Here is a 57,671-nt window from a genome sequence, read left to right as displayed (position 1 = left end):
AAAAGTTAACAATCCCTGCACTAATAAATGCGAAAAGAGGGAATGTAAATTCTGTCGAGATGGAAACGAACCACTCAGACATTAATCCCGCAAGACCAGATGCCACCATCATTCCCATGATCCCAGCGTAAAATGGGAACTGAATGATAATTCCCCCGGCATTTTTCACCGCATTTGAGACAGAGTTTAAGAAATTTCGAGGTGTTTTATGAAATAATATCCCTAAAAATAAGAAGATAAAGTTAACGATATTTAAGTTTAAGTTAAATCCATTCTCTATAAAATAGTATAAAATAAAGGCCAACCCTAAAACACCAATAACGAGAGAAACGATCACACTGTTTTCAAGACGAGTCGCAGGTGTTACGTCCTCCGTAGCCGCTTGTTGTTTTAAGGCTTCATCATCATCATCTTTTAATAAGCTTTGATCTACATAGACAGCATCTTTGTTGCTCATCATTAGTCGGTTTAAAATCGGTAATGTAATAAAAATAACGATAACGATAAATAAATTAAACGTCGCAAAAATGGTGTCACTCGTTGGTATGATTCCGATTAAGTCTTCTGAAAAATGCCCAGGTGTTGCAATCGTTAACGGTATAGAACCCGCTAAACCTGCATGCCAAACGATAAATCCTGAGTAAGCACTAGCGATTAATAGACGGTAATCTACTTTTGCCACTTGGCGAGCTAACTCTTTTGCAAAAAGTGCCCCAATGACGAGTCCAAAACCCCAGTTTATCCAACTAGCTAGTAAACTAACAATGGTTACTAAAATGATGGCTGCACTAGGTGACTTCGCTAATCCAGCTAAATTCCGTAATAAACTTTTAAAAAGTGGACTACTTGCTAACACATACCCTGTCACTAAAATAAGTACCATTTGCATCGCGAATGCTAATAAATCCCAAAAACCATTCCCCCAATAAACAACCATGTCAACCGGAGTACTACTCGTTAACAATACACCAAGACCAAATACAACGAGGGTTAAAATAACAACAAATAAAAATGGATCCGGTAAATAACGTTGCATAATTCTGTTCGAAATCGATGTAAGCGTATTCATTTCTCTCCACTCCTTTAAAAGTTTTTGGTAACTAGTTACATATTACCAAACTTTTTTAAATTTGTGAATATTCTGCAAAAAAGTTTTTTCAGACGCAAGCGGGACACAGGGTCAGGTACCTTGTCCCACGGACAATGAAATGACTCCGTTATGTATGAAAAACACCTTATTTCGCCCTCTTACGGACATATATTTAACTAGATAATCACTATAATGAAAAAAGACCGAACGTCTGCCAACGTCCGGTCAATGCAACTACCCACGCTAGAAGAGCGGTTGACCAAGTGTAGTTAAAAAAAGTAACCGTTAACCAGTCGGACGGTTACTTTTTATTTGTTTCAAAAAGATCCGTCCCCTCGCTTCTCCGGTTCTTTAAATGACATTCCAAAAATAGAATATCCACGATAAAACTGCCGAAAACATTGCGAAAACAGTATAATGAATTCTCCCAGCAAGTTTCCAATACCCTTTAAACCATGAAACGACTGAAAAAACTACTACTGTCAATGTCACTAAAACGATCCCATATGACACAATTATGTCTAAAAATGCACTTAGTGCAGAAGGTGTGGTAAATGCCGATTTCGGTAACCCGTATACAGGGTCAGGTTGACCATTGCCAAGAAAATTGACGAGGAAAGTAAACGTAAGTAAGCCTAGTAAAACTGCAACTCTCTTTGCCCATCTCGAACCTTTTCTCACTTCTAAAACCTTTTTGCCTCGTATTGTAACAACTAAGGTCTTAATCCCCCAATATAGGAGACTACCAATGATAAACAGCAAGGAAGAAATCAGCAATAAGAAAGTTAATCCACTTGACTCGTACCACGCTGCTTTTGAGTAACTCATCGGTCCATCCGCCATAAGCATTGTTCTACCGTGCGAATCTGTACCAAAGGCTATCGTACTAAAATCTCCCCAATAATCGTTGCTACGCTCTTCACTCAAATTATAGTAAACACCTGGCTCTACTTCTACGAATCTATTCGTTACTCCTAAATGATTCACTAATAAATACCCTTCGTCATCGACAGTAACTCTAATGACCCCAATCATTAAGCTCAAAAACGCATCAACAGTTGTAAACGAGCGCCTGTTTTGGTAATACTCTCCAGCAAATTGCTGTGATCTTTGTTCCATATTTTCCGTCGGTTCAGGGGCTGGTGCTGCTACTTCATCTGAAGGAAAATAACGGTCCATAAAATCTTCAAAAATACTTCCGTTCACAGAATAATCTCCGCCACTATGGGAGATAAAAAAACCAACTTCCTCTTCAGGTACTAAAAAGAGAAATGTATTATAAAGCATCGTTCCACCAGCATGTTGGAATATATCCCTTCCATTATAGCTCTCTGTCATAAAACCATGGGCGATACCTTTTAGAAGAGGATGCTGACTATGCTCAGAAAACATTCTCTGAATCGTCTCTTCCTTTAAAATACTTTCTCCTTTATAATGCCCTCGTTGAAGATACGCCAACATAAACTTTGTCATATCTAATGCACTACTACTCATACTTCCTGCTGGCTCAGAAAAAAATTCAAATTTAGCTTCTCTAAACTCACCATTTACATAACGGTAGGGAATAGACATTTGATCGGCCAATTCACTTGGTAGTGGTTGACGGAACGTACTATTTTTCATCCCGAGTGGTTTATATATATTTTCCTCAATATATTGTGCAAACGGAACTCCTGAGACAACCTCGACAATATAGCCTGCTAGATTAGTTCCATAATTCGAGTAGGCCGTCACTTCACCAGGAGCAAAAACTTTTACCGGTCTTTGTTCACGTACATATTGACTAAGTGGAATCAAACTATCTTCAGATAGTGAAAAAACATCTGTCATATAGTCCTCAAATCCCGGTGTATGACTCATAAGATGTCTAATCGTAATCGGCTCAGTTTGAGGATTTTCTCGCATGTATTCCAGCGTATTAGGAATCTCAAAGTCTAAGTATTCATTAATATCAGTATCTAAATCTAACTTCCCTTGCTCAACAAGTTGCATAACAGCTGTCCACGTGAACAGCTTAGATGTCGATCCTATTCTAAAAAGAGTTTTTTCTGGATCGACTGTCTTGTTATTTTCCAAATCTGCGTACCCATAGCCTTGAGCAAATATGACTTCGCCACCGTATACCACTGAAACTGTTAAGTTAGGTATATTAAACTCATCCATCTGCTCACCGATAACAGTTTTCAAAAACTCATCTACATCGGTAGCATCTAGTTTTGTCGTAGAAGCAGATGCGAAAGGCATGTTCATACTAGGCTGCAATAAAAGACTGACCATCAATACAAAGCACAACCATCTTCTTAATTTCCCCATTTTCTCTCTCCCTCATTTATTAAATTGTCGCCTCATCCCGCCGCTTTTCAAACTCTTTATTTCGCATAAAAAAACACCAGGTACGAGTGCTACCAAAGGTGTTACTAGCCCGCTTTCTGATGTACTAGGCAAAAATGCTTAGTTCGTTGTTTAATAACATTATATCACATAATTTCAGGAACGTAAGGAAATAATTGGATTTTTCTCAGGCGCGCGAATGTACCTCAAATCTTAACCCGTAAAACTTTATGGTATTTTTAAATAAATCGAGAGTAATCTATTATATGCTTTTTTATGAAATGGCCAAAGGTGGTGTATTATGAAGGAAATATTAATTGGCATTTTAGCTTCTATGTTCTTTGCTTTCACATTTATTTTAAATCGTTCAATGGAGCTAACAGGCGGAAGTTGGATCTGGAGTTCATCCTTACGTTTCCTATTTATGCTCCCTTTTCTATTTTTAATTGTGCTAGTAAGATGTAATTTAAAACAAGTCATTCATGAAATGTTAAAACAACCCTTTCAATGGTTATGCTGGAGCTTTGTTGGATTTGTTTTATTTTACGCACCTATTACCTTTGCCGCAGCTTTTGGACCTGGATGGTTAGTGGCAGGTACTTGGCAATTAACGATTGTTGCCGGAGTTTTAATTGGGCCACTATTCTTCAATACAATCGATACGAACAAAGGGCAATTAAAAGTAAGAAACAAGCTACAAACGAGAGCTCTTTTGGTTTCTTTTCTTATTTTATGTGGAGTAGCTCTTATACAATTTCAAAACGCCAATCATTTAACATTGTCTACACTGGTAGTTGGCGTGTTACCAGTTGTAATTGCGGCATTTGCTTATCCATTAGGAAACCGAAAAATGATGGAAGTCTGCGGAGGTAGATTAGATACGTTTCAAAGGGTATTTGGAATGACGTTAGCTAGTTTACCGTTTTGGTTCGCCCTGAGTGCATTTGGTTTTGTAACAGTAGGTTCTCCTTCGACAGATCAGCTGTTGCAAACATTTATTGTAGCGATTAGTTCAGGAGTTATTGCGACCACGTTGTTCTTTATTGCAACAGACAGGGTTAGGAACCATCAAGGAAAATTAGCTGCCGTAGAAGCGACACAATCTACACAAGTGTTATTCGTGATTTTTGGTGAGGTTGTATTACTTTCAACACCGTGGCCTAGTGGTTTAGCTACGGCAGGCATTATGATTATTGTACTAGGGATGCTCCTTCATAGCTATTTCACACAAAAGTTTGGTACTAAACATCCCCCTGTGCCACTATATAAACGAGAAGTACAAAAGCTTTAATAGCTATGTCTATATTTTACACATATAAAACAAAAGGGACGGTTACATAAGCACGCTGACACCGTGAAGAACTCACTCATTTAAACGTATAAAATTATTATCTGAGTGAATTTCATAATTAACTAAATTGAGCCATATTAAACTACATATAGACACTTAATGGCGATAATATTGAATTATGAAATTCACATTAATCTATCTATTTTAATGCTAACGGTGTCTGACATTTCTTTTGGACCTTCCCTTCCCTTTAATTCTTATTCTTATTTTGTTTTATAGTTAGCTTTTCGTTTTTCTAAAAATGCAGAGATCCCTTCTTTCCCCTCTGTACTATTTGCTCTTTCAGCAAGTAATTGAGATTCCAAACTCATTTGCGATTCTAACGTTTCTTGTAAAGAATGGTAAAATAGTTTCTTGGTTGCTCCATAAGCTTCCATTGGTCCATTTGCGAGATCTTCACCTAGTTCAAGGACAACGCTCATCAATTCATTTTCAGAAACTACTTGATTAACAATCCCCCACTCTAATGCTTCATCAGCATCTAACATTCGATTTGTATACATTAAATCGAATGCACGCCTTATTCCAACAATCCGTGGTAAGAAATAGCTTCCTGACCCATCAGGTGTTAAACCAATTTTATTATAAGCCATGACAAATTTTGATTTTTCAGAAGCGTATGCAAGATCACACGCACAAGCAAGACTCATACCGGCACCAGCCGCTACTCCATTAATCGCTCCAATAAAAGGTTTATTCATTCTAGCAAAGTATGAAATAGCTTGATGTAAATATGCAGTTACAGATTTTAAATGCGAACTAATTTCGTTTCCTTCGTTTGCAAAACTTTTCAAATCTCCACCGACTGAAAATTTATTTCCTGCTCCTGTAATGACAACAGCTCTAATTTCATCACTTTCCGAACAATGAATGGCAACTTCCATTAATTCTTGAGCCATTTCAAGATTTAAAGCATTTCCTACCTCTGGACGATTCAGAGTAATAACCCCTACATTTTTTTCAATGGATAAAAGCACATATTCATTCTTCATATTAAATTCCCCCTAGTCTTCATAATTCATCTACCATTTATATTTTTGAACATCCTTAATAATTAAGCTAACTTTTCTTAAGCGAATATCATTTGTAATTAGTTACCTTTTTTGCATAGAACCATCCATTCATCTACTTGTATTGACTGAATTTTTTTATTAAATGATTTTACATTAAAATAAGATTTGGTTTCCTGATTTGCATTTAGGATAAATTGTATTACTTTATTGATTTGCTGCTGATCATTTGCTGTACGCTCTACCCAATTAGAAAAAGGATATGTTTTTTTTCTAGTATTAGATTTCACCTCTAACAAGTTCGAGGTAGAAAACAGCTCTCTCCACTCTTCGGTAGAAAGACATCTTGCATGACTTTCATCTCGTAGCTTTTCAAACCTGTTCATAAATTCTGCTAGATTTCTCTCTTTAGGAGTAACATTATCGATCATCAAAAACAAGCCGTTACGTTTTAAAACTCTTGTAACCTCGTTTATAAAATTACTAGTGTTAGGGAAATGATGAGGCGCTATTCGGCAAGTTACGACATCAAAAGTATCATTAAGAAAAGGCAAATTCTCAGCATCAGCCATTATATAAAAAATATTATTATATTCATTTAAATGTCTTTGAGTATTAGCTAACATTTCCTTTGTTATATCAGTTGCAAATACCTGTTTAACATGTGGTGATAATGTCTTTGCTACATGCCCACCGCCCGTAGCAATATCTAGTACGAGCCAATTGCTTTGAGGCTGTAACCAATCTGCAAGTAAAGATAGATCTTCTCCTTTTGCATGTGATTTACTTAAAACGTATTTCTCGGCATTTTTTGTAAATTGTTCAATCGCTTTTTGCTTAATTATATCTTTTTCCAATAAAATACCTCCCTCTATAAAGTTAAAGGAACAAAAACTAACCCCCTCTAGCTAATGTACTGTAATTCTAAATCCAAACTTAAATTTAAATACGAATAACTGACTGCTCGCTCGTTCATTTTAAAACTAAAATAATTCAGAATTTTTATTTTATTTTAGCATATTTGGGCTATGCCTGTCACTCCCCGGTATTTAATATAATCATAGTTCTCTTCTAAAAGGAAAAAGCGATCCTTTATTTAAGAATCGCTCTCTTTAGTGGAATACTTCTCTTGGTACACTCCAAAGGAAATAGTTTTTTGTAAATAATCTTGCCTCAACTACTATGGTCTCGTCATCTTTCTCAAATATATAACCAGAACCCGCTTGGTCTTTAAACTGCCATCCATTTTCTTGCATAAATTCATTGATTACTTTTTCTTGAGAACCATTTTTATTCTTTGAAACATACCTTATTCGTTGAGATGTCTCTGTAACTTTGATGTAATCATTAGTTGTAAACTCTAATTTAGTGATGGATGCAATAATCTCAGTTGTATTTTCTTCTTGAAACAAGACACTTCCAAATCTAATTCCTATAAATCCAATTGCAACTATCAATATCAATAAAATAATTAATAATAATTTTTTCATGCTTTCATTTAATTCAATCATTAAAAATATCCCTTTTATTAAACCTGGAGCTAACAAATCGCCAAATAATTTTCGGCTTCGTCAGCCATTGTATTTTCGCATCATTCACCTGATTTGCTAGGATTTTCGCTGTCAGAAATTGAGCGACAGGTTCGACCTTGTCTCCTAAGATGTTAAAGATCTTTTTGTTATTTTCATCAAGCGACCGTCTTATAAGATCCGTCGCAACCATTCCTGGACTTATCGTTCCTACCTTGATATTTGTATTTTTCGCCTCAATGGCTAAAGAACGGGTAAAATAACTGATCGCACTTTTGGATGTCCCGTAAATTGTCAGCTTTTCTCGCATCATCCCGTTACTTCCGAAGCCTTCCATGTTAAAAATTTGGCCCTCCCCATGTTTTAACATATGATTGAATGCGACGTGGCTCCCATGAAATGTCCCTAAGAGATTAGTGCGAATGACTTGTTCGTACTACTCATCCTGCAACTCCCAAAAATAGTCACGTCCTTGGTCAATCCCAGCATTATTTATCCAAATATCGACTTTTCCAAATTGTCTTTCTGCATCGGTCCAAAGTTTTTCTAATTCCTGCCGTTTCTCTACATCCGCTACAAAACCTTGAACAGTACCTGAGCAATTGTCTATTAAACGATTTATCGCTTGATCAACACTTTCCTGTGACCTTCCATTAATCGTTACTTTGCAACCTGCCCGTAAAAATTCAATCGCTAATCCAAATCCGATCCCTCTTGTACTTCCGGTAATTACTACATGTTTCATAATCATTTCCCCTTCAAAAGGAGCCTGTTACAGCCCCTTTGTTTTAAAAATTCCTGTTTCTTTAATTTAATCATTTTTTTTGACGATACAAATCAATGGATTTATATCCTTGTGATAAGATATCCACCATTTGTGCTTGGCGTTTATCGCGAGTTTTTTGTTGCTTTGCAGAAAAAATATAACGAGCCCAATCTCTTTGGTAACCTGGTGTTAGTTCCTGATAAAACTTTCGTTCATTTGGATGATCAGCGAGTAGCTCTTCTATATCTTTAACATTTTCCTCGTAGTGAGCTACACACTGGCTTGTCGCAGATGACTTTTTAACTTTTTTCTTTTCATGCTTTAATCCAACGACAGTGAATACATCATCCATACTTACCATCCGTGAAAATTTCACATCGCTATTTTTTACATAGCCTTCATCATCTATTTTCATTGCTGGAAAAATTTCATCTCTGTGAATGAACGTATCATATCGCTTGTTCCCTTTTTTCGGATAGGCAAAAAACAAGTACCCTTTTTCTAGTAATTGTTCCCCGTCGATCACTTTTTGAGTTTGCTTCACCATTTGTTCCATCGTTTCGACAAAAATAAAAATAGCGTCATGGGCTCCTGATAATTCCGACTTATATCCTTTAAACAAATCATAATCACTTGGTTCATCAAGCACAGCCATATTTTTATATTTACTTAAATTCAGTTTATCAATTATTGTCATAATTTTCTCCTTTTACCTTTCTCTCGTACCAAAAAAAGTGATTTCTCCCTCATAACCTATTCCTCGTATTAACTCATCCGTTTTCTCAATTTCATATTTGATAAAGGTTGGCGATTTCAAGACCATCCGTTGATGTGAATAAGCTTCAATAAGGTTTTCCCTCCTAATAATTTATCGGCACACTTACCTATATAAAGTGCATAAGATAAGTTGATAGTTTATTAAAAGGAGGACATTTAAATGTATTCAAATCATTATTTTTATAACTATAACTCAAACTATAATGATCATCAGCGAATTCCAAACGATACTCAACTTATAGACGATATTCAAAAAGCCATAAACGCTGAGTTTAGCGCGGTTGATTGTTATGGGAAGTTAGCTAATATGGCTCCTTCAGAAGATGAAAGAAATATAATACTTGAGATTTTAAACGATGAAAAACGCCACATGGAGGAGTTCAGTCGTATATATACTCATTTAACAGGCAAGCAGCCATCTTATCAAATTATCGAGGATTGTCCAGACAAATTTCGTCAAGGGATCGAGTTCGCTTTTAAAGACGAGCAGGAAGCTACTGATTTTTATTTAGATATCGCAGATCAAGCACAGGACGCCTACATCAAAGATCGGTTTAAACGTGCAGCATCAGATGAACAAAATCACGCTGTATGGTTTTTGTTTTTTCTTTCAAAAATTCCGATGGTAAACGGCACCCATCGGCAAACTGAAGATTACGGTGCAACGGGTGCATTAAGTGCTGCCACATTTACTTTACCTCAAATGTTAACTTATGCTTTACAAGACGAATATTTGGCCCAAGCAAGATATGATAATATTTTAAGAACCTTTGGCAATATACGTACATTCGCACGAATCAAAGAAGCAGAATTAAGACACATTAATGCATTATTACCTCTTTTTACACGATATCAAGTACCAATACCTGAAGATAAGTCGCAGCAATTCGTGACGACACCAGAAAGTATAAAAGCAGCCTACGCTGAGGGCGTTCAAGCCGAAATTGACAATATCTCAATGTATGAAAGGTTTCTATCTCTAAATATACCTAATGGTGTTCGATTCGTTTTTTCTCAACTGCGCAATGCTTCACTAAATCATCTTGAAGCATTTAAAAGAGGTCTTGCAAGGAACTAATGTGACTTGCCTGTGGCACTCCCCGAAAAATCTTATTCCACAATCGTGTTTCACAGCGGAATTGAACTCAACGATTGTGGGGTTCTTAACTTAATAATAGCTAGTTTATATCCCTTTTAAATAGTAAATGGCTAACTCCTCACTTCACAAATAATTGTATCTCCTGTATATACGGGTCTTATAAATTCAAAAAAGAATAGTACTTTTTGTGCAGCCCTATAAATAAACATCCTCCTGCTCCAAATTTACTGAGATATCTTTAACCTCATCGTTTGATTTATCGTAAGCTAAAGTTAAGTTTTCTTTGAATTCATCGAAGTTGAATATTTTACCTGGAAATCTAAGTTTACATTGATAAACCGTTTTCATTGAAATCAATTCGCCAGCATATAAATTAGGGGCTTGTCCTGTATCAGTACCCACGATACTTGCTCTAATTGACTTTAATGCTTCAACCTTACCACCACGAATGACGGAATCAGCCTTTTTGAAAACAATATCTTTTCCAGAGAACATATCCGTTTGTACAACTCCGCTGCCTTTAACGATAATATTACCATTTGTTTTGATCATTGATAAATTGCTAGATTTGAATTGCACACTACTCTCTTCAAGAATTAATGATTCAATTTGAATGACTAACTCTTTCAAAGCTAGTTGAATACTTGTAAGTGGACCAATAGATTCGATTTTCCTCACAGATTCACGATCTTTAAATTGTGCCAACGAATTCAAAATGATTCTAAAGTGTATCGTTGGACTCATCCGACGATCAAGTTGTTTTGCTAAAATAGAATAAATTTCTTGCACATGTTTTATAATGTTTTTATACTTCGTATCAACTAGTATGAATAATATATAGCCAAAATCAAAGTTCAAGTTTTTCTCTTCCATTGTTTTTTCAAGTTGATGGTATGCGTATGTTAATTTTTGAAAAGAAATTTGTAAATCTTGAACTAACTTATAAACTCTACTAAAAAGAATACTTTGTTGACCAGCGGAAATGTTACTATTCATGACTGTTCCTGCAATAAAAACATTTTGTAAAGCAGTAATTCGAGAATGGTATACATTTCCATATATATATATACTTCCAGACGCCTCTACTTGCATATCATCTTTAACATCACCTTTGATAATGACATCCCCCGTAAAATAAATATTTCCCGTTTGAATGTCAACATCACTATCGATTACATATGTTTCTAAAATGTCGATATACTTTATATAATTTCCTGTTACAGAAGGTCGACCACTTTGAATTGCAATACATTTTCCATCATCAGTAATCTTCACTCTAGATTTAGCTCTTAACTCGATAAGTTTTGGCGGCTTGGGGAGGAGCTGTTTACCTAAAACGGTGAAACCGCTTTTCCCTTCTTTCGGAGGATAATATTGAGCAATTACCTCACCAGCTTGTACTGAAGGAATTTTCAACCGGTCTTTATAGTTGATTTTTCCGTTCACTTCATCGAAAATCTCAGTAGGAACCATTCGAAAATACGTTTCTAGTTTCGCATCTCTCGAAGGAATAATAGGCAACCCTTCGGCAACGATCAGTCGTTGAAATGTCGGTTCATTTAATTCTTGTATGATCCTCGTCGTGTTTATTTGTACTTGAATTCCTTTTTTCATAAGGTCTTCTATAATTTGATTACAAATTTCATTGATATTAACGGTTTTAGGAATGGCTTCTAGCTCTATCATAAATAAGAGCGATCGCTTCTTATTCTTCAAAAGGTATTGTTGAAACAATTCTTTGTTTAATTGCACGTAACAAACCATATGATCATCACTTAGAGATATCGAATATAATTCTGGAATGATCGGTTGAAATTCAATTGTATCATTTTCAAATACAGGTGTATCTTTTCTTTGTGGAAAGCCATTAATTGTTACTCTTATGTTAGGGTTAAACTTTAAAATAGGTTGAGCACCATTCTCCGTTGAATTAATGATAAAAAGTTCATTGTCGCGGACTTCAATATAGCCGTCGTTTTCATTTGGCGGCACTTCATACTCGACTTCAAGGGGATATGGCTGCTTACTAATTTTTTCATTAATTTCTTCGTTTCGCGTCGATAGTTCCATTTCTTTAATTAGTTGTAAAAGTTGTTTTTCTTGATTAGGCATGATAAACACCGCCTTTCATTAATTAAACCGTTGTTTCATTTTCACATAAAGTATTAATATTGTATTTATTTTCTTATAACCTATACAGTTTAATTCCCTTTTAATAACCGTTTTAAATATGCATTTTTACTTATAGAAATAGTATTACTCTCAGGTGGGGTTGGATTGCGTTTTAACGAAATTTGTAATTGATTTAAAAGATATATTAAATCTGCTTTTTCTCTTTCAGTCATTATAAATTCAATTCCGTATTGGTAAAATCCCTCTATAGATTGACTCCAACTAATTTTTGCCTTTAGTGCTAGATCCGTTCCTAAAACTTTAAATTTTACTTTTAACAACAAATATTTACGAACTGGAAGGTTAATATGAGAACTATAACAAAGACCTCCTGCACCAATATTTTCAATTAAAATTTTAGTGAATCCTAGTTGTAACGGTTTTGAACCGATTTGTAATACCGTCATTTCCCCTTCTATCGGCGTTTTAAAAGGGACACGAAAAAAACGACGCTTCTCTCTTATTGATTCGCTTCCTTTTACCTCCTTAGGGAAACATTGGCCATTTCTCAATAAATCGACCAACTCTATCGCAGGTATAGGTTTACTAAATAAATAACCTTGCACGATAAGGTCTTTATATTGATAAATTAACTCAAGTTGCTCATTTGTTTCCACACCTTCAACAACAACAGTCATATTTAAACTATGTGCTAGCTTAACTACCGCGTCTAATATTTGTTGGCTATTTTTCTCAATTGTGATATTTTTTAAAAAATATTGATCTACCTTTAACGCATCAATTTTAAACTTTTTCAAGTAAACTAAAGACGAATAGCCTGTCCCAAAGTCATCAAGCGCTACTTTTATCCCCAATTCTCTCATTTCCTCTATGATTGAATGAACTTGTTGTTCATTATTTAAGAGCGCCGTTTCGGTTACTTCTACTTCAATTAATTGTGGATCTATATCATATTTATTAATGACCGTTATCAAATTTTCAACTAAATTTTGTTGTAAAAATTGTATTGGAGAAAAGTTAATAGCGATCGGTATTTGTGGAACGCGTTCTTTTTCCCATAACTTTAATTGTTGACATACAGACTCGAACACCCAATGACCGAGTTCATTAATAAACCATGTTTCTTCGGCAATCGTGATGAACTCTATTGGTGGTACATTCCCCCAAACTGGATGGTTCCAGCGGATTAATGCTTCTGCACCGATGATTTGATTATTTTGTATATTCACTTTCGGTTGATAATGTATGGAGAACTCGTCGTTTTTTATCGCTTTTCGTAAGTCGTTAGCGATTGAAAACTTTTTATAGTTATCGACATCTAATGTCGGATCAAAAAATTGATAGTTATTTCTGCCCTCATCCTTCACACGATATAAGGCAATATTTGCATTTTTAAGGAGTGTTTTAACATCATTACCACAAGTAGGGTATATACTAACCCCCATGCTTGTAGTGAAAAACAATTCCAAATCATCTACTAAAAATGGTTCTTCAAACATTCGCAAGAGCTGTTTTAAAAATGATGGTAAATCGCTTAAAATCACTTCATTATTGACAATAATCCCAAATTCATCGCCACCAATTCTTGATACCGATACCCCTTCGGTTAAAATATTTCTTAAACGATCGCCAATTTGTTTAAGTAACTGATCTCCTGTACAATGACCTAGCGTATCATTGACATATTTAAATCGATCTAAATCTAATACAATTACGGCCATTTTAGATTTCGCTTCTGATTTGGCAATTTTCTTTTCTACATTTTCCTCAAAGTACCTTCGATTCGTTAGGTCCGTTAAATAATCATGGTAAGCAATATATTCAATTTGTTGACGGTTTAATAAAATTTCATGTTCTAGCTTTTTTTGCTCTGTCACATCGTTTCTAATCGAGACAAATTGATAAGGTTTTCCGTCATCATCTATGAAAGGAACAATCGTCCCTTTTGTCCAGTACAAACTACCATCTTTGGTGCGATTACATATTTCCCCTTTCCAAATATTACCGCTATTAATCGTATCCCAAAGATTTTTATAAAACTCTTTAGAATGAACTCCAGATTTTAGCATTTTGGGAGTTTTCCCCAAAAGCTCTTCTCGAGAATATTTTGACGATTGGCAAACAAAATCATTAACATAAGTCATCACCCCATATTTGTCTGTGATCATGATATTATTTGTTTGATCGATCGCATATTTTATATCCGCTAGTTTTTTTTCTGTTTTTATTATGGCTTTTTCAGAGTTTGTTATATCGACAATAATACCATCTATTCGAATAAGGTCACTGTCTTTGTTTAAATGCGGTAACAAGCTAACATAAACACATTTAACTTTTCCGCTTCTAACTTTTATTCGATATTTATTTTTGACCATCTTGCCTTTTTTCAAATCTTTTTGGGATTTTATGACCTCCTCATAATCCTTATCATGAATAAAATCACGCCATATATGAATATCTTCCTCAAATATTCTCTTTGGTTCTTCGTAAATTTTTTCAAGTGCATCAGAAAACTCAATAATTGAATTCGTTTGTAAACAAACACTCCAAATTCCTACCTGGAATTCATCGGAAATATCACTTAGCGCCATCTTTGAGTATTGGAGAAGTTCCATAGTATTTAACTTTTTCAATTTTACAACCTCCTCATCAACTATTTTTCAATGTTAAATCCTCAAGCAGTAGAGTTAAATCATTATTACCAAAATCGAGCCATACCAATTAATATTATTTACGAGCAGTTTTTCTCAACTACATATAGTTATTAAATGGAGATTATATTGAATTATGAAATTTATTAATTTATAAACTGTATAAAATTATCTTTGTTATAATTATATACCAATTCTTATGTGAGTTTCCATAAAAAAAGACATTATTCGACCTTTTTTTAACTTGTTGATGACATCTATTTTAAAATTTACAAAAAGAAACAGCCACAAGATCCTTGTCGCTATTTTTACAAATTTCTCTGCTACTTCGACGAGAGGCTTTCTTCATTCAATTTAATTTATATGATTATAACTCCAACTCTTTATCACAAGTAGGACAACATGGACACTCGTTACTTGAATAAGTGAATTTTAACATTTTATACCAAATGAAAATGGAAGTATTTTTAACCAAATAAAAGAACCTGGTTAGAAAAGTAACCAAGATCATCATCATTACAAATTTTTGTTGAAGAATATTGTTAATACCATTCTTAATTTCCATATTCTAATAATTCCGAAATTTTGACAAATGTATATCCTTGTTCTTTTAACGAGGTAATAATACCTTCTACTGAATAGAGTGATTCTCTCCTACTTTCATACATGACATGCAATAAAATAATTGAACCTGGTCTTATATTTTCTACAACATGATGTACAATTTTATCTGCATCAGCCGCAATTTCGGGATAAGAATCAGGTTCTATATTCATGTAAATGGTATACCTATCATCCTTAGATAGATAATATGGTAACAAAACTAACCTTTTTCCGTAAGGTGGACGGAAAGTGATTTCTCCCTCATAACCGATTTGCCGTATTAATTCATCCGTTTTATCTATTTCATCTTTAATAAAGGATGGAGATTTAAAAACCATTCTTTCATGTGAATAGGAGTGATTTCCAATTTCGTGTCCTTCTTGCACAATTTGAATCGCGTCGTCGAAATATTTCTCGATTTCATACCCTGTTAAGTAGAAAGTACCTTTCACATCATGTTTTCTTAAAATATCTAAGATTTCATGTGTATTTACCCCTGGACCATCATCAAATGTTAAGGCTACGACTTTCTCGTTTGTTTCGACACTATTAACTAAACCACCAAAAAATTGGAACGTTCTTGATTGAGATAACTCATTTAGCGAATAACTAACAGCTATCAATAACACGATTGCAATACTAATAATTTTTATTATTTTTTTCATATGCCCCCCAAAAATTAAACTATATTTTCACCTTCATATTATAGTATCATTTTCACTATTCTGCTTTGTTAGCACCGCAACAGCAATTACAGCTTACATAACTATTGCTTCTGTTAGCTCAACAAAGGCTTAACTACTTAATGCGAACACCCTTTGTTTATCTTTCGAATTACAGAAATATAATTTACTCCTGATCATTGTTGCACAATATGAGTCTACTATGTAATACAAGGGTTACCCCATAATCCGTAGGATGCCAGTGGTAAAAGACCTGTAATTCTTTGGTATACTTCTTGTCATTTGATGGTAAATACTATCGCAGATGTGGTACATTTAAATGGCTGTAATCATCAGTTGACCAATTATAATCTTTGCTTTGTTTTTCTCTGTCATTAAGCTTCCTAACCTGATATAGTGTAAAACCAATAATGATCCCGCCAGCCGCAAAACCTAAAAATGTAGGCACATAATAAGAAAAACTTAAAAAATCTCCTAAAAAATAGTCAAAAAGTATTTTAATCGCAGTAGCACCAATTGGAATTAAGACTACACCCGCAAACATAGGTAAAAACCATTTAGGCACTGAAACCACCTCCACTCGTTATTTTATACATAAATTTAAGCGTCACTGCTCATAGTATCGCATTCGTAGCGACATCTTCTTACAAAATAAACTTTTGTTTTTTTTCTCCAAATCGCTTTATACGCTACGACTTTTCTAACAAACCATTTATATTTACTTTTTCCCATTTATTTACCAAGTATATGGTAGACTTATATTATAAGCTAGCTAAATATTAATTTTTAAATACGAGGGGGATACTCATGAAACAACTTTTAATGCTAATGATTTTATTTGTAACACTGCTTTCTGCTTGCTCAAATGATCGATTGCAAACAATTACATTTCATGGTGAAACAGAAAATTGGAATGGTGAACTAGTCATTAAGCAGGTATCAGGTGATATTTACGAAGAAGTATATATTACTTTAGAATATTTAGGTGATGAAGAAGTGTCGCTAGTCCAAACAAGACTTGAAACTCCTTGGCTCGAGGCGCTTGACGCATTAACTAGCGGAGATAGGTTACCTGAAAACAATGTAATAGAATATCCACCTTACAAAAATCACAGATTTATTCATGCTCATGAAGACGGTTATGACTTTGAAATGGATATTGTCTGGACAGTAAATAACCAAAGCAGTAAAGAAGTATTGATATTTACATCTGACGAATAAAAGAAGAATATTGTATTGTATTAATTGACAAAAGACGTGAATACACGTCTTTTGTCAATTGTCTACCCAAAATTGCTACATCATTTAACTGGACCTCATAATCTTACTAATGTTTTCGTTACTATAAGTACGCTATTTCACATACAATGTCACTGTTAATAGGAAATCATATTATTATTCTTTAAATGATAAATCAGCCTCTTCTAATGAAGATCTCATAGTTGGCAAGGACGCTGGCCCAATACCGTGGATTTTTAAAATTTCTTTTTCGGTGTAATTAGAGAGTTTTTGTAAAGTATCAATCCCTTCGTGAACTAAGGCACTTCTAGCAGGTGAACTTAGTTTCGACAGAAAGCCACTATCAGGTTTATTTTCTTTATTACAAGTAGGGCAACTTGGACAGTCACTACTTTTGTAATACTTATGTCCTTTTTCACAAACTTTTAAGCTTTTTTCTGCTTTCAATATTTCCCCTCCTACTGACTTTTGTATCCAATTTAACATACTTCTTATGTTGTTTTCAATAGAAATACAGTCTGTAAAATGGTGTATGTCCCTAGTGAACAACCTTGTTCGCTACTTCAACAACAGCAGGAACTGCCATTGCAACAGCTCCTGAACTAATGCTTTCTTAACTTTAAGTACATCCGTTCACTACCTTCGTTAAATAACTAATTTTGTTTTACTATTCAGTCGTGAACTCTGCTGTCAAATAGTGCCTATCAAAGTCCCCTGTTTCTCTAAAATCGAGTATATCTTTCACTATACGGTAATCACCAGTATCCAGGCTTCCATAGAGCCATTCCCAATCAACTTCCCACTCTCTAGCATCTGAAGGGGCCAATTCGTAGCCAATATCATTAAACCCATAGTTACCATCTAGGACAATTGGGACTTCATACCATCTACCTTCGATTTTCTTTTCCAACAAAAAATATTCACCATAGATACATTGCTTGTCAGAGTTATTCTCAAATATTACAGTCAATCCAGTAGAAGATACCGTACCTTCCTTTACAATCATCGATACTCCATCAAGGTTGTTGACAGTTTCATACATCGTAGGTTTCCAATCAGTTCCTTTAGGGCTATTACTAGAACTTCCGCATCCTGATAAAAGTGTTAAACTCAATGCCACACAGAATAGCAAACAAAAAAATCTCTTCATAAAATCCCCCCTTTTAATATTAGACGAATAATTACGAATTAAGTTTCTTTTATATGCTAAACTGCTTCAATAGTTGAAGTTCACATTTTATAACTACCTCAAGAGTTTAATTTCATCAACTTCACTATAGCTCTAATAATCGGTAAACCTGTGCCCAAAAAGACCAATGGTAAAAGAACGAACCCGATAACTTCTCCCCATCCCAAAGCTATTATCATGCTATTAATCATCATAAGTGCAAACAAAATCAGGATAATGTTCTTTATATATACTATCAGCGAACGAGAAATACGGTATGCTTCTTCTGCATTTGATTCAGTAATTTCGATTGGATAGTTATGTAAATGAGGGTATTTCTCAAGAACATGCATTAGTAGATAAAGACCTGCTCCGACAATTAGTAAGACTACCAACTCCCATCTGGAGCCATATCGGGTCACCTCACCAGTGATGCCAAAATGGCCAGGAACTTGAACTGGCAATTCACTCCACATCACTACAAGAAAAACTACACTCCCGATGAATAACAAGATACTTACTATGGATAGAAGTTGTTCGAACACTGACTTCTTTAATTTTTTAATTGAAATTTTAGGGCGATCTGAATTGAAAATACCCACTTGGACTACCTCATCTCGTTGCAACGATCGAACTTCTTTTATACAAAAGCGAACCAATGAAAAATGTAATTACACCCCACAAGACCATAACCCCAATTCCAGACCAAAGCGAAGCCGAGAATATACTTGTGGAATAAATCATACTTTCTCTTAAGCCCTCAACAAAGTAGGTGAGTGGCAGGACATATGATACTGGCTGAATCCATTCAGGCATCGTTTCAATCGGAAAGAACACACCGCTCAAAAACATCATGACAAAACTAACAATGTTTGCGACTCCCATATAAGCCTCAGATGTTTTACTAAACGAAGAGAAAAAGTATCCTAAAGCATTAAAAGAAAGAGCACCTAATAAGAAGACAATAATAAGGCTTGGAAAGTTAATATATAAGTTAGCCCCAAATATAAGAACGCCAATCAAGCTCAGCAAAATAATTTGAACGATGCTAAATAATAACCGCATCACCATATCACTTAAACCAAAAAGATTCATATTAGCTGGCGTCATGCGCAACCTTTTTATTAACCCTTTGCGACGCATTTCTACTAGGTCAATCATCCCAAACATACCACCTTGTGCTATGGCTAAAGCAATCATACCAGTGAGAAGAAAGTCAGTATAACTTAATTCGTTACTCCCAGAAGTAATCGACTCAAATTGTAATTCATATATAGGGGTTGCACCAACCGCATGTAAATTCGCCTGTTGAATAAATTGCTCTAGAATTCCAGATAAAGCTTGTGCTGTCACACCTTGTTCATTTTCTTTGTTTACGATTAGGTGAATAGAAGTTGCTTCTGCTGACTCGGGTAAGACAATAGCAGCATGCACATCCTGATTTTCTACAAGTTTTTCTGCTTCTTCTCTAGTTACTGGTTCAATCGTTTCCATTTCTAGAACAGGCAATTGTTTTAATTGATTGTAAAACATTTCCGATGTTTCATTTGGATTTTCATCTACGATAGCAACATTTGCAGAAAATTCAGTTTCTGAACTGCCACTAAAAATAACCATAAAGATAGACATTAAGATCACAGGAAAAAATATTCCCCAAAACCAAGCTTGTTTTTCACGAAATGTTAATTTCAATTGAGCAATGAACAATTGTTTAAATTGTTTCATTTTATTCAATTTAATCCCTCCATTCCTTCCCAGTAAACGCAATAAAGACATCTTCCAAACTCATTTCACGAATGGAGACTTGCTCTACTTGATAGTTTTTTTCTTTCGTAAATCCAAATAGGTCATACAACGTATCCTCAGGGTTTGTTGTCCATAGTTTTAATAATGTTTCTTCTCGCTCTGTTCGAATAACGGATGTAAGATTTTTAGAGAAATGATTTGCATCCTCTGCAGCATCTTCGCCATCAAGGAAAGATAATCGCACTTCTCGTTCGTCAGTTAACTTTTCAATAAGTGCAGAAGGGGTATCTAATGTAACGATTTTTCCTTGGTCAATGATACAAACTCTGTCACTTAATTTTTCGGCTTCTTCCATGTAATGAGTGGTCAATATCGTTGTTTTACCTAGTTGTTTTAGCTGTAAGATGATATCCCAAATGTTACGACGGGCTTGCGGATCCAGCCCAGTGGTTGGCTCATCTAGGAAGATAATTTCTGGATCACTAACCATCGCAAGTCCAATTGCTAGTCGTTGACGTTGCCCACCGGATAATTTTTTCACATGATTATTACGATGATCAGTTAGGTTCACCAACTGAAGAATCTCATCAGTAGAACGAGCTTTTTCATAAAACGAGGCAAAAAGGGTGATGTTTTCTTCAGGTGTTAATAAGTCAAACATGGCACTAGATTGAGGTTGTATACCAATTTTCTGTTTAATCGCATTGGAATGTTTATCCCAATTTAATTCACCAAACTTTATATCTCCTTGATCAGGTGGAACTAAGCCTTCAATCATTTCCAAAGTGGTTGTCTTCCCTGCTCCGTTTGGACCAATGATTGTGAATACTTCTCCAGTATCGACTGTGAAACTTATGTCTTGGACAGCATGAATGGTACCAAATGATTTTTTTAAATTCTTTACTTCTAGAACGCTCATTTTTTCTCCTCGCTTTCAATGGCAACGTCATCCCCTTTTATTTCTTTTTCACAAAATGTACATTTCGGTTTATCCCACAGCATGAAACATTTCCTCCCCGAAAAAATCTTTCTTCATATACGATTGAAATAAGAGCGAAGTTTCATTTACTTTTATCCCTGACCAATCATATGTTCAATGACTTCTTCGAGTGATAAACGGTTGATATGCTTAATGGTGATTCCTTCTTTTTCTAACTCTTTTTCGATGACTGGTAAATCATCCGTAACCAATTGTAAAGGGCTTTCTTCTACCTTTATAACATTTGAATGATTGTTCAACACTTCTGAAACATGTGATACCCACAACCGTGCCCATTTCTCATGAAGCTCATCTTTTTCAAATGAGTGTATGATCTTTCCTTCTTCCAAAATTGTAATGTAATCACACAATTGCTTAACTTCATCGATGTTATGGGTAGCTAGGACAATACTTCTTTTACCATCTTCCATATAATTCAAAAGATCTTCTTTCATTTTCCGTTGTGAAATAATATCAACACCTGCTGATGGTTCATCTAATAACAAAAGCATTGGTTTATGGCAAAGAGCAAAGATAAATTCAACTTTCTTCTTCGTTCCTTTTGAGCATTTTCCATACTTTTGACCTTCATCGATATGATACCTCTCAATTAATTGTGTGTACCGTTTATCGTCCCAACTTGGATACCAGTAAGAAATGAGTGAGGAAAGCTCCTTTACTGTTAAATAACTAAATGGTTCAAGCAAATCACCCACATAGCCGACGCTTTTCTTTATTTCTGTTTCTTTCTCAGTAAGATCCTGATCAAAGATATTAATAGAGCCACCATCTGATTGAAGTAGGTTCATGATCAATCTAAAAAAAGTACTTTTACCAGAGCCATTTGTCCCAACTAATGCTACTGCTGTTCCTGTTTCGACTTCAAAATCAATTGGGCCTAAAGAAAACTTTTTATAATGTTTCGTCAATCCCTTTATATCTACAATTGAGGTAACCATGTCCATCCCCCATTTACTTAATTATCAAAATTTCGCTTGATGACTTCGTTAAAAATCGTCAATAAATCACCTTTCGAACAACCGACCTGCTTCCCTTGTTCGATCGCTTTTTGAAAAGCATCATATACAACTTTTTGCTTTGCTTCTTCCTTTTGTAGTGTCTCAATCTCTCGAACAAATGTCCCTTTTCCTTGAACTGTTTTGATATAGCCACTACTTTCTAAATTTTGGTAAGCCCTTCGTGTTGTAATCACACTGCACGTCAACTCACTGGCAAGCGCTCGAATGGAAGGGAGAGGTGTTCCCGGTGGAAGATGACCACCGACAATTAATGCTTTAACTTGTGTTTCTATTTGATGATAGATCGGCTCCCTGCTTTCCTCCGAGACACGAATCGGTAGCTTCATCTCTTCCTCCTCCCTTCATTACAAATAATCTCTTCTTGCTAGTCTAATGGTCAGCAACTTATTCCACACATAACTTCCTATGACACCGACAAATAAAGAAAGAACAGCTAATGGCCAACCATGATTTTTAATCAGTATTAAAACCGTTTCTACGATACCTTGACCGACGAGATTGTAAAAAATAAAGACAGTGATGAGAAAACCGACGATAAAAACCCACGGAACAATATGCAATACTTTACCGTTTGTTCCATATTCTATAAACGGATTTATTCCTCCGACCACTAATGCATAACCAAACCAAAATAAAATAAATATCAAATACTCCCTCGGTGTGAGAAATTGAAAGAAATGATCAGGCAAAGCAAAGGTTACTGTAATGTAAAACCCCAATGACATAATGATCAGTGTCATTACCATGATTAATGTTCGACTTAACGATAACGCAGTGAGCGGAATTGGTAAAGATCGAAATAAGGCCATTCTTTTACTAAACGGATCGTCCTTGATTGCTTGAATATTTAAATATGGTCTCGACATAAATATTGCTGCGAACGATGGCGTTAGCACGATAAAAATTATATCTAGTAGCGTATGATTATAAAATGTAGTTTCTGACCCAAACAGCTTTCTTACCGATTGATCAAGAAGAGTAGCTGTTAAGAGCGCAAAGAATATCGTTACGACTAACGTCAAAGCAATCCCTATCCATTGCGATTTTAATTCCTTTTTAGCTAACCAAAAAGCCTGTTGAAACATCGTCATCTCTCCTTTTATTCAAAAAAGTTCCGCTCCCCATGACCGAAGAAATCAATACCTAAATAAACTAGGATGACAAAAACTATACTCCAAATAACAATACTTGCAATCATCCAATAAGCTGTTTTCTTTTTCGTGCCGCCTAATGTTACGCTCATAAAGGCCGTTAGATGACTCCCTACAAATAACGGACCAATTAATGCTAATCCTGGTAAACCATATTTCTTCCAAAGCTTCTGTGCTCGCAGTGTACGTTTCCCAGGTGCCTTCTCTTCTTCTCCACTTTTTCGCTTTTGTCTCCATTCTTTAATTTTATTAACAAAAATGATGACGAATAAAACCGTTACAATATTCCCCACTAAACCTAGAATGATGACTGGTACTGGAGATAAACCAGCAATCATCGCCAGTGGAATCACACCGTACGCCTCAAAAAACGGAACAGCCGCCAGTATAAAGACAAGAATATATGCCCATAAAGTATCTAATAAATTCATTTGTAAATGTCCCCCTAGTGTTATGGTGTTTATATCTATATACACACTATAACATTTGAATTACCGATTGCAAAGTATAAAATAAAAAAATAGGGACTCGTTATTTTAGATATTATTGGATTACTACTTTCCGTTCAATCAAAACAGCGCTTTCCATTCTTAAGGAAAGCGCTGTTAAGCCTTGAATTGCGACTCTATTAAAAAGCACCTGATCCACCACCACCGCCTCAGGTACCTGCTCCTCCCCCAGTAAACCCACCTGTGCTTCCACTTGTACCAACGGTCTGCTCCGCACTCTGGAAATTTGCTGCGGCAGCAGCGGCAATGATCAACCATGTCGGATCAAATCCATAGGCTGTACTTGATGGCCATTCTTTTGTTTTAAAAGCTTTAAACACTTTTTTCAATACTAAAATTCTTGCTCTCTTCTAAGCTGCTTAATTCTTCTAATATAACCGAATGTAATAGGTAGTAAGATAAGGACTGTAAGCCAACTGATGAAAGAAAAATATAAATTATAAGTGGAGATAGTTGATAACATTGTATTTAATAAAGCAATGAAAACATTAAGGAGAGCGAGACTACCCATTAACCAAGCGATCTTTTTAAAGTGCTTTATTTTCGATTCGATATCGGAATAGATTTCAAACGTACCTTCTTCTGACTTTTTGCGAAAATAGGCCCAGCGTACATACGTGGCCACACACTCCACCCCACTATCTTTCATGAACTCCAAATACTCCTGTACTTCGGAATGGTCTGGTGCTTGATCTAATAGTTGGATCCTATAATTATATTCTCCTGGCTCCCCTTTTTCAAAATAGTACGTACAAAAGGTATATCCAATAAAATGCATTCCCTTAGCAGCCATTTCATTCAGCCATTTTTCTTCTTTTTCAAAGTTTAAAAAAACCTTCCTAATTTTCACTGTCATCCCTCTTCTCTTTTATCATTTTGTTTCCATTTGTGACGAGCTCTGTCAGTCTTGATAGCTCTAATTCAACAATTTCTCTGCCAGTTTCCGTAATTTCGTATTCCTTTCGCCTACTCTCCTTGCTTAGATTGATCGGCTTGATCCAGCCTTTTTCTAACAAGGATTTAATGGCGCCATAAAGAGTGCCGGGTCCTAATTCGACTCTACCTTGGCTAATTTCTTTAACAAACTGTATGATGCCGTATCCGTGCATTGGCTGATGTAACGCCAATAAAATATAGTAAATGGCTTCTGTTAAAGGTATATGGTCTTTGTTTGTCCCCATTTTTAACTCCTTTTTGTATTAGATAGTATAGTTGGTAAAACTCGCTTTTTATCCCTTTACATCACAGTAATCAGGAAAATAGGTATTATTTTGTCATACAAAATATGGTTAACCTTATCGACTTACGATATATCGTCTCACGATATACTTATTATATCAGCACCCGATATATTCAGTCAATTACCAAAAGAATAATAGGGCATCCATATTATTATCTGGTTTCGTAATTATCGCATAATTGTAAGTTACAAATGAAAATGGAAACTAATTTGTTTCTGTATTTGCAACTTAATATGTCATAATTAAAAAACAAAAAAAGCTCTGTTTACACATCTGCAAACCGAGCCTTTTTACTATTTTTTTGTTTCACTATCACATGATTGCTTAAAAGGAAGCACCATGCCCTGTCTCCCCCCCTGCTTTACTGAACAAAAAATCCAGCAATTTGATAATTGGAACTAATGGTGACCGTAAACAATACATCTGCCCCTTCAAATAAACCATTAATTAATACAACTAGATACTCTTCTACTTCTTGAGTAGAATTGAAATCCTGGTCAACAGATGTGCCAATCTGACTTTCTAGTGTTACCCATATTTCTCCTAATTCCTTGGCACCGATTTCAGCAGCCATTGTTTCGTTAAAAAACTCTGCCGCCTCCTCAAATTCTCCTTGTGATAAATGTTCAATAAAGCTCTCAGCAATGGAAATTGCCTCATCCATGTCAATCTCTTCTGTCTCACCATCAGTTTCTCCAATAGCGTTTTCTTGTGTACCATCTTTATCCACAATTTCTTGTTCTTCTCCGTCATTACATCCAGTAAGAATGAGTAAAGCAGAAACAAAGCCAATAAGTAAAACATTCTTCATTCCTAATCCCCCTAGTTACAAATTCACATAATTTTATCTATATTTAGTCTAATCAAATGGGCTGTTTTTAACCCATTTGAACACAATCTCTTATTGTACATGCTTTAACAACCAATTCACCACATCGTTTAAAACATTTTCATCAACTACACCAGGGTGATGATATTCAGCGACCGTACCTTTATCCTCTCCATCATAATGTATAAATAAATGATTTAAACCCGGATAACTAATTAAAGTGGCTTTTTCATGACCTTTCAGTAATTCGTCGTACATTGCAAAGTCTTTTTCCATCGAAACTTGAAAATCATCCTCCCCCTGCAAAACAAGTACTGGCTTAACCAATTCAGCTAGTAACAGAACCATGTACCAAAACAACAGCAGGCAGCGGTTCCTCGAACTGTTTTGGTAATGTCAATGTTCCGCCAAGCTCATATGCTGTTCCTTTTCCAACAACTACTTCTTCTTCGATAACTGTTTCAGGAATATTATAATTGACGAGCGCCTCCCCCAGATGGATACTCACTAACTGATTGTCCCCGTTAAAAATCATTCGTACGGGAAAAATAAGATTGGTGTATTCTAATTCTGTTTTCGCTACATAATACGTTTCTCCCCTTTGGGAAACCTCTAACGAACCCATACCAATATATTCCCCACTCGAATCCACCCGTACTTGCCACATTTGTTTAAAGTCATTAAACGGCAATGAATCTTTCAAATCTTCAGTGAAAATTTGTTGATAAACTATTTCATAGTCTCCTTGAACTATTCGTTCTATTACGTCACCACTTACTTCTTCTAAATTTGATTCCTCAGAACCCGTAGAGCAGCCAAGTACTAATAAAGATAGGAACATCAATGAAATTACTATTAGCAACCTACTTCACTCCTATTGAACAAATATACGAATTAGGGTCAAAAAAGTTTCAATATGTTAAAAAAGTTCATAGTACAACCAAATTTTCTTGTTTCACAAAAATATTTCACAGTCTGCCATTCAATAGTACCTTCTCCAGAAAAAAACACCTAAAAATAAAACTATTCTGCTTTGGCTTTTATTAAACTCTCTGGCATTAAATCAATTGGCCAAAACTCCCTTCAGTCATAAACACTATTTTTGCAGCTTCCACAACCGATACATAAATGCCAAATACGGCATGCCTGTAAAAACGAGCGCAACCGCTGCTATCATAAATAGACCAAGCATGACGTTCCACCAGACCCCGCCACTCCCGGCATCCCAAATCATTAGCACTAAGAACAGCAACACCACTGGCACGAGTGCCCAAACTGCATACTTCCCAAATAAACGCCGCTGCTCATCATACTTTTCCGTCATTGTTTCTTCATCCGAATAAATCGCTTTCGTACCAGTCGGTGCCCGGAAAATATGGATATTTTCCACCGACACGACATGGGACCAACCTGCCGCTTCAAACAACTCAAAGTAATCCTCGCTGACATTTGCACGGTAATCGAGACTGTACTCTACATCGGCAGGCTCTGTGCGTACAAGCCTAAAACAAAAACCGCCATAGCTAATACCTTCTAACAACCAGCCTTTCTTTGCCAATTTGCTCAATTTCGCTAAATCTCCTGACTCCGAAAAAGCCAAACCGCTGTTCAAAACATACTTTGTTTTCCGCATTTCTATTCTCCTCCTTGTAATTCTGCAAGCACTGTCTCCGCATGTAGAACCATGTCCCGCCGGCGTTCCACCTCTTTTTTCAACAGGGTCAAACCTTTCTCCGTCGTCACATACGTTTTCCGCTTGCCATCATCCGCACCCGACAGTTCCTCTATGAATTCTCCATCCAACAGTTTTTTCAAGGTCGTATACAGCGAGGCCGGGCCCACGGACAACTGACCATCCGTTATCTCTTCAATCCACTTCATAATTAAATACCCATGTCGTGCCTCAAGCAACGACATCAAAATATAATAGGCACTATCGGTCAACTCACCACTTTTCAACGCATCACTCCTAGCCATCCTTCCCTCACCTCCCTAAGCATATCGTTTAATGATATATCGTTAAATATAATATATCATTAAACGATATATTATTCAACAGTTTTTCTTATAAATTTTTCTGTCTTTGCGTCCATACCCGCAGCAAAAAGAGAGCAATCCAAAAGACTGATGCTATTATTGAGGCCCTTATTTTTCACTATTATAAAACATTTCGAACCAACCTCATTAAGTACATTTCACAAAGTAACCTAAAATATCACCTACCAGCTTATCCAGATAACGAATTTCCTACATAGTGGGTTCTTCAATGTCTTCTTCTCGGACACCGCAGACCACACCGTTATGAAATTCACTCACTTACAATAGCTATTGTAATCAAATATTTTTCTATGCAAATAGCAGTACAAGATAAAAGTATAAAACTTTTATCTAACAGCAAAAAAATACTAACAAATTGGTTGCAATTTGTTAGTCAAAATAATCTACATTTTAATGTTTGCGATAGGTAGCGGAATTTGTCACCATATTATGGTACCCTTTTTGCGCATTTGTTTTTGCTGTAGTTGTTTCTATACTTCCATACCTAAACTTTCTTTAGCCATTTCTTCATATTCTTGTAATCCAGAGGCTTCCGCAAATTCTGCAATATCAATTGCAGAAGTGGCTTGAAATTCAATAATATGCTCTTTCATAAGTGGCCATGTGACTCCACCAGCTGCTTCATAGGACGCAATAATTTGTTCTAACGCCTCTTCACCGAACACCATATAAGGTCCGACAAAATCTTTTGAGACATCTGTTACAGCAACTTCTGTCCAATCGATTAATCCAGTCACTTCTGCTTGTTCATTGATCAATGTATGTCCAGCATGGACATCACCGTGAATCAGCCCGGTATGCGTCGGCCACATTTTGTCATTGTCCATCCACGCTTGCCATCTTGCCCATAATGCATCACTAACACCATACTTTTCTTTTACCGCATTCATTCGCTTTTTCATTGCAACTTTTGCTTCATCCGCAGTTTGTACATTAAATCCTGGTATGTTGATCAATGATTCCTTGGGAACTTGATGCAGTTCAGCTAACACCTTGCCTAGCGAGTTGAGGTAGCTTGCCGGAACATTGTTTACATCAATCTCCCAAATGTAGTTTTGAATTGCAGGATCAACCGTTCCTGCTGGAATACCCGATAATTGCTTATAGGCAATTAAATCATCTGTATACACCGACCATACAGGCACTTCAAATGAAACATGGAGATTCACAGTATGCAGTACTTTCTTTTCGACATCAGTTTTCGTCATCGAATCTTCTCTTCTTGGTAATCGGAGTATCCATTGAACGCCATCTCGATCAACGGCATGAACGACTTGAAAGTCCAAACCAGATTCGTTAATTTTGATAGAATCTTCCTCAATAAAAATGCCATTTTTCTTTGCAATCTCTTTAATTTCTTTTACTTTTTTATTCATCGTTAATAACCCTACTTTCTATATTTTAATTGCTTCTCTTCAATACAATAGATAACATCAGCGACACGATCAATAAACATTCGATCAAATTGATAAACTGATAACTTATCAATATCTAATACAACCTTATCTAAATACGATACTTCTGTTTTCGTTAGCTCTAAACATAATTGTTCCATTATTCGTTACCTCCCTTATTTGCCCAAATAAAAAATCACAGGCCAACTGCCTGTGATTTAGAGTAAACGGATAGATAACGTATAACCGCCTGACCAAATAAACCTACTTTTTCTTGTGAAAGAAGGTGATACCGATGGTGAATAGCCTCATTTTTTTTATACTTTTCAAGTATAAAAAAGAAAGGCAGAACGATCCGCCTTTCTACATATCGCATATCTCTATGCAAAATGAGGATTATTAAAAAAGGGCAGACTGATCCCGTTTACTCCGCATACACAAGCAGAGCCTTTGAACGTATGAAATTACTTGTTCAAAGTACGGAACCGAATTCTGGATGGTAACATCTTTTAATAATCCTCCTAAAAATTTAAAGTAAATTTCTAATAAAGTTTACCCTGATATTTTAATAAAGTCAAGAGAAGCATGGTGACAGTCATGGTGCTACCTTCGTTTAGAAAGCTAAAAAAGCAAGGGAACGTCCTTCGCTTTTAGTTACTCGTATAGATTAAAATCGCGTCTCTCAGAAATTCCGTCATCCCTGGCTTCTTTTCATAATACTTCTTAAACCGTTCATCAGCTACATACATTTCGGCAAGACCGGCATGAGCATCCTTGTTGTACTCATCCCAATAATACATAAGCCACTTCTTATGCAACTCTGCCGTTTTTTGTGCAAGATTGCTCGATGGGTCTCCAGTTTTAAATGCTTCTTCAAGAGTCTCCTGGACTTCATTCGCTAGACGGCTAACCTCTTCATGTTCATCTTTTTTCATATTCTTAAGTTTTTCATTTGAACGGGTCACCTCAGCTTCACCATATTTTTCACGAATTTCTTTTCCGTATTTCGCCTCGTTTTCATCAATCAATTGCTGCTTAAAACCTTCAAATTTCTCATGATCTGTCATCTTGATTCTCCCTTCCATTGAACCAATTGTTTTTTCTACATTGGTAATCAGAACGTCTAACTGCTTCCTTTTTCCCAGAAGTTGTTCACGGTGATCCTTTAGGGCTTGGTTTTCGTCATATGAAGGAGAAGTCATGATTTTTTTAATCATTTCAAGACTTACCCCTAACTCTTTATAAAACAAAATTTGCTGTAATCGGTCCACTTCTACCTGACCATAAATTCGATATCCTGAAGAGTTAATTCTTGCTGGCTTAAGAATCTCGATTTCATCATAATACCGAAGTGTTCTCGTACTGACTCCTGCAAGTTGAGCCAGCTTCTGTATCGTGTATTCCATTTGTTCACCTCCCGATACTATCACTCTACACCTTTACGTACGCGTGAAGGTCAACTGAAATTTTTCATTTTCCTGGCCAAATACAATTAGATTTCAAACGAAAATAGAATATCATCATGATGGTATTCTCCCCCTACACGATTATTAAGAAGGAATTAAGGTATTCTATGGAGAAAGATTAAAGTCCTTCCTCCATAGAATACCTTTACACTACCGTTTTTCTATATTTCTTCCTTTTTCCAGCTGGGGAGACAGGCACACTATCATCCCCCTTCCTTATTGTCGCCAGAACGTTGTGATATTTTCTTTATCTTGAATATTGAATTCAATAATTTTTTCTAGCAAGTCATAGTTTACTTGCTTCTTCCATGGAATTCGGAACAAGCCTTTCGTTGATGTATACCCCGCATGAGCGATGTCATCGTCAAATTTGGCCATGGTTATTTCTTCGGGCGCAACGCTCATATGTTGCTTCGATGTGGAAAGACCGATGATGTATGTACCGTGATCAGAAAACATTGGCGCGTTCCACTTGATATGACCTTCCAATTGAGGAAACTTCTTCGTTATCCAAGCTAAAACCTCTTCTGTACGCTCACGATGATCGGGGTTATCAATCCCTTTTAAATATTCTGCAAATACTTCCATTAAAAATCCTCCTTAAAACTATTTCAATCATACGTTTATTAACCATTCAATCTAAAACTCACCTAAGCGCTTATACGATTCCATCCGCTTCCTTCTCTGCTACTTTTTCCTCATTTTCTTTATTTTATGGGAAGCAAAACACCAGACTATCCTTGCTTCCACAGTTAACATCATATTAACTTAATATGAACCGATTTATGCACTTTTTCAACTATAATGCTTAGAAATAGTTTACCCCCATTACGGAAAAAGTTTTCTGTAATGGGGGGGCGGGCACACTATCAAATTTATTGAATGAATAATTGCTTATTAGTTTAAGCGTCATTTACCTTCTTTATAAGGTAGGTGTACAAGCTTACTCCATTTTCTTTCACATTAAAGTCTTTAAATTCTGTTTTGGAGATAAGGTCGTTCATTTCCATTGGTGTATAAGCTCCTTTTTTTAGGAATCGAAAAGTCACATTCATAAATAGTGCTTCTACACCTTTCACGCCCATTTCTTTGGTGAGGTTTTTAACATTATTCTTTGATGCACTTCCATTCATATCGATGATAAGAGCGGTACCACCTGGTTTTAGAACTCGGTACATCTCACTTAATGCAGTATCGGGGTTACTAAAATTTTTAAAGGCAGCAGAACAAACTATAAAGTCAACCGTGTTATCATCTATAGGCATTTCGGAAACATTTCCTTGGAAAAAATCAACTTCTACTCCAGCCGTGGCAGCATTTTTTTGAGCTATCTCTACAAAATCTTTACTAATATCCATACCAATTATTTCATAGTTTCCAAGCTTTGCAAGTTCAATAGAAAGATAGCCTGGTCCAGGCGCGACTTCCAATACAACACTTCTATCTGTAATATGTTTGACAACTTCTTCTGCATACTGACGCATTTCGTCTATTCTATGTTCCCTGGAGTTTTTGTCATACCAGCGTGCCGTCATGCCATTAATACCAATATCCTTAAAGCGCCTTACGAGCTTCATCATAGACAATCTCCTCCAAATATTAAATTTTCTTCGTTTCTTTGACACATGCCTTTTCTGATATGTGAACATCATGACTATACTCTACCAAATCAATCTCACAGCCAGGTCCAATGACAATTTCATTTCCCCTAACTACTTTCGCCATTGTATATTCCAGTTCAATGAAATCTCCTTCTATTATGTTTGTAGATAACTGTTTACTTAAAATCTTGATAAATTTATCTAAATGGAGTATGGGAGCACTATCTCTTTTTACAGTAATCGTTTCTCCCCCTATTTCCTTCACTGATGATTTTCCATGTAGATTAATGGCAACACTATCGCCATTTAATAACCCATCGATCGTAAAGGCTCCATTAAGCTTTGCTGTATCGACTTCACAATCTCCACCTATCTTTACCATTCCATCTAACTCGATGACTTCACCCTTTAATTCGCCTTTGATTGATGAATTTCCAGACATCTGCAACGTACCAAAATGTAATTTCCCGTCAATAGAAGCATTCCCTTGTACTTCTATTTCCTCTGCGTGTACATTTCCTCTTATCTTCGTGCTCCCTTTTATGACAACGTTTTTTGCTGACACATCGCCATTCATTTTTGCTGAACCGTTCGATTCCAAATCTATACAATTCACATTGCCATTAACCGTTCCATTTCCATTGATGGCAACTCGTTCAAAGGCACCACCTGATACCTCAGCGTTCCCTGATAGGATTAAATTTTTCTTAGTTTCTTCTGCCACGTAACTCCCTCCACCCAATTTAAATTTGTTTAACTTCTGCTATTTTTTTAGTATTTTTATCACTGCACTTAAAGGTTGATCGATATTCGACAAACTTTATTTCACAACCTGGTCCTATCTCCACATCATTTCCTCGTACAACATTTGCTGTCGTGTACTCCAAATAAATGTTATCCCCTTCAATGATTTCCGCTTCTAGTGTATACGTTTTATTAAATAAACTTTTGCTTTTAATCGTAATATTCTCTCCACCAATTTCTTGCACCTTACTGTTTGCAACTTGTAAATTTACGGAAAGCTCTCCAACGTTCATTAGCCCTTCGATGTGAAAGCCACCTTTAATCGTCATTTTTTCCATTTCAGCATTTCCATTGGACGTAACAAACCCTCTCATGTTAAAAATTGTTGCTTTCAGAGAATCAGTTACAGTTAGATCCCCTATCACTTTTACTTCTTCACATTCAAGTTCCCCGTCAATGATTCCTTTCCCCGTTAAATTATACTGATCAATCAGGGCATTCCCCTTTATGTGGCACTCTCCTGTAATCTTTGTAATCTTGGCCTTTACATCCCCACCAATTTCCCCTTGACCTATCACCTGTACTTTTTCAAATTCTCCACCAGACGAACTTCCTTCTCCTAGAATTTTTATTTTTTTCATTTCCATCCTCTCCATTTCAGCTGCCTCCCATCATCAGTTTATTAAGTAGTGCTTCCACTTCCTTTTCAATTTGAAAAAAGATCGCAATTTTTGTTTTATCATCCACGAAAAACGGTTCGATATTTGATAATAGTAACACTGTTACAACACCCATTTTCCTTAAAACAACTAACGAAGCTTGCTTTTGATTAAGCTTTGGAAAATAGGTATGTAACGTTTGGATTATTTCCTTTCCTTCTTCCCAACCAATTTCCCCAGTTTCTAACGATTTACTAACTAAATAAATGTGTAAAACCATTTGAAACGACATGTTTTCAACTGTACCAATTTGCTCTTCAAACATTTTTATAGCGTTCAGCGAAACAATGTTTCGTTTCATTAAATCATCTTTTCGTATATTTACGTCTTTTATTTGAGGTGAAAAAACATTTGCTAATTCATCTAACGATATACTGTCCTTCAATTCTATAATTTTGTTAATTCTCTCCAATATTTTCCCCTCTGGAAAAAACGTTTCCTGACCTGTATACGTTGATTTCCTAATGAACCACTCTTCTGGAATAAGTTTTTTTCGCTTCCAACGATATAATTGTCCGTACGTAATCCCCGTTTTCTCTAATAAGTCTTTTTTCGATATTAGTTTTTCATCCATTACTGTCACCTCTTATCGTTAATGTAACATAACATTGTTACGCTGTAAAGGGTATAATAAGTTTAAAATGTCCCATTTTTCGTTCGCGTGGTTAAGTGCATATTTCTTAAAGTCGATTGAAGTTTTTTATATTAACAGCTATCTTACTTAAACCAAAAAATAGTCCCCCTTTAGAAAAGAGGAACTATTTGTAAACCAGATATCCCTTAACAGCTAAGATCAACTGTCAGGATCGGGTTTTCTCTAGAAGCGTATTCTGTTTGCTAGGGGACTAGCAACCTCTCTATCCCATTTTAATAGGTACTCGTTTCGTTAATTGCCGGAGCAAATACAGCCCTGCAACCAGAAGAACGGTCGTCAACATGATGGCGTATGGTAGTTCAAATTCAGGAGTGGTAAACCTGATAAAGCCGAAAAGTTGTATCGAATGACCTCCTCCAGAGCCTAGGTCCGAGAGACTTACATAAATAATTGCACCTATGATAGCAAGAAACCCACCAAAGCCACCATACCCATAAAATCCGATGCTAATCAGCCAACCGGCAACGTAGAAAGCAAAAGTCGACATGATGTAAACCATCATCGGAATGAGCCAAACCGAACTTACATTCCAGTCCAAACCATGGCCAGTATTCGGAGTATAGGCTGTCAATGTCCCCACAAGCAGGAGGACACCCTGCAACACACTGGCGATGATCAAAATCCCAGCAGCTATTCCAAAAGCAGAAACCGCCGATCCAATATAATATTCTTTCCTAGTAATCCCATTCCCTACGAAATATGCAAGGAAAGAAAAGCAGGAGAGAATTCCAATAACCAACATAAATATTTTTGTTGACTGAAAAATAAAGGCTGGGAAAGCTAAATTTAAACTCTCCACATCCGTAACAAACATCGGCAATACAAGATACACAATAAAGACAACCCCTACAAACCACAGTGCCCAATTCATTTGAATCGCAAAAAGGTCAGTCGCTACTTTTGTCGTAGTCGAATTCCGTTTCAAATTCATGTTTATTCCTCCTCTGTTAAATGGATAAATAATTCCTGAAGGGAAACCGGTCCGATTTCTAACCCCAATCGCTGTCCTTCTAAAACTTTTCCTTCGCTCATTTCCCCGTATACCATTACCGATTTCGTATCTCCAAGTTGCTGTGTTTTCAACTGTTGCATGCCATCAACAAACGTATCGACTGTCTTCGAAGAACCCGTAACAGATGACCCTCTACTAACAAACTCATCATACGGCTCATCCACAAGTAACTTCCCGTCATGAAGTAACAGTACATGATCAAACAAATACTCCATCTCTGACACCAGGTGTGTCGAAAGAATCATCGTCCTCGGATTTCTGGCTTGCTCCTCAATCACTTCCTTGTAAAAAAGCTCACGGGTTGGAGCATCCATCGCTAAATACACTTCATCTAATATCGTTACTGGCGTTCGACTAGCCAGACCAAGAATGGCATTCAATGCCGATTGCTTTCCACTAGAAAGTTTATGAATCGGTTTATCAAGGGGCAGCTTAAAACGATTTAATAGCTCTACTGCATAACTCATATCAAAATAAGGACGATACCGCTCTGCAAACTTAAAATATTTTTCCACTGTTTCATCCTCATCGCTATAATCTGTCTCATATACAAACCCTACATGGGGCATGATATTCCTATTTTCAAAAGGATTTTCCCCTTCGACCGTTAATGAGCCAGAGGTTACTTCTCTATAGGAAGCTAGCAAAGAAAGCAAGCTAGTTTTACCTGCACCATTTCTCCCAAGCAAACCGTAAGTTTTCCCATATTCGAGATTAAAGGAAATATCCTTCAATGCTTCAAACTCATTAAATTTTAGATTCACATTTTTCGCAATAACATTAAAATTCATGATGATCTCTCTCCCTTCAATCGGTTAATAATGTCGGTGATATCGCTCTCCGATAAGCCCAGCTTTTCTGCCTCCTGAATCATCGGAAGGACATATTCATCGGCAAAAACATGCTTTCTATTCTCCAACAGCTTCTCTCTTGCGCCTTCCGCAACGAACATCCCAACACCTCTTTTTTTATAAATAATCTCCTCGTCCACCAGCAAATTAATCCCTTTAGCAATAGTTAAATGATTCACCTTGTAAAATTGCACCATCTGTGTCGTCGAAGGGATTTGATCATGCTCCTTCAACTCCCCTCTTACAATCTGATCCTCGATTCGCTCTTTAATTTGAATAAAAATCGGCTTCTTATCATGAAACGAAATGGCCAACAGCCTTCCTCCCTTCTCTCATTTGTTGCAGCTTAGCCTATATAGTTGTATAGGTTTATAGTTATATATATGAGTATATAACCTTAACTTAATAATTGTCAAGTGTGGAAAGGTTAATTGTTTGCGGATGGGATGAAGTACAGTTTGGGGGGACTGCAGTAGTTGGGTTCCTTATGGGGTCGGGCACGGGAGAAGGTCTTGCGTTACCTTTTGGGTGATGTGACGCTTCGTTCGGGTACGGGAGATCTTCTCGCGTTACCTTTTGGGTGATGTGACGCTTCGTTCGGGCACGGGAGATCTTCTCGCGTTACCTTTTGAGTGAAGTGACGCTTTGTTCGAGCACGGGAGAAGGTCTCGCGTTACCTTTTGGGTGATGTAACGCTTTGTTCGAGCACGGGAGAAGGTCTCGCGTTACCTTTTGAGTGAAGTGACGCTTTGTTCGAGCACGGGAGAAGGTCTCGCGTTACCTTTTGGGTGATGTAACGCTTCGTTCGGGCACGGGAGAAGGTCTCGCGTTACCTTTTGGGTGATGTGACGCTTTGTTCGGGCACGGGAGATCTTCTCGCGTTACCTTTTGGGTGATGTGACGCTTCGTTCGGGCACGGGAGAAGATCTCGCGTTACCTTTTGGGTGATGTAACGCTTCGTTCGGGCACGGGAGAAGGTCTCGCGTTACTTTTTGGTTATGTGACGCTTCGTTCGGGCACGGGAGAAGATCTCGCGTTACCTTTTGAGTGAAGTGACGCTTTGTTCGAGCACGGGAGAAGGTCTCGCGTTACCTTTTGGGTGATGTGAAACTCGGATAGGTCTCGCGAAAAATTCTTACGTGCACTTTATCTGTAACCGTCAAATCATCCACACCTTCTAAAGATAATCTGTTTATGCGAAAAAAAACTGATTACTCTTCCTAACTTAAAACTAGAGAAGAGGAATCGAAACGCCGGACTGATTACTCTTCTCGGCTCAAAGCAATAGAAAGGGAATCGAAAGCTTAAAGTGAGCATTTTGCTCTCTCTTTTATATTGCAATTGCACACTCCCCCTGACTATTCACCATGTTATACTCCTCTGCTTCGTTGATTTATAAAAAGTGATATCCTTTATTGAAAGATCCCCCTAGCTTAACATCATTTAGTTTGTGGACATAAAAAATGAGCTGCAAATCGCAACTCAAATCTATTTGACAAAAAAAAGTTTGATTTGGCTGAAACTTCTTTAATTTTTCTGCAAATAAAATAATCGCCTCTTTTTTTAGGGCGCTTTTTATAAATTTAATTATTGTATTCTGCTTGCTTGTTCAATTTAATAAATTAATTTGATAACATGTATGAATTTGAGCTGGATAGCTTTCAGCAATTGCACCATTATAAGTAATTTCAACTAGCTGTCCCGCTTTAAAATCACCAATAGCTATACTATTATCGTTAGAATGTAGCAAAGTTGTATCTTGAACATAAACCATGATTTTGTCAGCGGAGCTTAGTTCTGCAGATCCCTCTACAGGTTCAACCAACAAATGAGTTTCTTTGTTTTCAAGGACTGTTGCAACAAAGACAACCTCATTATTTTTTTCTTGTCCGACACACGCTACAAAAAAAGTAGTCATGAGTATTATACTCATCATTAATATGCAATGTTTTTTCATTCTAATTACCTCCATAATATTATTCTGTTCCCACCCTCAATTGAGTGAATTTCATAATTACCAAAAATGAGCCACATCATGCAATATATAGTTTGCAAATGGTTTTAAAGCAACTATATATTCATCTTATTGGCGGAAATAATGGATGATGAAATTCATTATATTAGTCATTATTTAAAAATACATTTTAAAGTTAACATCAATTCCCTATTAATTGGGAAGAACAAGTAAAAAAGCGCATCCGCTATTGCAGAAAAACGCTCCGATTTAAGAAGTCTACTAAAAAAACATCAATCAATGTAAATCCTTTCAAAATCAGAAGAAATTAAATTCATGTCTTCTAAATTCCAATCAAAAATTAAAATTGTAGATTGTGCAGATTTATGTGAAAGAAGTCGTTTACCATTTTTAATAACCAAACTTTCCGCTTCCCAAAATGAGACGGTTTTATCTTCACCAGTACGATTACACACGAATATAGGTAATCCAGTATCAATTGACCTTTGCTCCCATTCACCATTCGGTCCGTGCAAACCTGGTCCCCAAGATGACGGAGCAATTAATAATTCAGCCCCTTTGGTCAATAGTGTATTCGCAATATTTTTTGAATAAGAATCAGCACATATCAATACACCAACTTTAATATACCCTAAGTCTATTGGTTCAATAAATTCACCCGACCTAGACCAATTATCTACTTTTGCAATTTTATTTTGTTTTCCTATTAAATTCCCTTCATGATTAATCACAAAAACTGAATTGTACAGTTTATAATCCTGTTTTGATTTATCTGTGCAACCAAGAAATGCAGTTGTTTCTATCGACCCTACAATATTTTGAAAATGAGCCATCCATTTATCGGGTTGTTGTTTAATCCAATCAGTACCAATAATATGAGTAAACTGTAATCCGCTTGTAGCTAATTCTGGAGTTATAACCCAATCAACATTTTTTTCTCCCGCTAGTTTAACTGCCTTTTCTATAAGGTCTTGATTATATTTAATATCCCCAGCAATAGGTAATAAGTGCAATAAAGCAATTCTTATTTTTCTCACCATTACTCCCCCCATTGAGCATCAGAAATTTCCATTACGATAATATTACTTTGTATTGCACCTTTAGTGTAAATTGCATACAGTTTAATTGAAAAATTTAATTGAGTAATCTTATGCCTTTGACTAACGTCATTACTTCTAAAAGAAAAAAACGAAAGCCTTTGTTAAGCGATTACACCCGTCACATCTTATTTATTATTTAATGGAGAAAAAATAAAATCTCCACTACGGTTTATAAACCAAGACTCCTCATCTACAGTTACTAGAGCTAATCCACCATGAAAAGAAAGTGCATTATCAAATATCGGGTCTACTAATAGTTGATTTGTTCGATCAATCAAGCCCCACTTCCCTTCTATTTCCACCCAGGCTAAGCCTTCAGAAAAGGATTGTGCGTGAGAATACTGGGGCTCAATCAAATATTCACCTTCATTGTTGATATATCCCCAAGACTCCCCTTTCTTCACACTTGCCAGCCCATTTGAAAATGACTCTACACGATCATATCGAGGTTCAATGACCATCTCACCGTCCCTATTTATAAAGCCTCTCTTGCCATTTTCTGTTACACAGGCCAAGCCTTCCTGAAAAGGACATCGAAAAATCTCCTCTTGATCAAATTCCATGACGACATTTCCTTCAGTATCTATGTAATATTCTGTTTGTTCGTTGTGAACTAAGGCGAGACCTTTATTGAAATAAGTGCCAGTCTCATACATTGGGGAAATAATCATTTCTCCGTTCGTATTTATGTACGCAACAAAATACTCTGATTCTTGTTGTGGATCTGTTTTAGTTTTTCTATAACCTAAGCGTGCTAAGCCATCTGAGAAATCATCATGCCCAATTAATTGGTAGCCTGATAGATGTTCTAAAATAATGACCATTTCACCTTGAGGGTTAATATAACCATACTCTGCTCCCTTTAATACAGCAGCATAGCCATTTGAAAAGCTATTCGCTCTTTTGAATTGAGGTTCAATGACAAATTCGCCATTCACATCAATAAAACCATGCTCAGCAGGTCCACTTCCCTCAACAATAGCCACTAAACCGAGCCCCTCAGAAAAGTCAGCCGCATAAACAAATTGAGGTTCAATCACAACCTCTCCTTCTTTATTGAAGAAGCCGTATTTACGAGACTCTTTATCTCTAAAGCTAAAAAGTGGAACATCTGCAACCGCCACTTCAGGTACTTCGTCGCTCGCTTCAATCTCTTTTTCTTTATCATTTTCAGGTAATGCCTCGCTAACTTCAGCTTCTTCTCCTGTATCACTTTCTGTTAACTGGACTTTCTCTTCTATTTCATTACATGCCGTCGCGATCAATAAAAAGACAATGATCAGCCATATTTTTTTCATAAGTACCTCCATAAAAATTCACATGTCAACTCTCAAAACTAAATCACTTTGTTCAAAAATTGAAGTTCAGTACTTCATCATCACCGGTAAATTCGTAAGTGAACGGACTGATCAGTATCACGACCACTATGATAAAAAATCCATAAATAATAGCTATTGGTAAAGTCATATTGAATAAATAAAACCCTGCAAACATCAATACAACGACAATTGGAGCAGACCAAGCATTTCTCAATCTCCTTACTATCGAAAAATAAATTCTACATAAATATCTTTGTATTAATATCGTTAAAGGATGAGTTAACCCTACACCGAGTCAATTGCTTGAGTTCTAATTCTAAAATAATAAGCCCATGCTCGCAGAATACTTATTAAAAACGTAAACATGACGAGAGGGTAAACAATGGTGTTGAACCGTTCAATTCCTGATATAGAAAAATAGCCTTGTTCCAAAGCATTTGGAAGCATAAATGAAAAGAAATTAAAACCGAATATAAGTATAATAGGTGCGAACATTAACGTATAAATTTTGGCCACTCGCATCGCTGCCCTTTGTTTACTCTCAAGATCGCTATTGATCTCAGGTTTTTCTGTTTCTTCTGAGTAAGCTTGTCGCCAGACCGAAAATTTTTGCCATGTGTTACCCGAGACGTACACACACTCCCATCCTGCTTCCTTGTGAAAAGCGTGAGCGCTACTATCTTCTCTCCCTTCAAAAAGGACGTTGTAAGCATATGACTTTGTATCGGATTTCTCAAACTGGAACTTAAATCCCCCTTTATAAACGTGGGTAAGATGCCAGCCAGACTGTTCTTGCTCTTCTAGCCACTTCTCAAGTTTGTCCGGGGCATACATCCAGCCGAATTTAAACTTGTTTCGTCGTTCTTCTGATAGATCTGTTCGTTTAGCTTCAGGATTCACAAAGATTTGAGGTTGAGTGCTCTCCTCTGATAAACGCTTCGATTCTTTTTTGAGCGTGATGACAGAATAGATCCCTATCAGTGTCACAAAGATCTGTCCGACAAACATAATATACGTAAAGATCCACATTGGACTCTCGATACGGGTTACAGTAACCGGCTCACTACTTAAATAAAGAGGCAGTAACAACCCAGCTTGCAAAGCAATAGAGAAAATGATGCAGATGAAATAAATCCACCAAAACATTGCGATTTTGCTGTTTCTTGTTTCTAAATTATCTCGAACAATGGACGTTTTTACATCTTCCTTTTGATTAGCGTTACCATAAACCGCCCATTTCCCTTGTTTATTCAACACTTCCCAACCATCTTCCTCAAGTGCTTTCGGTAGAGGATGCTGCTGACTATGATCAAAGGATATGGAAAAAGTTTGATGAGATGACGCTTTTTCTTTAAATGTAAAACGGCTGAATTTAGGTTGAAAACGTGAAAGAGTGTATCCCTTTTTGGCCATCTCTTCGACCCAATGCTCCGTGCTCTGAATGTGAAAGCTCCAAAACGGTTTCCAAATACTTTTTTCACTCATTTCTTATCCCCCCGGTGTGCAATAACATTCGTATACAAGTCTTCAATTCGGGTCATTTCCCGTTGTATAACCACTTTCCCTAGCTCAGTAATTTCATAAGTTTTTTTCCGTTCTTCGTTGGCATAAACGACGATTAGATGATCTTTCAGCATTTTCGTAATCGTCCCGTAGACTGTACCTGAACCAAGCTTTAATCGGCCTGATGTAATAGCTTCTACGTATTTAACGATACCATAACCGTGTTGCGGTTGTTTAAACAGACTTAATAAAATATAAAAAGCTGTTTCGGACATGGGCACGTATTTTTTGATTACTTTATCAGTATGTGCAGTCATACCCTTCCTCCCCTGTATGTTAAGACGTAATATACCATTTCACGAGTGTATCACTGTGTGACATATATCATATCACGAGTATATCACGACGTGACATATTTAACAACAAAAAATCCCTGATGTCTACTGCGTAAAAAAATTTACGCTGCGTAGATCAGGAAATTTAATTAAGTGAAGCAGTTTTATATTTTTTTAATCGGCGAAAATGGAGCAATGAGTTGTTGCATTTTCAGTTAAAAATACAACTTGAAGTCAGTTATAAAAGTATAAATCTGTCAACAACTCATAACTAAAGTTACGAGTGAGTTTTACAATATCATTCTTGAAGTCCGTATTTTAACAGTTCCGAAATTGTTACAAATGTATACCCTTCCTCTTTTAACGAAGTAATAATACCTTCTACTGAATTGAGTGATTCTCTTCTACTTTCATACATGACATGCAATAAAATGATTGAACCAGGTTTAATATTTTCTACAACATGGTCTACAATATCATTTGCATCCGCAGCAATTTCGGGGTAAGAATCGGGCTCAATATTCATATAAATCGTTTTCCTATTTTGCTTGGATAGATAATACGGTAACAAAACTAACCTTTTTCCGTAAGGTGGACGGAAAGTGATTTCTCCCTCATAACCAATTTGTCGTATTAACTCATCAGTTTTATCTATTTCATTTTTAATAAAAGATGGAGATTTTAAGACCATTCTTTGATGGGAATAGGAGTGATTTCCAATTTCGTGTCCTTCTTGCACTATTTTACTCGCATCATCAAAATATTTTTCAATTTCGTATCCTGTTAAGTAGAAAGTACCTTTCACATCATGTTTTCTTAATATATCTAATATTTCATGTGTATTTATCCCAGGTCCATCATCAAAGGTTAAGGCTACTACTTTTTCGTTTGTTTCTACACTATTAACTAAACCACCAAAGAATTGAAACGTTCTTGATTGAGATAATTCATTTAAGAAATAAGTTACAGCAATCAATAATATGATGACAATGCTACTACCTTTTATTATTTTTTTCATATGTCCCCCATAATTAAACTTTATTCTATCTGAGTGAATTTCATAATCACCAAAATTAAGCCATATCATTAATATCGAATGTTTATTAACGCTTACCCTTTTCGATCTTTCTCTTGAATAAAGTACCTAAAATAAACAAGATCACTCCGCTCATGATCACGATAAAGACTGAAATTTCTAGCTTAGGTCCGAATGAAGGAATGAAAAGGTAAATGATTACAAATAACCCTACCGAGAAAGCACCGTAAAACCAAAAGACAAAAAATTCGGCGATTTTATTTATCTTTTTGAAGCATGACCAACGTAAGTAAAAGATGATTGAATAAAGTAGGAAAAATGCTACAGGTATTGAGATTGCGGTTTTCAACAAAGCTGAGCCTAGATAAAACTCTTTCATAAGTCCAGCCTCTGTAAAATAATAATGACTTACGAGAGCTATTATTCCAGAAAGTATCATACTTACTGCTAAAAAAAATAAAATTCCCATACCAATAAGTGACGTTCGTTCCTTTGTCACCATTTTAGGAAGTTCTCCAATGATCTCGTCCGCGTACTTTTTCGGATTTTTTCCAAACACTTCTTCCGCATTCTTTCCTTCTTCTTGTGCATCTAATAAATGGTCTAACAATTCCGATAAAGTCTCTTCTGTCTCTAAATCCGATATTCTATATGACAGTCTTATATATACGAGCATTTTTTCATAGTATTTTCGATTCTCTTCGGTTAACAGTTTTCGTTTTTGATTATTTAATTCAACCAACTCATGAATGTTCAATTTTCATCCCCCTTATTTAATAGTTGATCAACGGATACTTTCATTTCTAACCAGTGTATTTGAAACTCATTTAGTGCACGAGCACCACTATCTGTTAAAGAATAATATTTACGATTCGGACCACTTTGAGATTTTTTCACCTCTCCTTTTATTAGCTTTTCTTTTTGCAGGCGCAATAAGATCGGATAAATAGAACCTTCACTAACTTCAATACCATAATTGTGTAATAACACCGATAATTCGTAGCCATACACGCTTTTTCGTTCAATAATCGCAAGAATGCAGCCCTCAAGAATACCTTTTAATAATTGACTTCGTATGGACATTCCTCCACCTACCTTGCATTACAATATAGTTAAAAGAAAGCTCAAGAATCAAGCTACCTTGTAATACCATATAGTTTAACATTAAAGAACACTATCTTGCAATGCAAAATAGTGTTTAACCCTGATCAAGTTTTGAAGAGAGGCAGCTTGGGCTGCTAATGCCAAACCTTCAAAGTTAATTGGTATGAAAATATTACCTTCAAGATGAAGATGAAAAAGAGTCAATTCTAAAACAATAACAAGTGAAGCATGGTAAATTTACCACTACTATGGTTTTTCTATAGATTTTTTAGTGGAAAATAACCAACCAAAGATACCACCTACACCAATACCAAAAATCAACGATGAAGCTATATTGCCAAATACCATAAAGCCAACTACTGTCATCATGAATATATACAAAAAGACCCCGTACCAGCTTACTTTACTCATTCATATTCCTCCTCAAAAATCTGATATGTGGCTCTGTGTTTTCAAAATCTAGGGTAGTTCTATCTAGTTAATATTATCGAATAATAATATTCAGCATCTCGAAATGCTGTATTGAGGTAAATAAAGTTTACGATCGCATAGATAAGACCGATCCCAGCGAAAATGACAATAATTGCTCCACTACCCTTATTTAATTCTTTGTTCCTCTTATAGAAAAATATAGTGATCGTGACTACTAATAAAATATACGATATCGATACAATGATTTGAAATATCTTTGTATTAATTTCGTTAACTGCTTTTCTAAAATGCTGCAACACTTCGTTGTTATTATTCTCATTCTCTGTAATTATAGTTATTTCGTTGTGATACCCAACTTCCCATTTAAATTCGTTTTGTTCTTTAATAACAGTGTAGTGATAGCCCCTAGCTTTGCCTTCATCTATTACAAGAGATGACGCAGAAACAATCGGAATTAATACTATGAAAAAAATAATAAACAAACAAAACAGGCCAAATATCTTTTTTCTCAAGACTATAACATCCCCTTTCATCCTATTTAACTCCTGATCAATTTAAAATTGAGAAATGTTCATTAATTGTTCGGTAAGTTTGTCATTAAGTTGTTGCTGAAACTTTCCTATACAATTTATAAACCAAAATTAACATTATATAATACTAACACTAATCTGCTATTAATTGGGATGAAAATGTAAAAAAGCGTCTCCGCTGTTGAGGCAGAAACGCCGCTTTTATTTTTTAAGCTCAGTAGAAGAAATTTGATTATTATGAATAAAGTTTTGGCAATTCTTTTCCACTCTTTTCTTTAAAATAAAGATTTCGCCAATACTCCATTTCTTTTTTTGATTCTAATGTTCTTTCTAAAACTTCACTCATTACATGGCTTTCGATATCCCACTTAGTCTTTTCGGATAAATGAATTTTTTCATTGGTCTGAATATGATAATAAACTAAATTTAATCGATCTTTCATTATCACCCCACCCTTTCTGGACATCATTATTTCCAAAAAAGAGACCAAATAAAAGCATCAGTGCCTTCTATTAGGAAGAACATGTAAGAGTGGTCTTAATTAATATAAAGAGTATCTTGTTTATATCCTCTTGCCTAGCTAATCTTTTGCATTATTATCTCCTTGCTTTATTTTTGTCAGTAACAACAAAATCGTATTACCTAAATGACTTTCCGGCCATGTGAGACCTTATTTCATAGATTTGTTGAGATTTTATGATTTCGCGGACACCACAGGCCTTATTTCCTCTAAAATAGCAGTTTTTGCTTCGTTTTTTGTCAAATAACGTACCGCATGTCCGATAATTCTTAAAATTATGTTTATTCACTAAAATAACGGCTCTGGTGTCCGGTTAGCTCAGCAATGATGAATTTCCAACTAACTCTTGGTTTCTGAATAGGCCGGTGGGGCGCAAATCTCCCTAAAGAGTTTGCTTTTTGTTTTGTTTTCTTAAACGCTTCCTTACCGTAAGTGTTCATTAATCTGACCTGCTCCGATCCTGAATCAAAAGCGTCACTGCTGCTTTGCAGTAGCGAAATAACACTCTCAAAATCTATATATTTAAATACATGATCGATTGCAATTCTGAGAAACCAAGCTTTAAATATATTTCTTTTGCAAAATTAGAAGCATAAACGTTGAGACGAACCTCATTATAACCTTTGTTCTTTATCTCTTTTATACATTCTTTAATTAGTATTTTAGATAAACCTTTCCCGCGGTGCTCAGGAAGAACATGTAAATCAAAAATGAACCCAACCTTTTTATCAGAAATATAGTCATGATTTTCACCTAATAAAGCCCATCCAGTTAATGATCCTTCTTCATTCCTAAGTACGACATAATTTGCCCCAGAACTTAAAACTGGAGAAATAATTGCTTCAGCCTTCTCTTGACTAATAGCAATCTCGTTTTTCATTCCTTCATTTAATGAATCTGCCGCTTTCGATAAAATAAACTCTTTTTCCTTCTCTGTCACCATTTGTAGCATTTCTCTTCCCCCTCAATTCTTGTTATAATGTTCAACTTTATTAAAATCAATTGATTGCACCAGTGTGACGTTCGTTACTAACGAAACCATTTACTTTATCGCTCATCAGGATCACAAATCATTAAACGCTTTGAGTCATTCTTTGTTTTCTTAAACTATTTCCAATTTCTTGAACTCTGTTTTAATTGTTCCCCCTTATATTTAGTACGTTTTTCGGAACAGAAAGTTACGATTATTTTGAAATTAAGAAAGGGGATTTTATCCTTTACTTAAATTAAGTCATATTAATTTATATATAGTTTAATGAATTTCATAATTCATGATTCTCGCCACTAAGATCAATATATAGTTGCGTCAAAACCATTCGCAAACTATATATTGCATGATGTGGCTCATTTTTGGTAATTATGAAATTCACTCAGTTGAGCGGGGTTTTACGCAAATAAAAGTTAAGTGCCTGGCACTTAACTTTACAAAAAGATCGTCTCTATGAACAATTGCTGTTTTACTTCTACCACGAGGCCAAAGAGGCTGACAGTTCCTTCGTTTGTATCCAACTATTTTTCATAATATAATAAAGAAAACCATGTAAGGGAGAGTGTATCATGACCAAACATAAGATCTATACAATGAGTTTCGCAAGTGTCTATCCCCATTATGTTACGAAGGCGGAGAAAAAAGGGCGTACAAAAACAGAAGTCGATGAAATCATCTGTTGGTTAACAGGGTATAGCCAAGAAGAGTTAGAATCGCAACTGGAAAAACAGACAGACTTTGAGACTTTCTTTGCGGAAGCTCCAAAACTGAATCCTTCGAGGGCGTTGATCAAAGGTGTAGTTTGCGGTGTCCGAGTGGAAGACATCGAAGAACCAACTATGCGAGAAATTCGCTATTTGGACAAGTTGATCGATGAGTTAGCAAAGGGAAAAGTGATGGAAAAGATTTTACGAAAATAAGAACAAGTGATTACGCCCTCAATTATCTTATCTGCAATTCAAATTTTACCAGCAGAGCGAGGGCTGTCCAAGCCTCGTTCCAGTCTCATCACACCGTTTTTCAAGTAGTTTAATAGATTACGTAGCCAACTAGTTTCGAACCCTATCTTCAAGATTTTATAAATAGAATTAGCGATAACACACACTCAGTTATCACAACTGCTTGTATTCATCGTTATATCTTCAACTTTACCTGCTTTCATACAGCTATTAATTCATTAATGCATTTCGTAAAAGTTAAGTGCCAGGTACTCAACTTTTTGTACTTGTCTAGGATATTATAAAGACAACCCATTTGTGGATAACATTTTAACACGAAAGCTGTCTAGCTCCAAGACACTTCACTGAATTTGCTACGGTGCAAGTTTTGCGACGAGTAATCGCAGGAGCAGCGCCTAGCTTCTCGAGCGTTTCGGTCCATCAAGATTTGCCTATTCACGAGGGAGAATCTCGAAGAGGAGGCAAAACGTTGCTGGCCCTCCAACGCTTTTCGAAGCTGACCAAGGCGCTTGCGCTTTTCTTGCCGGCACCATGGTGTCAAACTAATTTATGGCCGCAATTAGAGCAAAAATTCCCTTCTCCTGTTTTTGTCCCGCAATTCGGACAGAAATTCGGTCTGTTTGCTGGTGGTGATTGTTGACTTTGAGGGGCTTGAGTCTGATTTTGATTTCCATGCCCTTGATTTGTTTGAACATTATTCTGATTACCTTGCCCCTGATTCGTTAGCTCTTGATTTTGGTTCTGATTTTGGTTCTGAGCTTGGTTTTGGTTCATATTTTTCATCATTTCATTAGCGATATTCATTCCCATCATCATTCCAGCCATATCAGAAGCTGCTCCACCACCTTGAACTTTTCCTGAAGCCATGCCGTCAACCATTTCGGTTTGCTGATATTTTCCAAGATCACCGACCATCGAATGAGAAGCCGTTTTCGTAATCATTTTTTGGATCTTTTCTGGATAATTAAAGCTCATCACCGTAAACTTTGTAATCGTCAGCCCGTCATTAATGATGCTCTGATCCAAATCTTCTCTAATTCCATTGGCAATATCAAAGGCATTTGCTTGAAGATTAAACATATCCTTTCCTTCAAGTGAAATCCATTTCATTAAAAGTTGATCTAATACTGAAGTAATCCTTAACTTGATATCTTCTACATAGTAGCTATTTTTAATGCCGGCAATTTTATCGATTAACGCAATGTAATCATTAACCTTCACATGAAAAGTTCCATTTGCTCTGATCGGAAGGCCACCTGGAAGTTGAGCATTCGGGATATTTATTGCATTTTTCGTTCCCCATTTAACGATAAACTCCTTTGTATTTACGAATAAAACTTCCGCTCTCATGCCACTATTAAAACCAAATTTAAAGCCCTTTAGCGTCGATAAAAATGGAACGATCTGCGATTCAATATCGTAACTACCTTCTTCCTTAAAGATCCCTTCAATTCTTCCCGAGTGTAAAAAAATGGCATCCTGCCCCGCACGAATAATGAGCTTACTTCCTCTTTTTATTTCTTTATTACTCCACTTCCAAAAAATCATATCATCTCTAAATTCTTCCCATTCTACTACATTTGCAAATTGATTTCTAAAAAACATCAGTTTTCTCCTCTCGTAAGTTAAATATTTTTCGGCTAAACCATTCCAATGACCACCACTCACTATTTAAAACCGTCCTTTACTCCCACTATGTGAACGGCCACCTCCTGTAAAACCGCCACCGCCAAAGCCGCCACCACTTCTATTGTTATTATTTTTTGGCTTCCTTACTTTTGACACCGTTTTTCTAATGAACGAATCACGCCTTGCTGTGACAGCAGAACGTCCTTCATCTAAATACGTACGAGAATTCGTCGTTTTTTTAGGGCTTGATCGGTAAGCCATAATCCCAACAACTAAAGCCCCCATAAATATAGAAGATAGAAATTGAAAGATAGGATTTAAAAAGATATTTTCTTCATTCGGGTTGTAGTTATTGGGTGGACCTGCCTGATTATTGGGCGGACTAACATTTGGCTGCGAAGGAGCTTCTGGTTCAATCCCCAGATAATGTTTTGTTAAGTCCATATAATTTTTAAAAGCGCCGTAAAAATCGCCCTCGGATAGATAAGGTGTAATCTCTTCACGAATCAAATCCGCTCTATAGTTATTAATATATTCCTCACCTTTATAAAAACCAGCTACATACACTTCTCGCTCGTTCATATCAATCGTTAAAATTACTGTATTTCCATGTGGTTTGTCGAAGCCTAAACCTTTTTCATCGTAAAAATCTCCCATAAATTGTTCGATCGATTTCCCATCAGTATGATTAGCTGTTAATATGACAATATCAACTTCGGTTTCTTGACCATATGACGAAGCTAAGCTTTCTAACTGTTCTACTTCTTCATTAGTTAAAAGTTCTGCAAAATCATAGATTAGTTGATTACTAGCTGCTAACGAAGTTCCGGAAAATATAAAAAACATTAAAATAAGTGCGAAACAGGAAGTTATTTTTATAGTAGTTTTAAAAACATTCACTATATCCCACCTCCCATAAACCAGGCAATCGTTTTAAGGGTCACAAATGTAATACTACTAACTCCAGCAAACCAAGCCGCTACTCTTTTTTTACTGATTGGGGGCTTTCCGACAATTTTTCCTGTCTGGCCATTCATGGCAAAAATATGTTCTTTTTTATCAAAGTCATAACTAACCATCCACACAGGAATAAGTGTATATTCAGCGTTCGTCTGCTCCGTATTTATGTCTTTACGCTTATATGAGGTAGTTGCATAACCTCTAATTGTACTATCGATATATGAATTTACATACTTCTCTACTCTAGACTTCACTCTTGGAAATAATTGTTTGTCATCATAATTATATTTTTCAGCTAAATAACCGACTAAGTATGGGGTATTAAAATCTTTTAAATTTCCATAATCATAGGGCTCTAGCTTATCCATGATTTTATCATCGAGTTTTTCAGAGGCATCCACTGGTACTTTTGCATATCGCAAATCTACTTGACGGTGAACATCGAAGTAACTCGTTTCTGTATAGATGTAGTCACCTTGAGTATACGTTCTTTTTTTCGTACAAACGGCATCGGCATCTCCTTTACTACGTAAGTCATAAAGCCAAAATGGGACGTACATTCCTGTAATACTTTTTATACGATCAGCATTGGCAAAATCCTTCGGTAACAAATAACCTTTTCCGCACCACTTTTTAAAAGCCTCTTTCGCCTGATCTTTACTAATTGAAAAAGGAATCACTTTGGATGGGGCAAGACTACCAGACACTCGATCTGCGATAACAACCCCCGCACCACAAAAGCAGCAATTCGTTGAAACTGTGTCAGCTTCCGTTAACACTACGGCTCCACAGTTATTACATTGATATTCGATTGCCTCGCCTTCCTCAAACTCATGAGTTAAAAACTCTTTTGGATACGAATCGATATTATCTTCTCGCCCACAGCTGTCACATGCGAGATGCCCTGAATAACTATCAAATCTCATATCTGATCCACAGTCTGGACACTTATAATGAATAATCATCTTTTCAAAACTCCTTTTACTAACCGTGATATTTCCTAAAAGAAGCCGTAGCCAACAGACTACAGCTCAACTAAAACTACTTACTTATCTTTTAAGCTTTTTTTCAAAGCTTCTAATTCATCGTCAATGCTCGGGTCTGTCGATGAACCTTCGGAATATTTAGCCATTAAATCACCGATTTCATCTTTAGGAGTATTAAGCTCAGCCATTGCATTCGCAGTATCTAGCGCTTTGTTCACCTTCTCCTCCATCCGGTCAAATGTTGACCTAGAAGAACCATCCATAGGTGAGCTCATGTTATTCATTCTTTCTTGCGCTTTCGCAGCGGACAACTTTCCTTTAAGCATAACTTTACGTGACTCTAAATCTTTAATGTCTTCTTGAAGCTTACTATGCATTTCACGCATTTTTTGGGAATTAGAGACTGCTAGTTCATAAGAACTTTTAAGATCTGCTTCTTTTAAAGAAAGTTGCGATCTTCTTTCTAAAAATTTACGTGCATCCGATTCATTATTTTGTTCTAAAGCCTTAATCGCAAAACGTTGCAGCTTCTCCATCTCTTCTATACATTCATCTAATACTCTTTTTGCCCGCTGCTCTTCAGCCATGATTGCAGCAGTTTCCGCTTTTACTTTGCCATAGTCACTTCGTAGGTCTCTCAAACATTGGTCCAACATTTTTTCAGGATTTTCGGCCTTGTCTAATAACGCATTGAAATTGCTTGCCATAACATCTCTAAACCGTCTAATAATACTCATGTGATCCACCCTTTTCCCCATTTATTTAATAAAGCGCACCTTTCCTAATAGAAAATGTAATTCACTTCGTTGTCTTTATATACTTTTGCAAAAAATAACATGTTAATAAGGAATTATGCTCTTAATTATACGTAATCACTTACAAAGAAGTTTCAAATCAGCGTAGTTTTTTTTAAAATCACCCGATATGTAAAAAGAGCCTGTATCTCATTCGGTTTCATTATGTATATTATATAAAAATTTGCATGTTTTTGGTAACAAAATCCCTATCCATTGCGATTTTAATTCTTTTAGCAGCGGCAATGATCAACCATGTCGGATCATTTTTTACGATATAAATACATTGTCACTGGAGCAAATATTGCCGTGATAACAACTGAAATGATGATAACCGATGCGACTTCTTCAAACGTCGCCACCCCGTGCATCAATCCTCTTGTTGCTGTAACAAGAAGGGAAATTGGATTAACATCAACAAATGCTTCGAGCCATGTTGGTAGTGTTCTTGGATCCACGAAAACGTTACTTACAAATGTTAAAGGAAACAAGACCAACATACTAACTCCCATCAATGATTTTTCTGAACGGAGAATTAAACCTAGCGTCGTCCATATCCAAGAAAGACTGAATGAAAAAACTAGCAATAGTCCAACTCCCAACAATACTCCAACGATACCACCGTCAGCTCTGAAGCCCATAATAATTCCAAGAGTAATCATGATTACTGAGGCCAATGTGTATCTTACTGTATCAACAAGTAACATCCCAACAAGAACAGAAGGGCCCCAAATTGGTAAGGTTCGAAAACGGTCAAATACCCCCTTTGTGATGTCATTATTAAGCTCAATTCCTGTATACATTGTAATTGTAACGACTGTCATCGCTAGAATACCTGGAAGAAGGAATTGTAAATATTCACTCGTTGATCCAGCGATCGCTCCACCAAATAAATAAGTAAACATGAGTAAAAACATGATTGGAAAAGCAGTGACATCCAACATTTGTTCAGGAACATATTTTATTTTTAACAATGCTCGCCAACCAAATGTAAGCGAGGTTGAAACCCCGTTTGGTTTCTTAGGACGTTTTCGGTCAGATAAAGCATTACGAATCTCTTCATTCCCTTCAAATTCATGCTTCGTCCCTGATTGGTTCATTGCTCTTCCCCCTTTCTGTTGTTCTCTCGTTCTCTTCAGTATTCTCTTCAACTGGTCTTCCTGTTAAGGTTAAAAACACTTCATCAAGACTTGGCTGTCCGAGTGAAAAATCGGTGACGGTTATATTCGAGCGAACTAATTCTCCAAGTGCATCTGTCACAAGTTCCGTATCTGTCACTTGGGCGACAAGTGCTACAGGATCAGAGGCCAGTTGTACGTTCACCCCAAGCTTCTCTGTTAATATTTCACAAGCTTTAGATCTTTGTTCTGAATCCAACAGTCGAACAAGGAGTTTCCCTGTTCCAACGGATGCTTTTAACTCACCACTCGTCCCTTCAGCAATAATTTTCCCTTGGTCAATAACAGCAATTCGGTCCGCTAGTTGATCCGCTTCTTCAAGATACTGTGTTGTTAATAAAACGGTTGTACCTGTACTCACTAGCACCCTAATGATGTCCCACACTTGATTTCTGCTACGGGGATCTAGACCAGTAGTCGGTTCATCAAGAAAAAGTAATTCAGGAGAAACAACGATGCTTGCGGCAATATCAATCCGTCGCTTCATACCTCCAGAGTAATTCTTAACTTGAAGCTTTGCTGCATCTTTTAAACCAAAAGCAGTTAATAATTCCATCGCACGCTCTTTTGCCTCTCGCCTTGAGTAACCTAGCAGTCTTCCTATCAAAATTAGATTTTCCACCCCTGAAAGATCCCCATCTACAGAAGCGAATTGACCTGTTAAACTCACTTTTTTACGTACCACATTTGCCTCTTCAATGAGATTATGACCGAGAATGTATGCACTCCCTGCATCAGGACGTAATAAAGTCGCCAACATTTGAACAGTCGTTGTCTTCCCTGCTCCATTTGGCCCTAAAAATCCATAAACCGTCCCTTTAGGTACCGCTAAGTCAACACCGTCAACCGCTCGATTTTCACCAAAAACTTTAACGAGACCTTTTGCTTCAATGGCCAAATCACCATTGCTATACTTATGCTCCATACTTAAATATCCCCCTATTTTTCATTTCAATTTCTATACTTCTAACTTTATGAATCTAGTGTTCTGTTCATCAATCAGTTTCATTAAATATTTCACAAATAAATCATACTATACCAACTTAATCTACATAAAGAAATTCATTTGCTAAATATAACAACGGCATCGCTTTATTCATTAAAATTAATATCCCAATTCCAATCTGACCAATGTTCGCCTAAGACATTGTTTGTAATGAACTGTTTGTGATTGTATCCTAAGTAAAGAGATAGATTATGTTGACTTTTCATAATAGCCAAACCAGAAATCCCTGATAAATAATAAGTATCTCCATCAATTTTTTGTCTTACTGCAAATTCAAATGGTACAACACCTGAGCTTGTTTTTTTCCTCGTTATATATTGCTCATAAACCTCACCTTTTGATGAAGTGTAGTGAAGTTTCGCATACTCAAATAAAGAATACCAATTATTAAAAATAATTTTAAATTCGTCTCTTGATTGCCAAAACATAGGCTTTTGAATATCCACTGTATATTCAAATTTAGTGTAAAAAGTTTTACTTCCGCCTTCATTGAAATGAATTGTTTCGACTAGTCTTACAACAATTGAAACAACACCTTCTTTTATTTCAATGAGTTGGTAAACATCACTCGATATTAAATCTTCAGGTTGTACTATTTTATTATCATGAAGCTCTAACAAGCTAACAAAATCACGAAAAGTTAATGTTTCCAAATTAGCATCTTTAAGAGCATTTATTTCCCTTTTAGAAAAACCAATTTTTTCAAGTTCATTTAGTTTTTTGTTTTTTAAAGTTGAAATATCACTTTTTCCATTTACTAAGGTACAATCCGTTTTTCCCTTCGTTAAAACCTTCTTTAATACTCATAAATCATCTTTCGCGTCATACCTCCGTCAATTATTATGTTCTCGCCTGTTATAAAGTCATTTAAAGGATCAGTTAAAAATAAGCATGCACGCGCAATATCAGATGGCCTGCCTACTCGTTTGGATGGATGCTGTTGATGGTCGATCTTCCGTAATGATTCATAATCCTCTGTTTCAATCCAGCCAGGGCTGATAGCATTTGCAGTAATGTGATATTTGCTTAAAGAGAGAGCGAGCGCATGCGTTAAGGCAATGACACCACCTTTTGAAGCTGCGTATGCCTCTGAGTTCATCTCTGACATAAACGCTCGCGTTGAAGCAATGTTAACAATAGAACCACCATGATCCTGCTTTTTCATTACGCGCGCGACTTCTCTTGCACAAAGGAAGTAGCCTCGAAGATTAATATTTATGACATCATCCCAGTCTTCAAGGGTGAGCTCAAACATATTTTTAAAGCGGGATACACCTGCATTATTGATCAACACATCTATTTTTCCAAAGGCAGCAAACGTTTCGTCGATAAGAGTTTGAATATGCTCCGGTTTCCTGACATCAGTCTTTATAAAGGTTGCTTTCCCAATCTTTGAAAGTTGTCCTTCTAGCTCTCGTCCATTCTGATCATCGATATCTGCCAATATTACCTGCGCACCCTTCTCTACATAGGCCTTGCCTATTTCACAACCAATACCATTGCTCGCTCCTGTTACAATCACTACCTGTTCGTTATCCACAAAATTCTCTCCAATCGTTTTCGTTATTGAAAATCCGTATACAACTCTATTACTAACTCGACTCCCCTAACATTTTTAGAGCTATTTTTTAAATCATAAATTCCTTTTGGAAAATCCTCTTCTATTATTTCACTATACTCTGTACCTTCATGTACATCTTGATTAAAGATAATATTCCCCTCTGGATCTAAAAAAGTAAACTCGATTAATAAGAAAAACATAGGGAGATTTTCCTATGTTTTCATTCATATTATTTATCTGTTTGTTTTTGCTTCTTTTTCAAATACTCCGCACGTATTTTTTCAAGGTGCTGCTTTTTATCAAATTTGGCAGGAGTCTGTTTTTCATGAAACTTTGTCACAGCTACCTGACCTTTGGCATCCAATTGATATTTCCCCACTTTGTTCACCTACTTTTTCCATATGTTAGTCTCCATTAATAACAAAAATACCTGATTCTTTCCCTTGAAGAGCATTATATAATTCTTTTTTGGCGTGATCACTAAATGGGTTCATTTAAATATCACCTCAGTTAAATTATATCAAATAAAAGTCAGGGCATTCCATATATGGTTTTAATTTTTTTTTAACTATCGCACTCGTTAGCACAATAAGATATAGTAATTTATTTAATTCTCTAACTGCCCTCTTAGTCTAACAAAAATAGAATAAATGGCTATTATTAGTAATAGAAACGTTGGTAGTATTAAGGGCTGTGTTAAATTTCCAATAGGTGCGGTTAGGAAAAATGATAAAACGTAACCTAATCCAAATATGGCAAGAAACAAGCTTAGGTGCAAAATTAAAAAATAACTTAACGCACTTCTTTTTTTTCGATAATAAAAGAGTGTTATAGCTGTGAGAATAAATAAACCTATAAATAAGAATTCAACAACGGATGTCCATGTTCCTAACCCTTGAATACGTTGAATATCTTCTTGAGTAAGGTAATTGGTACTTAACCAATGGTCAGGTTTATTTAAGCGATAATTATCCAATAAAACATACCCTAGATAAAACACCAACATCAGTCCAACATATAAAGAAGTTATAGTCCCTTTATTTTCCACCAGAATATCTTTGTATTTTTTATTTTGTTTCATTAATTTCCTCCCTAAAATTACCGACAAAAAATCTGTGCATTTTTCAATTAACGCTTTCGTTAGTTTAAGTGTACGTTTTCACATTCTTAGTGATTATCCGAATTGGAAATTTAAAAAGTTCCCAATAAGACCAAGTAACTGCGTTAAAATAAGAGTCAAAAATAAGCCAGTAAACATGTATTTTACATACTGATTTCTATTTACTCCTTCTCTTAATTCCCAAAGACCTAATGTAATAAAATATAAGCCA

The 57,671-nt window shown here is 36.1% G+C and carries 66 protein-coding genes and 2 pseudogenes (1 of these 68 running past the window's edge); 4 read left to right on the top strand and 64 right to left on the bottom strand.

From position 1 onward, the window contains the following. Together BKP35_RS04965 and BKP35_RS04960 are read right to left on the bottom strand one after the other, a co-directional pair. On the bottom strand, window positions 1-1,069 hold the 5' portion of the coding sequence (locus BKP35_RS04965) for a short-chain fatty acid transporter (RefSeq protein ID WP_071312304.1). It extends 257 nt beyond the left edge of the window; the window shows 1,069 of its 1,326 coding nt (coding positions 1-1,069); the start codon lies at window positions 1,067-1,069; its stop codon lies off the left edge, out of view. A 372-nt stretch (window positions 1,070-1,441) separates the two neighbouring features. Continuing rightward, window positions 1,442-3,403 carry a serine hydrolase domain-containing protein gene (locus tag BKP35_RS04960; RefSeq protein ID WP_071312303.1) on the bottom strand — a complete coding sequence of 654 codons (1,962 nt, stop codon included), beginning with the start codon at window positions 3,401-3,403 and terminating at the stop codon, window positions 1,442-1,444. Between the two features lie 319 nt (window positions 3,404-3,722). On the opposite strand from BKP35_RS04960, the gene BKP35_RS04955 reads away from it, so the two are divergent. Continuing rightward, the gene (locus BKP35_RS04955) at window positions 3,723-4,712 is read left to right on the top strand and encodes a DMT family transporter (protein ID WP_071312302.1); all 990 of its coding nucleotides are present in this window, start codon (window positions 3,723-3,725) and stop codon (window positions 4,710-4,712) included. 263 nt (window positions 4,713-4,975) lie between these two features. Here the strand turns inward: BKP35_RS04955 and BKP35_RS04950 are convergent, their stop codons facing one another. The 6 genes and pseudogenes from BKP35_RS04950 to BKP35_RS19915 all read right to left on the bottom strand — a co-directional run. After that, window positions 4,976-5,764 (bottom strand): enoyl-CoA hydratase/isomerase family protein, encoded by a 789-nt coding sequence (locus tag BKP35_RS04950; RefSeq protein ID WP_071312301.1) that lies wholly within the window; start codon window positions 5,762-5,764, stop codon window positions 4,976-4,978. Window positions 5,765-5,862: 98 nt separating this feature from the next. Beyond that, complete coding sequence (locus BKP35_RS04945) at window positions 5,863-6,639, bottom strand: class I SAM-dependent methyltransferase (protein WP_071312300.1); 777 nt, start codon at window positions 6,637-6,639, stop codon at window positions 5,863-5,865. A 255-nt stretch (window positions 6,640-6,894) separates the two neighbouring features. After that, window positions 6,895-7,272 (bottom strand): hypothetical protein, encoded by a 378-nt coding sequence (locus BKP35_RS04940; protein ID WP_071312405.1) that lies wholly within the window; start codon window positions 7,270-7,272, stop codon window positions 6,895-6,897. Window positions 7,273-7,285: 13 nt separating this feature from the next. After that, window positions 7,286-8,056: pseudogene (locus BKP35_RS19920) on the bottom strand (SDR family oxidoreductase). A 70-nt stretch (window positions 8,057-8,126) separates the two neighbouring features. Beyond that, on the bottom strand, window positions 8,127-8,774 hold the full coding sequence (locus tag BKP35_RS04930; RefSeq protein WP_071312299.1) for a YdeI/OmpD-associated family protein: 648 nt from the start codon (window positions 8,772-8,774) through the stop codon (window positions 8,127-8,129). Window positions 8,775-8,807: 33 nt separating this feature from the next. After that, a pseudogene (locus BKP35_RS19915) lies at window positions 8,808-8,915 on the bottom strand (polysaccharide deacetylase family protein); the annotation flags it as partial. Window positions 8,916-9,014: 99 nt separating this feature from the next. Here BKP35_RS19915 and BKP35_RS04925 point away from each other — a divergent pair. Then, a complete protein-coding gene (locus tag BKP35_RS04925) occupies window positions 9,015-9,932 on the top strand; it encodes a ferritin family protein (protein WP_084031461.1) in 918 nt (305 codons plus the stop codon). 216 nt (window positions 9,933-10,148) lie between these two features. On the opposite strand, the gene BKP35_RS04920 is transcribed toward BKP35_RS04925, so the two are convergent. The 4 genes from BKP35_RS04920 to BKP35_RS04905 all read right to left on the bottom strand — a co-directional run bounded on the left by BKP35_RS04920 (window position 10,149) and on the right by BKP35_RS04905 (window position 16,588). Beyond that, window positions 10,149-12,065 (bottom strand): FapA family protein, encoded by a 1,917-nt coding sequence (locus BKP35_RS04920; protein ID WP_071312298.1) that lies wholly within the window; start codon window positions 12,063-12,065, stop codon window positions 10,149-10,151. 89 nt (window positions 12,066-12,154) lie between these two features. After that, window positions 12,155-14,719 carry an EAL domain-containing protein gene (locus BKP35_RS04915; protein ID WP_071312297.1) on the bottom strand — a complete coding sequence of 855 codons (2,565 nt, stop codon included), beginning with the start codon at window positions 14,717-14,719 and terminating at the stop codon, window positions 12,155-12,157. Window positions 14,720-15,291: 572 nt separating this feature from the next. After that, a complete protein-coding gene (locus tag BKP35_RS04910; protein ID WP_071312296.1) occupies window positions 15,292-16,005 on the bottom strand; it encodes a polysaccharide deacetylase family protein in 714 nt (237 codons plus the stop codon). Window positions 16,006-16,318: 313 nt separating this feature from the next. Beyond that, window positions 16,319-16,588 (bottom strand): hypothetical protein, encoded by a 270-nt coding sequence (locus BKP35_RS04905; protein WP_071312295.1) that lies wholly within the window; start codon window positions 16,586-16,588, stop codon window positions 16,319-16,321. A gap of 242 nt (window positions 16,589-16,830) precedes the next feature. Here BKP35_RS04905 and BKP35_RS04900 point away from each other — a divergent pair, with 242 nt between their 5' ends. Next, on the top strand, window positions 16,831-17,244 hold the full coding sequence (locus BKP35_RS04900) for a hypothetical protein (RefSeq protein WP_071312294.1): 414 nt from the start codon (window positions 16,831-16,833) through the stop codon (window positions 17,242-17,244). 174 nt (window positions 17,245-17,418) lie between these two features. Here the strand turns inward: BKP35_RS04900 and BKP35_RS04895 are convergent, their stop codons facing one another. From BKP35_RS04895 to BKP35_RS04705, 41 genes are all read right to left on the bottom strand, one after another. After that, window positions 17,419-17,709 (bottom strand): RNA polymerase alpha subunit C-terminal domain-containing protein, encoded by a 291-nt coding sequence (locus BKP35_RS04895; protein ID WP_071312293.1) that lies wholly within the window; start codon window positions 17,707-17,709, stop codon window positions 17,419-17,421. Between the two features lie 220 nt (window positions 17,710-17,929). Continuing rightward, entirely contained in the window at window positions 17,930-18,394 is a 465-nt protein-coding gene (locus tag BKP35_RS04890; protein ID WP_211274594.1) for an immunoglobulin-like domain-containing protein, read from the bottom strand. 116 nt (window positions 18,395-18,510) lie between these two features. After that, entirely contained in the window at window positions 18,511-19,032 is a 522-nt protein-coding gene (locus tag BKP35_RS04885) for a DUF1648 domain-containing protein (RefSeq protein WP_245741861.1), read from the bottom strand. A gap of 10 nt (window positions 19,033-19,042) precedes the next feature. Then, window positions 19,043-20,155 (bottom strand): ABC transporter permease, encoded by a 1,113-nt coding sequence (locus BKP35_RS04880; protein WP_071312402.1) that lies wholly within the window; start codon window positions 20,153-20,155, stop codon window positions 19,043-19,045. Window positions 20,156-20,165: 10 nt separating this feature from the next. Next, window positions 20,166-21,095 carry an ABC transporter ATP-binding protein gene (locus tag BKP35_RS04875; protein WP_071312291.1) on the bottom strand — a complete coding sequence of 310 codons (930 nt, stop codon included), beginning with the start codon at window positions 21,093-21,095 and terminating at the stop codon, window positions 20,166-20,168. A gap of 152 nt (window positions 21,096-21,247) precedes the next feature. Continuing rightward, the gene (locus BKP35_RS04870; RefSeq protein ID WP_071312290.1) at window positions 21,248-22,114 is read right to left on the bottom strand and encodes an ABC transporter ATP-binding protein; all 867 of its coding nucleotides are present in this window, start codon (window positions 22,112-22,114) and stop codon (window positions 21,248-21,250) included. A gap of 17 nt (window positions 22,115-22,131) precedes the next feature. Then, window positions 22,132-22,521 carry a GntR family transcriptional regulator gene (locus BKP35_RS04865; RefSeq protein ID WP_071312289.1) on the bottom strand — a complete coding sequence of 130 codons (390 nt, stop codon included), beginning with the start codon at window positions 22,519-22,521 and terminating at the stop codon, window positions 22,132-22,134. A gap of 18 nt (window positions 22,522-22,539) precedes the next feature. Then, window positions 22,540-23,280 (bottom strand): hypothetical protein, encoded by a 741-nt coding sequence (locus BKP35_RS04860; RefSeq protein ID WP_071312288.1) that lies wholly within the window; start codon window positions 23,278-23,280, stop codon window positions 22,540-22,542. 14 nt (window positions 23,281-23,294) lie between these two features. Next, complete coding sequence (locus BKP35_RS04855; protein ID WP_071312287.1) at window positions 23,295-23,777, bottom strand: small multi-drug export protein; 483 nt, start codon at window positions 23,775-23,777, stop codon at window positions 23,295-23,297. Between the two features lie 227 nt (window positions 23,778-24,004). Continuing rightward, window positions 24,005-24,184: a hypothetical protein gene (locus BKP35_RS19385; RefSeq protein ID WP_071312286.1), complete on the bottom strand. Its 180-nt coding sequence runs from the start codon at window positions 24,182-24,184 to the stop codon at window positions 24,005-24,007. A 2-nt stretch (window positions 24,185-24,186) separates the two neighbouring features. Further along, window positions 24,187-24,705 carry a DUF2812 domain-containing protein gene (locus tag BKP35_RS04845; protein WP_169819137.1) on the bottom strand — a complete coding sequence of 173 codons (519 nt, stop codon included), beginning with the start codon at window positions 24,703-24,705 and terminating at the stop codon, window positions 24,187-24,189. Beyond that, on the bottom strand, window positions 24,695-25,036 hold the full coding sequence (locus BKP35_RS04840; protein ID WP_071312284.1) for a PadR family transcriptional regulator: 342 nt from the start codon (window positions 25,034-25,036) through the stop codon (window positions 24,695-24,697). The genes BKP35_RS04845 and BKP35_RS04840 overlap by 11 nt, the downstream gene beginning before the upstream one ends. A 421-nt stretch (window positions 25,037-25,457) precedes the next feature. Beyond that, complete coding sequence (locus BKP35_RS04835; RefSeq protein ID WP_071312283.1) at window positions 25,458-25,907, bottom strand: DUF3887 domain-containing protein; 450 nt, start codon at window positions 25,905-25,907, stop codon at window positions 25,458-25,460. A 90-nt stretch (window positions 25,908-25,997) separates the two neighbouring features. After that, on the bottom strand, window positions 25,998-26,201 hold the full coding sequence (locus BKP35_RS04830) for a hypothetical protein (RefSeq protein ID WP_071312282.1): 204 nt from the start codon (window positions 26,199-26,201) through the stop codon (window positions 25,998-26,000). A 52-nt stretch (window positions 26,202-26,253) separates the two neighbouring features. Beyond that, window positions 26,254-26,787, bottom strand: coding sequence for a DUF3887 domain-containing protein (locus BKP35_RS04825; protein WP_071312281.1), 534 nt, complete (start codon window positions 26,785-26,787; stop codon window positions 26,254-26,256). A 234-nt stretch (window positions 26,788-27,021) separates the two neighbouring features. Then, window positions 27,022-27,558 (bottom strand): DUF2812 domain-containing protein, encoded by a 537-nt coding sequence (locus BKP35_RS04820; protein WP_071312280.1) that lies wholly within the window; start codon window positions 27,556-27,558, stop codon window positions 27,022-27,024. A 2-nt stretch (window positions 27,559-27,560) separates the two neighbouring features. Continuing rightward, entirely contained in the window at window positions 27,561-27,902 is a 342-nt protein-coding gene (locus BKP35_RS04815; RefSeq protein WP_071312279.1) for a PadR family transcriptional regulator, read from the bottom strand. A 551-nt stretch (window positions 27,903-28,453) separates the two neighbouring features. Beyond that, entirely contained in the window at window positions 28,454-29,359 is a 906-nt protein-coding gene (locus BKP35_RS04810; RefSeq protein WP_071312278.1) for a macrolide 2'-phosphotransferase, read from the bottom strand. A gap of 11 nt (window positions 29,360-29,370) precedes the next feature. Then, on the bottom strand, window positions 29,371-29,538 hold the full coding sequence (locus tag BKP35_RS19380; RefSeq protein ID WP_169819136.1) for a hypothetical protein: 168 nt from the start codon (window positions 29,536-29,538) through the stop codon (window positions 29,371-29,373). A 489-nt stretch (window positions 29,539-30,027) separates the two neighbouring features. Beyond that, entirely contained in the window at window positions 30,028-30,783 is a 756-nt protein-coding gene (locus BKP35_RS04805; protein WP_071312277.1) for a MerR family transcriptional regulator, read from the bottom strand. Window positions 30,784-31,059: 276 nt separating this feature from the next. Continuing rightward, a complete protein-coding gene (locus BKP35_RS04800) occupies window positions 31,060-31,431 on the bottom strand; it encodes an iron chaperone (RefSeq protein WP_071312276.1) in 372 nt (123 codons plus the stop codon). 314 nt (window positions 31,432-31,745) lie between these two features. After that, the gene (locus tag BKP35_RS04795) at window positions 31,746-32,423 is read right to left on the bottom strand and encodes a class I SAM-dependent methyltransferase (protein WP_071312275.1); all 678 of its coding nucleotides are present in this window, start codon (window positions 32,421-32,423) and stop codon (window positions 31,746-31,748) included. Window positions 32,424-32,442: 19 nt separating this feature from the next. Further along, window positions 32,443-33,168 carry a polymer-forming cytoskeletal protein gene (locus BKP35_RS04790; RefSeq protein ID WP_071312274.1) on the bottom strand — a complete coding sequence of 242 codons (726 nt, stop codon included), beginning with the start codon at window positions 33,166-33,168 and terminating at the stop codon, window positions 32,443-32,445. A gap of 19 nt (window positions 33,169-33,187) precedes the next feature. Then, the gene (locus tag BKP35_RS04785) at window positions 33,188-33,844 is read right to left on the bottom strand and encodes a hypothetical protein (protein WP_084031457.1); all 657 of its coding nucleotides are present in this window, start codon (window positions 33,842-33,844) and stop codon (window positions 33,188-33,190) included. A gap of 1 nt (window position 33,845) precedes the next feature. Continuing rightward, window positions 33,846-34,481: a YhbD family protein gene (locus tag BKP35_RS04780; RefSeq protein ID WP_071312273.1), complete on the bottom strand. Its 636-nt coding sequence runs from the start codon at window positions 34,479-34,481 to the stop codon at window positions 33,846-33,848. Between the two features lie 283 nt (window positions 34,482-34,764). Then, window positions 34,765-35,493, bottom strand: a complete 729-nt coding sequence (locus BKP35_RS04775) for a hypothetical protein (RefSeq protein ID WP_071312272.1) — start codon at window positions 35,491-35,493, stop codon at window positions 34,765-34,767. 2 nt (window positions 35,494-35,495) lie between these two features. After that, window positions 35,496-36,365 (bottom strand): ATP-binding cassette domain-containing protein, encoded by an 870-nt coding sequence (locus BKP35_RS04770; protein ID WP_071312271.1) that lies wholly within the window; start codon window positions 36,363-36,365, stop codon window positions 35,496-35,498. Continuing rightward, the gene (locus BKP35_RS04765) at window positions 36,362-36,739 is read right to left on the bottom strand and encodes a GntR family transcriptional regulator (protein WP_071312270.1); all 378 of its coding nucleotides are present in this window, start codon (window positions 36,737-36,739) and stop codon (window positions 36,362-36,364) included. The genes BKP35_RS04770 and BKP35_RS04765 overlap by 4 nt, the downstream gene beginning before the upstream one ends. Window positions 36,740-38,034: 1,295 nt before the next feature. Further along, on the bottom strand, window positions 38,035-38,382 hold the full coding sequence (locus BKP35_RS04760) for a DUF3221 domain-containing protein (protein WP_084031456.1): 348 nt from the start codon (window positions 38,380-38,382) through the stop codon (window positions 38,035-38,037). Window positions 38,383-38,672: 290 nt separating this feature from the next. Further along, complete coding sequence (locus BKP35_RS04755) at window positions 38,673-39,440, bottom strand: carbon-nitrogen hydrolase family protein (protein WP_245741859.1); 768 nt, start codon at window positions 39,438-39,440, stop codon at window positions 38,673-38,675. A gap of 185 nt (window positions 39,441-39,625) precedes the next feature. Beyond that, window positions 39,626-40,798 carry a WG repeat-containing protein gene (locus BKP35_RS04750; protein ID WP_071312268.1) on the bottom strand — a complete coding sequence of 391 codons (1,173 nt, stop codon included), beginning with the start codon at window positions 40,796-40,798 and terminating at the stop codon, window positions 39,626-39,628. Between the two features lie 52 nt (window positions 40,799-40,850). Further along, the gene (locus BKP35_RS04745; protein ID WP_071312267.1) at window positions 40,851-41,033 is read right to left on the bottom strand and encodes a hypothetical protein; all 183 of its coding nucleotides are present in this window, start codon (window positions 41,031-41,033) and stop codon (window positions 40,851-40,853) included. Window positions 41,034-41,104: 71 nt separating this feature from the next. After that, window positions 41,105-42,304: a DUF2812 domain-containing protein gene (locus BKP35_RS04740; protein WP_071312266.1), complete on the bottom strand. Its 1,200-nt coding sequence runs from the start codon at window positions 42,302-42,304 to the stop codon at window positions 41,105-41,107. After that, window positions 42,301-42,639, bottom strand: a complete 339-nt coding sequence (locus tag BKP35_RS04735) for a PadR family transcriptional regulator (protein ID WP_071312265.1) — start codon at window positions 42,637-42,639, stop codon at window positions 42,301-42,303. Before BKP35_RS04735 ends, BKP35_RS04740 begins: the two co-directional genes overlap by 4 nt. Before the next feature lie 316 nt (window positions 42,640-42,955). After that, window positions 42,956-43,675, bottom strand: a complete 720-nt coding sequence (locus BKP35_RS04730) for a polysaccharide deacetylase family protein (protein WP_071312264.1) — start codon at window positions 43,673-43,675, stop codon at window positions 42,956-42,958. An 85-nt stretch (window positions 43,676-43,760) separates the two neighbouring features. Then, window positions 43,761-44,450 (bottom strand): DUF1129 family protein, encoded by a 690-nt coding sequence (locus tag BKP35_RS04725; RefSeq protein ID WP_071312263.1) that lies wholly within the window; start codon window positions 44,448-44,450, stop codon window positions 43,761-43,763. Continuing rightward, the gene (locus BKP35_RS04720) at window positions 44,447-44,776 is read right to left on the bottom strand and encodes a PadR family transcriptional regulator (protein WP_071312262.1); all 330 of its coding nucleotides are present in this window, start codon (window positions 44,774-44,776) and stop codon (window positions 44,447-44,449) included. Before BKP35_RS04720 ends, BKP35_RS04725 begins: the two co-directional genes overlap by 4 nt. A gap of 267 nt (window positions 44,777-45,043) precedes the next feature. Then, window positions 45,044-45,208, bottom strand: coding sequence for a hypothetical protein (locus BKP35_RS19375; protein WP_169819135.1), 165 nt, complete (start codon window positions 45,206-45,208; stop codon window positions 45,044-45,046). 59 nt (window positions 45,209-45,267) lie between these two features. Then, entirely contained in the window at window positions 45,268-45,741 is a 474-nt protein-coding gene (locus BKP35_RS04715) for a geobacillin-26 family protein (protein ID WP_139192807.1), read from the bottom strand. 253 nt (window positions 45,742-45,994) lie between these two features. Further along, window positions 45,995-46,201, bottom strand: coding sequence for a hypothetical protein (locus BKP35_RS04710; protein ID WP_071312260.1), 207 nt, complete (start codon window positions 46,199-46,201; stop codon window positions 45,995-45,997). A 592-nt stretch (window positions 46,202-46,793) separates the two neighbouring features. Beyond that, window positions 46,794-47,231, bottom strand: a complete 438-nt coding sequence (locus BKP35_RS04705; protein WP_071312259.1) for a GNAT family N-acetyltransferase — start codon at window positions 47,229-47,231, stop codon at window positions 46,794-46,796. Between the two features lie 605 nt (window positions 47,232-47,836). Between BKP35_RS04705 and BKP35_RS04700 the strand changes: the two genes are divergently transcribed. Continuing rightward, entirely contained in the window at window positions 47,837-48,187 is a 351-nt protein-coding gene (locus tag BKP35_RS04700) for a DUF2200 domain-containing protein (RefSeq protein WP_071312258.1), read from the top strand. Window positions 48,188-48,763: 576 nt separating this feature from the next. Here BKP35_RS04700 and BKP35_RS04695 read toward each other — a convergent pair. The 11 genes from BKP35_RS04695 to BKP35_RS04650 form a co-directional block, all read right to left on the bottom strand. Continuing rightward, a complete protein-coding gene (locus tag BKP35_RS04695; RefSeq protein ID WP_071312399.1) occupies window positions 48,764-49,834 on the bottom strand; it encodes an SPFH domain-containing protein in 1,071 nt (356 codons plus the stop codon). Window positions 49,835-49,897: 63 nt separating this feature from the next. Next, window positions 49,898-50,755 (bottom strand): TPM domain-containing protein, encoded by an 858-nt coding sequence (locus tag BKP35_RS04690; RefSeq protein ID WP_245741858.1) that lies wholly within the window; start codon window positions 50,753-50,755, stop codon window positions 49,898-49,900. Beyond that, window positions 50,755-51,780, bottom strand: a complete 1,026-nt coding sequence (locus tag BKP35_RS04685; RefSeq protein WP_071312257.1) for a TFIIB-type zinc ribbon-containing protein — start codon at window positions 51,778-51,780, stop codon at window positions 50,755-50,757. The genes BKP35_RS04690 and BKP35_RS04685 overlap by 1 nt, the downstream gene beginning before the upstream one ends. Before the next feature lie 80 nt (window positions 51,781-51,860). Continuing rightward, window positions 51,861-52,538, bottom strand: a complete 678-nt coding sequence (locus BKP35_RS04680) for a PspA/IM30 family protein (RefSeq protein ID WP_071312256.1) — start codon at window positions 52,536-52,538, stop codon at window positions 51,861-51,863. A gap of 320 nt (window positions 52,539-52,858) precedes the next feature. Further along, on the bottom strand, window positions 52,859-53,695 hold the full coding sequence (locus BKP35_RS04675) for an ABC transporter permease (RefSeq protein ID WP_071312255.1): 837 nt from the start codon (window positions 53,693-53,695) through the stop codon (window positions 52,859-52,861). After that, window positions 53,670-54,698 carry an ATP-binding cassette domain-containing protein gene (locus BKP35_RS04670; protein ID WP_071312254.1) on the bottom strand — a complete coding sequence of 343 codons (1,029 nt, stop codon included), beginning with the start codon at window positions 54,696-54,698 and terminating at the stop codon, window positions 53,670-53,672. Before BKP35_RS04670 ends, BKP35_RS04675 begins: the two co-directional genes overlap by 26 nt. Before the next feature lie 167 nt (window positions 54,699-54,865). Beyond that, complete coding sequence (locus BKP35_RS04665) at window positions 54,866-55,432, bottom strand: hypothetical protein (protein ID WP_071312253.1); 567 nt, start codon at window positions 55,430-55,432, stop codon at window positions 54,866-54,868. A 143-nt stretch (window positions 55,433-55,575) separates the two neighbouring features. After that, window positions 55,576-56,319, bottom strand: a complete 744-nt coding sequence (locus tag BKP35_RS04660) for an SDR family NAD(P)-dependent oxidoreductase (RefSeq protein ID WP_071312252.1) — start codon at window positions 56,317-56,319, stop codon at window positions 55,576-55,578. A gap of 23 nt (window positions 56,320-56,342) precedes the next feature. Then, a complete protein-coding gene (locus BKP35_RS04655; protein ID WP_071312251.1) occupies window positions 56,343-56,540 on the bottom strand; it encodes a hypothetical protein in 198 nt (65 codons plus the stop codon). A 29-nt stretch (window positions 56,541-56,569) separates the two neighbouring features. Next, window positions 56,570-56,719 carry a hypothetical protein gene (locus BKP35_RS19370; protein WP_169819134.1) on the bottom strand — a complete coding sequence of 50 codons (150 nt, stop codon included), beginning with the start codon at window positions 56,717-56,719 and terminating at the stop codon, window positions 56,570-56,572. 228 nt (window positions 56,720-56,947) lie between these two features. Then, window positions 56,948-57,421 (bottom strand): hypothetical protein, encoded by a 474-nt coding sequence (locus tag BKP35_RS04650; protein WP_071312250.1) that lies wholly within the window; start codon window positions 57,419-57,421, stop codon window positions 56,948-56,950. Between the last annotated feature and the right edge of the window lie 250 nt (window positions 57,422-57,671).

The sequence above is a fragment of the Anaerobacillus arseniciselenatis genome (assembly GCF_001865995.1).
Lineage (GTDB): Bacteria > Bacillota > Bacilli > Bacillales > Anaerobacillaceae > Anaerobacillus > Anaerobacillus arseniciselenatis.
Note: the sequence above shows the minus strand (reverse complement) of the source record. Positions and strands in the feature narration are given on the sequence as shown.

What these genes read in the sequence shown, in the direction of transcription:
- BKP35_RS04960 (WP_071312303.1), bottom strand. Translation starts at nt 3,403, where the DNA reads ATGGGGAAATTAAGAAGATGGTTGTGCTTTGTATTGATGGTCAGTCTT.
- BKP35_RS04955 (WP_071312302.1), top strand. Translation starts at nt 3,723, where the DNA reads ATGAAGGAAATATTAATTGGCATTTTAGCTTCTATGTTCTTTGCTTTC.
- BKP35_RS04950 (WP_071312301.1), bottom strand. Translation starts at nt 5,764, where the DNA reads ATGAAGAATGAATATGTGCTTTTATCCATTGAAAAAAATGTAGGGGTT.
- BKP35_RS04940 (WP_071312405.1), bottom strand. Translation starts at nt 7,272, where the DNA reads ATGAAAAAATTATTATTAATTATTTTATTGATATTGATAGTTGCAATT.
- BKP35_RS04930 (WP_071312299.1), bottom strand. Translation starts at nt 8,774, where the DNA reads ATGACAATAATTGATAAACTGAATTTAAGTAAATATAAAAATATGGCT.
- BKP35_RS04925 (WP_084031461.1), top strand. Translation starts at nt 9,015, where the DNA reads ATGTATTCAAATCATTATTTTTATAACTATAACTCAAACTATAATGAT.
- BKP35_RS04920 (WP_071312298.1), bottom strand. Translation starts at nt 12,065, where the DNA reads ATGCCTAATCAAGAAAAACAACTTTTACAACTAATTAAAGAAATGGAA.
- BKP35_RS04910 (WP_071312296.1), bottom strand. Translation starts at nt 16,005, where the DNA reads ATGAAAAAAATAATAAAAATTATTAGTATTGCAATCGTGTTATTGATA.
- BKP35_RS04900 (WP_071312294.1), top strand. Translation starts at nt 16,831, where the DNA reads ATGAAACAACTTTTAATGCTAATGATTTTATTTGTAACACTGCTTTCT.
- BKP35_RS04880 (WP_071312402.1), bottom strand. Translation starts at nt 20,155, where the DNA reads ATGAAACAATTTAAACAATTGTTCATTGCTCAATTGAAATTAACATTT.
- BKP35_RS04875 (WP_071312291.1), bottom strand. Translation starts at nt 21,095, where the DNA reads ATGAGCGTTCTAGAAGTAAAGAATTTAAAAAAATCATTTGGTACCATT.
- BKP35_RS04870 (WP_071312290.1), bottom strand. Translation starts at nt 22,114, where the DNA reads ATGGTTACCTCAATTGTAGATATAAAGGGATTGACGAAACATTATAAA.
- BKP35_RS04865 (WP_071312289.1), bottom strand. Translation starts at nt 22,521, where the DNA reads ATGAAGCTACCGATTCGTGTCTCGGAGGAAAGCAGGGAGCCGATCTAT.
- BKP35_RS04860 (WP_071312288.1), bottom strand. Translation starts at nt 23,280, where the DNA reads ATGTTTCAACAGGCTTTTTGGTTAGCTAAAAAGGAATTAAAATCGCAA.
- BKP35_RS04855 (WP_071312287.1), bottom strand. Translation starts at nt 23,777, where the DNA reads ATGAATTTATTAGATACTTTATGGGCATATATTCTTGTCTTTATACTG.
- BKP35_RS04840 (WP_071312284.1), bottom strand. Translation starts at nt 25,036, where the DNA reads ATGGGGACAAACAAAGACCATATACCTTTAACAGAAGCCATTTACTAT.
- BKP35_RS04835 (WP_071312283.1), bottom strand. Translation starts at nt 25,907, where the DNA reads ATGAAGAATGTTTTACTTATTGGCTTTGTTTCTGCTTTACTCATTCTT.
- BKP35_RS04830 (WP_071312282.1), bottom strand. Translation starts at nt 26,201, where the DNA reads ATGGAAAAAGACTTTGCAATGTACGACGAATTACTGAAAGGTCATGAA.
- BKP35_RS04820 (WP_071312280.1), bottom strand. Translation starts at nt 27,558, where the DNA reads ATGCGGAAAACAAAGTATGTTTTGAACAGCGGTTTGGCTTTTTCGGAG.
- BKP35_RS04815 (WP_071312279.1), bottom strand. Translation starts at nt 27,902, where the DNA reads ATGGCTAGGAGTGATGCGTTGAAAAGTGGTGAGTTGACCGATAGTGCC.
- BKP35_RS04810 (WP_071312278.1), bottom strand. Translation starts at nt 29,359, where the DNA reads ATGAATAAAAAAGTAAAAGAAATTAAAGAGATTGCAAAGAAAAATGGC.
- BKP35_RS19380 (WP_169819136.1), bottom strand. Translation starts at nt 29,538, where the DNA reads ATGGAACAATTATGTTTAGAGCTAACGAAAACAGAAGTATCGTATTTA.
- BKP35_RS04805 (WP_071312277.1), bottom strand. Translation starts at nt 30,783, where the DNA reads ATGGAATACACGATACAGAAGCTGGCTCAACTTGCAGGAGTCAGTACG.
- BKP35_RS04800 (WP_071312276.1), bottom strand. Translation starts at nt 31,431, where the DNA reads ATGGAAGTATTTGCAGAATATTTAAAAGGGATTGATAACCCCGATCAT.
- BKP35_RS04795 (WP_071312275.1), bottom strand. Translation starts at nt 32,423, where the DNA reads ATGATGAAGCTCGTAAGGCGCTTTAAGGATATTGGTATTAATGGCATG.
- BKP35_RS04785 (WP_084031457.1), bottom strand. Translation starts at nt 33,844, where the DNA reads ATGGAGAGGATGGAAATGAAAAAAATAAAAATTCTAGGAGAAGGAAGT.
- BKP35_RS04780 (WP_071312273.1), bottom strand. Translation starts at nt 34,481, where the DNA reads ATGGATGAAAAACTAATATCGAAAAAAGACTTATTAGAGAAAACGGGG.
- BKP35_RS04775 (WP_071312272.1), bottom strand. Translation starts at nt 35,493, where the DNA reads ATGAATTTGAAACGGAATTCGACTACGACAAAAGTAGCGACTGACCTT.
- BKP35_RS04770 (WP_071312271.1), bottom strand. Translation starts at nt 36,365, where the DNA reads ATGAATTTTAATGTTATTGCGAAAAATGTGAATCTAAAATTTAATGAG.
- BKP35_RS04760 (WP_084031456.1), bottom strand. Translation starts at nt 38,382, where the DNA reads ATGAAAAAACATTGCATATTAATGATGAGTATAATACTCATGACTACT.
- BKP35_RS04755 (WP_245741859.1), bottom strand. Translation starts at nt 39,440, where the DNA reads ATGGTGAGAAAAATAAGAATTGCTTTATTGCACTTATTACCTATTGCT.
- BKP35_RS04750 (WP_071312268.1), bottom strand. Translation starts at nt 40,798, where the DNA reads ATGAAAAAAATATGGCTGATCATTGTCTTTTTATTGATCGCGACGGCA.
- BKP35_RS04740 (WP_071312266.1), bottom strand. Translation starts at nt 42,304, where the DNA reads ATGAGTGAAAAAAGTATTTGGAAACCGTTTTGGAGCTTTCACATTCAG.
- BKP35_RS04735 (WP_071312265.1), bottom strand. Translation starts at nt 42,639, where the DNA reads ATGACTGCACATACTGATAAAGTAATCAAAAAATACGTGCCCATGTCC.
- BKP35_RS04730 (WP_071312264.1), bottom strand. Translation starts at nt 43,675, where the DNA reads ATGAAAAAAATAATAAAAGGTAGTAGCATTGTCATCATATTATTGATT.
- BKP35_RS04720 (WP_071312262.1), bottom strand. Translation starts at nt 44,776, where the DNA reads ATGTCCATACGAAGTCAATTATTAAAAGGTATTCTTGAGGGCTGCATT.
- BKP35_RS19375 (WP_169819135.1), bottom strand. Translation starts at nt 45,208, where the DNA reads ATGAGTAAAGTAAGCTGGTACGGGGTCTTTTTGTATATATTCATGATG.
- BKP35_RS04710 (WP_071312260.1), bottom strand. Translation starts at nt 46,201, where the DNA reads ATGAAAGATCGATTAAATTTAGTTTATTATCATATTCAGACCAATGAA.
- BKP35_RS04705 (WP_071312259.1), bottom strand. Translation starts at nt 47,231, where the DNA reads ATGCTACAAATGGTGACAGAGAAGGAAAAAGAGTTTATTTTATCGAAA.
- BKP35_RS04700 (WP_071312258.1), top strand. Translation starts at nt 47,837, where the DNA reads ATGACCAAACATAAGATCTATACAATGAGTTTCGCAAGTGTCTATCCC.
- BKP35_RS04685 (WP_071312257.1), bottom strand. Translation starts at nt 51,780, where the DNA reads ATGATTATTCATTATAAGTGTCCAGACTGTGGATCAGATATGAGATTT.
- BKP35_RS04680 (WP_071312256.1), bottom strand. Translation starts at nt 52,538, where the DNA reads ATGAGTATTATTAGACGGTTTAGAGATGTTATGGCAAGCAATTTCAAT.
- BKP35_RS04675 (WP_071312255.1), bottom strand. Translation starts at nt 53,695, where the DNA reads ATGAACCAATCAGGGACGAAGCATGAATTTGAAGGGAATGAAGAGATT.
- BKP35_RS04670 (WP_071312254.1), bottom strand. Translation starts at nt 54,698, where the DNA reads ATGGAGCATAAGTATAGCAATGGTGATTTGGCCATTGAAGCAAAAGGT.
- BKP35_RS04655 (WP_071312251.1), bottom strand. Translation starts at nt 56,540, where the DNA reads ATGTTTTTCTTATTAATCGAGTTTACTTTTTTAGATCCAGAGGGGAAT.
- BKP35_RS04650 (WP_071312250.1), bottom strand. Translation starts at nt 57,421, where the DNA reads ATGAAACAAAATAAAAAATACAAAGATATTCTGGTGGAAAATAAAGGG.